The sequence below is a fragment of the Bradyrhizobium sp. Ken51 genome, assembly GCF_055807435.1.
The window spans coordinates 57,148-114,818 of sequence record NZ_JBVVPB010000020.1; the positions used below are offsets into that span (position 1 = coordinate 57,148).

Sequence of the window (57,671 nt, forward strand, 5' to 3'; positions counted from 1 at the left end):
GGGATCGCCGCTTTCGGCGTTTACCGGTATGCCAACCTTGTGACCGGCGCTTTCTGGATCATCCGCCAAGGCGATATCCGGGTCGAACGCCTGTGGGGCGACGGCACGCTGCGTGCCGACCACATCGAAGGGCGCGACGTGAAAACAATCACGGTCGAGCGCCGCGGCCGGTCCGAGGACGAGCACTGCATCGTCGTGATCCGATTGCTCTCAGGACGCCGGTTTCGCAGCCCCCGCATCGGCTCTCGGCCTGAGGCCCGGGCCGTAGGCGCCGAAATCGTCCGGCGGCTCGGGATCGCGCCGGAGAACAACCAGATCTGATATCGCGCTGCCTCCACATCGTCGTGGCCGGGCTTGTCCCGGCCATCCACGTCTTTGCCCACAGCACCAAGGATGCCCGGGACAAGCCGGGCATGACTGCGTTTGTGAATGCAAATGGCCGCCCCACCCCATGCGAGGCCGTGGCTACTGCTTTTCGCGCCATCCCCTGTTTGTGGCATTGCCGGCGGTCCGTCAAAAAACCAAAGCATTCTCGTGACATACCAGCCGGGCGCGCCATCAACTTGCCATGAAGCTGCCGCTGGGTTCAGATGGTTCCGAACGATATTCGCTGTGGCAGTGGGGAGAGCTTGAAATGACGGATTTTCGTCGCCTGACCGGGATATTTGTGGCTGCGATCGGCCTGATCCTGTCCGCGCCCCATGCCTACGCCCAGCAGCCCGACCGCGGCGACGAGCCGGGTCTGGTCGCCGACGACGCCTTCGAGCTCGATCCGGAATGGCAGAAGCAGGTCGTCTACTTCCGCACCACCGAAGCGCCCGGCACCCTCATCATCTCGACCGCCGAACGGCATCTCTATCTGGTGCAGCCCGGTGGTCGTGCGATCCGCTACGGCATCGGCGTTGGCCGCGATGGTTTTCAGTGGCAGGGGCTGGTGAACATCACCAACAAGAAGGAATGGCCGGACTGGACGCCGCCGCCGGAAATGATCCAGCGCCAGCCCTACCTGCCGCGCTTCATGGCCGGCGGCCCCGGGAATCCGCTCGGCGCCCGCGCCATGTATCTGGGCACCACGGTGTACCGCATCCACGGCACCAATCGGCCCGACACGATCGGCACCAAGGTCTCCTCGGGCTGCTTCCGGCTGGTCAACCGTGACGTCGCCGATCTTTACGATCGCGTCCCGGTCGGCACCAAGGTGGTCATCCGGCAGAAGCCCGAGCTCTGATCTTTTCGCCCTGGCGAATATTCCTTTTCCCGATTATTTCGAGAGAGCAACATGATGCGCACTTTTCGTGGCGGCCTGCTGATCGGGCTCGCAGTCGCCGTGCTGGTCGCCGTCCTGGCCATCATTTATGAATTCTACGACACCCGCACCCTGAAGCGCACCGTCCGCCGCGGCGAGGTGCTGTGCGGCGTCAACAAGGGCCTGCCGGGCTTCTCGATCCCCGACGACAAGGGCAACTGGACCGGCTTCGACGTCGATTTCTGCCGTGCGGTGGCCTCCGCGATCTTCAACGACCCGAGCAAGGCGAAGTTCGTCGCGCTCGACGCCAACGAGCGCTTCAAGGAATTGCAGAGCCGGAAAGTGGACATCCTCTCGCGCAACTCGACCTGGAGCATGGCGCGCGAGCTCGACTACGATCTCTATTTTCCCGCGGTCGCCTATTACGACGGCGCAGGCTTCATGCTGCCGCGCGCGCGCAACAAGGAAACCGCGCTGGATCTGACCGGGAGCAAGGTCTGCGTCCAGACCGGGACCACCACGGCGCTCAACGTCGCGGATTACTTCCGTGCCAACAACATGAAGTATGAAGAGGTGAAGTTCGACAAGCTGGACGACGTGGTGAAAGCCTACGATACCGGCAAATGCGACACGCTCTCCGCCGACGTCTCCCAGCTCTACGCGCTGCGGATCAACCTGTCGAAGCCCGGCGACCACATGATCCTGCCGGACATGATCTCCAAGGAGCCGCTCGCGCCCGTCGTGCGCCAGCGCGACGACGACTGGATGATGATCGTGAAGTGGACGCTATACGCGATGATCAACGCTGAGGAGCTCGGCGTCTCCTCGGAGAACATCGACGAGGCCCTGAAGTCGAAGAAGCCGGAAGTGATGCGGCTGGTCGGCACCGAGGGCAATTACGGCGAGCAGCTCGGCCTCACCAAGGATTGGGTGGTCCGCATCATCCGCCACGTCGGCAATTACGGCGAGATGTACGAGCGCAACATCGGCGAGAAGTCGAAGCTGAAGATCCCGCGCGGGATGAACCAGCTGTGGAATGCGGGCGGCGTGCAGTATGCGCCGCCGGTGAGATAAGACGGTCTAACCGCCGTCTTTGCGAGCGTAGCGAAGCAATCCAGAATCCCTCCGCGGTGACAGCCTGGATTGCTTCGTCGCAAGTGCTCCTCGCAATGACGAGCTTGGGGCAGGCGCGCTATCCACAATCTCAACTGTCATCGCCCGGCTTGACCGGGCGATCCAGTATTCCAGAGACGGTTGCGATCAATCGAGAAGCCGCGGCGTGCTGGGTCGCCCGGTCAAGCCGGGCGACGACACCGCCTGTGAGGCGACGCCCTGGACCTCACACCCGTCTCGCCTCAATACCCCCGCGCCCTTGCCAGCTGCTCGGTGTGGTAATTGGCGTCGCCGAACAATTCCTCGCACACACGCGCGCGCTTCATGAAGAAGCCGATGTCGAACTGGTCGGTCATGCCCATGCCGCCATGCATCTGCACGCCTTCCTGCACCGCGCGCGTGGCGGTGGTGCCGGCGCGGGCCTTTGCCACGGCGACGTTTGATGCGGCCTTGGCGACGTCCGTATCGAGCGCTTGCAGCGCCTTCATCACCGCGGCGCGGGTGATCTCGATGTCGACATAGAGTTCGGCGGCGCGGTGCTGCAGCGCCTGGAATTCGCCGATCAGCTTGCCGAACTGCTTGCGGCTCTTCAGGTACTCGACGGTGCGGTTGAACACTTCTTCGCTCAGGCCCACCATTTCGGAGGCCACCGCGCCGCGTCCGATATCGAGCACGCCGTCGAGCAAGCCGGCCCCCTGGTCAACTTCGCCGAGCACGCTGTCGGCATCGACCTCGACATTGGCAAGCTCGAGCCGCGCCGCATTGTGCGCGTCGACCATGATGGTGCGCTCGATCGCGACGCCCTTGGCCTTGGGATTGACCAGGAACAGCGTCAGCCCCTCGCGCTCGCCGGCCGAACCCGCGGTGCGCGCAGCGACAATGAGAAGATCGGCGACGTGACCGTCGACCACCAGCGCCTTGGCGCCGGAGAGCCTAAAACCGTTGCCGGCGCGCACGGCCTGGAGGCTGGTCTGAAGCGGGCGGTGTTTTGCGCCCTCGTCGATCGCGAGCGTCGCGAGCAGGGAGCCGTTGGAGATCTTCGGCAGATACTCCGACTTCTGCGCGGCATTGCCGCCACGGTTCAGCGCCGAGGCCGCGACCACGCTGGTGGCGAGGAAGGGCGACGGCATCAGCGTGCGGCCGATCTCCTCCATCACGACGCCGGCCTCGACATAGCCGAGCCCGCTGCCGCCGAACTCTTCCGGCACCAGCAAGCCGGCAAAACCCATCTCGGCGAAGGAATGCCAAAACTCCTTGGAGAAGCCGGTGGGATCTTTGCTATCGCGCAGATGTCGCAAATGCGACACCGGCGCCTTGTCGCTGATCAGCCCGCGCGCGCTGTCGCGGAGCATCGATTGTTCTTCGGTGAGGACGAGGGCCATGTGTGTGTTTCCGATTCGAAATTTATTCTGGTTCGTCATTCCGGGATGCGCCGAAGGCGCAGGCCCGGAATCCATTCCACCGCAGAGAATGCCGCCTGATGGATTCCGGGTTCGCGCTTTGCGCGTCCCGGAACGACGGTGGAGTTAGGCCCCCGGCAGATCGAGGATGCGCTTTGCGACAATGCCGAGCATGACCTCGGTGGTGCCGCCTTCGATCGAGTTGGCCTTGGTTCGCAGCCAAGCACGCGGCCGAGCGCCTTGCTTCGAGCGATCGCTCTCCCATTCCAGCGCATCAACGCCGCCGGCCGACATCAGGATCTCGTAACGGCGCTTGTTGAGCTCGGTGCCGTAATATTTCATCGCCGACGAGAACGCCGGATGCGCCTGGCCCGCCTTGGCGAGATCGACCGCGCGCTCTGCGCAAGCTGCAAGGGCAGCTTCGTCGACGTCGAAGCTGGCGATCCGGCCGCGCAGCATGGAATCGTCGAGCCGCCCCTGCGCATCGGTGCCGACGGAATCGGCTGCGATCTGGCCGAGCGGACGGCCGACGCCGCGTTCGCCCATGCCGGAGATCATCGCGCGCTCATGCTGGAGCAGATATTTTGCGACGTCCCAGCCGCGATTGACGATGCCGACCACATGCGATTTCGGCACGCGGACATTGTCGAAGAACGTCTCGCAGAACGGCGAGTAGCCGGAGATAAGGAGGATCGGCTTGGTCGTCACGCCCTTTGAGGTCATGTCGAACAGGATGAAGCTGATGCCGTCGTGCTTCTTCGCGGCGGGATCGGTGCGGACGAGGCAGAAGATCCAGTCGGCGTAGTTGGCGTAGGACGTCCAGATCTTCGACCCCGTGATCACGAAATCATCGCCATCGCTCTCGGCGCGGGTCTGGAGCGACGCGAGATCGGAGCCGGCGTTCGGCTCGGAATAGCCCTGGCACCAGCGGATCAAGCCCGCCGCGATTTTCGGCAGGTGCTCTTTCTTCTGGGCATCGTTGCCGTATTTCAAAAGCGCCGGCCCGAGCATCCAGATGCCGAAGCTCGACAGCGGCGGCCGCGCGACGATTCGTCCCATCTCCGCGCGCAGCACCTTGTGCTCGGCAGCGCTCAGGCCACCGCCGCCATATTCTTTCGGCCAATCAGGCACGGTCCAGCCCTTGTCGCGCATGCGCTCGAACCAGATGCGCTGCGGCTCGGACGAAAACTTTGCGTTACGTCCGCCCCAGAACACGTCGGCATCTGATGTTGCGGGCTTGCGCATCTCCGGCGGGCAGTTGGCCTCGAGCCACGCACGTGTTTCGCTGCGGAATGTTTCGAGATCGGCGGTCTCAGTCTCGCTGGTCCTGGAGTCAGTCATTGGTCGTTTCCATCAATTAAAATCGGCTTGTTGGGCGCGACTCTGGGCCAAGCTCCCGCGGAATTCAACCACTTCCGTGTCACGCATCGGCTATAGTCGCGACTACGGCGAGCTTGAAAACAAAGAGGAAACAACAATGCGCCTGAAGCTTCTTTCGCCTGGCGAAATGAACGAGAGCCAGCGGCAGACATATGACGAGTCGATTGCCGGCAAGCGCGGCAAGCCGCCGGCGCCGATGATGGCCTGGCTCAATAGCCCCGACATGGCCCGTCACGCCACGCGGCTCGGCGAGGTCCTGCGCTACGACACGATCTTCCCCGCGAAGCTCGCGGAGATCGCGATCCTGGTGACGGCGCGGCACTGGACCGCGCATTACGAATGGTATGCGCACAAGCGCCTCGCGCTTGCCGGCGGCATGAAGCCCGACATCATCGACGCCATCCGCGACCGCCGCACGCCCGTCTTCGACGATCCCAAGGCCAAGATGATCTACGACGTTGCGAAGTCGCTGCATGAGGGCCACGGCGTCGAGAAGGGCCTCTATGACGCGGCGGTGAAGCTGCTCGGCGAGCGCGGCGTGGTCGAGGTGATTGGTCTCTGCGGCTATTACACCTTGGTGTCGATGACGCTGAACACGTTTGAGTTCGAGCTGCCGGAGGGCGAGTTGCGGGAGCTGTCATAGTTTCGCATATGGAAACGCTGGGTTTCGGGATAGGTCAGTAGCAATGCTCCGAGGCTCGCCTTATGTGGGAATGGTCAACGGAGCAACCACATGTCGCAGAACCAAGCCGTCGCCGCCGGCACCAGGATCGGCCACGTTCACCTCAAGGTCGCCGATCTCGACCGCGCGCTCGGCTTCTATTGCGGCGTGCTCGGTTTCGAGCTGATGCAGCGCATGGGCTCCGGCGCGGCCTTCATCTCGGCCGGCGGCTATCATCACCACATCGGGCTCAACACCTGGGAGAGCAAAGGCGGCTCGCCGCCGCTGCCAGGCACGACCGGGCTCTATCACACCGCGATCCTCTATCCGACGCGGTCCGCGCTGGCGGATGCGCTGCACCGCGTGCTCTCGGCCGGCATCGCGCTCGACGGGGCCAGCGACCATGGCGTGTCCGAAGCGCTCTATTTGCGCGATCCGGACCAGAATGGCGTGGAGCTGTATTGGGACAAGCCGCGGGAGCAATGGCCGTTCGGGCCGGATGGCAAGCTGTCGATGTTTACGAAGCGACTGGATGTGGAGGAGCTGCTGAAGCAGCGGGACGCGTGACGCCGTAGTGATTGCGTAGGGTGGGTTAGCCGAAGGCGTAACCCACCTCTTTCGCCTCCGCGGAGGCAAACAATGGTGGGTTACGCTTCGCTAACCCACCCTACGAAAGCTTTGCTCGCGGCTTCCCCCGCACCATGATCAACGCCGCCGCTGCTACCTCCAGGGCAATACACAGATAGAACGGCAGCTCATAGCCACCGGAGAAGTCGCGCAGAAAGCCGACCACGCCGGGGCCGAACGCATAGGTCACCTGGTTGATCGCGGTGTTGAGGCTGATCAGCACTCCGAACGAGGCGGAATCGAATTCCTGCTGTACGATCAGCGACGGCAGCGTGATGAGATTGCCGACCGAGAAGCCGAACAATGCGCAGGCGGCGATCAGCACGTAGTCATTGTGCAAATTGATGACGACGAGAAGCGCCGCGGCCTGACTCAGGAACGACAGCGCCGAGGCGAGCCGCTGGTTGAGACGGTCGATCACCAGCGAGAACAGCACCCTGCCGATCACCGCCATCGCGGTCAGCACCGCAACCGCGACGGCCGCGCGTTCGCGCCCGATCACGGGATCGAGGAACGAGATCAGGTGGACGATGAAGCCGACCTGCGCGAACAGCACCAAAGCAAAGGCAATGGTCACCGTGAGGAAGCCGACATCGCGCAACGCCTGGTTGCGGATTTGCGCCGACGATTGCGGCTTCGTTTTCGTCGCGGCGCGCCGTCCGTGGAGATCGGGCGGGCGGCCGACGACAATCAGGATCGCTGGCAGGAGCAGCACCAGCATGGCGCCGGCGACGGTGAACATCGCGCTGGCGAAGCCGACATGACCAATCAGGGTCACCAGCAGCGGCACGCCGACGATGCCGCCGAAGCTTGCGCCGTTCAGCGCGAGGCTGATGGCCATGCCGCGCTTGTGGTCGAACCACAGGCTGATCGTGTTGGTGATCATGGCCAAACTCGTGCCGGCCCAGCCGAAGGCGAGCACGGCATTCGCGAGATAAAGCTGCCACGGCTCGCGCACCGCGCCGATCGCGACCGCCGCAGCCGACATCGCCAGCGTCCCCGCGATCAGGCCGAGACGCGGGCCGTATTTGTTGACGGCCTCGCCGACGAAGACGACGAGCAGCGCGCCGAACAGATAGAAGAACGTCGTGGCGGATGAGATCAGCGAGGCCGACCAGCCGTGCGCGCGCTGGAGCTCGGCGACATAAACGCTCTGGCCGTAGAAGCCGAGCCCCCAGCCGAAGGTCGCGAGCAGGAAGCAGACCGCAACGATGCGCCAGCCTTCGTAGCGGAGCGAGGATTCGTCGACGGATGCGTCGTATCGGGGGTTGTCGAGCATTTGCGCTTGTCCTTCGTTTCCCCCGCGAGCGCCGTGCTTCACGCTCGCCTGTTCATGACGAGCATCATGTAACAACCCAGACATCGGAAATCACTTCGACCTGGATCGAACTATCAACGCTGCTGACAGCCTCCCGCCACCTCAGATCGCATCCGGGAACTCGCCCATGGCCGCGTCCAGCCGCGCCTTGCGGCGGCGGGCAAAGGACGCCAGCGAGAGCACGGCGAGACCGAGTGCTACCGGTGGGAACACCACCATGTTCACTGCGGACCAGCCGTAACTGGCGAGCAATTGGCCGGACGAGAACGAGCCGATCGCCATCATGCCGAACACCAGGAAATCGTTGAAGGCCTGCACCTTGTTGCGCTCCTGCGGCCGGTGCGTCTCCAAGACCAGCGCTGAGGCGCCGATGAAGGAGAAATTCCAGCCGATACCGAGCACGATCAGCGTGGCCCAGAAATGCATCGCGGTGATGCCGGACAGGCCGATGCCGGCCGCGCCGGCCTCCAGCAGCAGGCCGGCGGCAACGACCTTCCGCGCGCCGAAGCGGGCTATCAGCGCGCCCGTGAAGAAGCTCGGCCCGTACATGGCGACGATGTGCCATTGAATGCCGAAATTGGAATCGGAAACGCTCAAGCCGCACAGCTTCATGGCGAGCGGCGCCGAGGTCATTACCAGATTCATCATGGGGTAGGAGATGACGCCGCACAGCGCCGCCGCGATGAAGCGCGGCTGGGTCACGATGTCGAGCAGCGGCCGCCCGCCGTGAAGATCGGCCGGCGCCGGCTTCGGCATGTCGACGCCGGCGACGATGCCCATGGCGATGAGCGCGACAGCCGCCTGGACCAGGAAGCTGAAGGCGAACAGATAAGGCTGCCAGACATCCATGGTCCATTGCACGAGCTGCGGACCGAGCACGCCGGCGAACACGCCGCCCGCCATCACCCAGGACACCGCCTTGGGTCGATAGGCAGCACTGGCGCCGTCGGCGGCAGCAAAGCGATAGGACTGCGCCACCGCGCCGTAGAGGCCGCCGAGAAAAGTCGCCAGACAGAACAACGGAAACGAAGCGTGCAGGATCGCGAAACAGCCGAGCAAACCGGTCAGCGCGCCCAGACCGGTGCCGACGATGAAAGCGACGCGGCGGCCGAAGCGTCGCGAGATCGCGCCGGTCGGCAGCGTGCCGGCGGCGAGGCCGAGCACATACATCGAGATAGGCACTGTCGCGAACGAGACGTCGGGCGCGAGCGTCGCGCCGACGATCGCGCCGGTGGCGAAGATCACGGCAGAGTTGGCGCCGGTCAGCGCCTGCGCGGCGGCAAGGCGCACCACATTGCCGCGCACGCGAGCGTCGGCGGCGATCTCATTGGCTGCAGTCACATCCAGCATCGGCATTTCCGCCCCAACGGGCATTCGAGGGGCTTCAAAGGCTTTCAAGGGCTCGCTTGATTCCCGGCACTATGGCGGGGCGCGGGAGGGCGGGCAACCGGCGCAAACGGGCGCAGGCCATGTCTCTGACGCAATCGGGCCGATGATAATGGGCCGCGCACTTGACGGCTTGCGCTTGATCAAATCCTATCCGCCGCGACCTTCCGGAGTTTCGTTCATGTCCGTCGACGACAGGCCTACGCTCAGCGCTCCCGACGACGATCCCTGGCTCTGGCTGGAGGAGATCGAAGGCAAGCAGGCGCTCGATTTCGTCACGCGGCAGAACAGCTTGACGCTCGACGCGTTCGGCGGAGCGGCCTTCGCGCGCGACCGCGATATCCTCGCGGCGATCTACGATCGTCCGGACAACATTCCCTATGTCAGCCGGCGCGGCGACGAACTGCACAATCTCTGGAAGGACGCCACCAACCCGCGCGGCCTGTGGCGGAAGACTTCGCTTGCGGAGTTCCGCAAACCGCATCCCACGTGGGAGATCATGCTGGATGTCGACCAGCTCGCGGTGCGCGAAGGCGAGGACTGGCTGCTGAGCGGCATCACCACACAGAAGGGAAGCGCGCGCGCCATTTTGAGTCTGTCGCGCGGTGGCAGCGACGCCGTCACCTTGCGGGAATTCGACCTCGACACCAAGAGTTTCGTTGCGGACGGATTTGCGCTGTCGGAAGCCAAGGGCGGCGCCGATTGGCTCGATGCCGACACGCTGCTGCTGTCGAGCGCCCATGGCGAAGGCATGGCGACGAGTTCAGGATATTCGCGGACGGTTCGCCTGTGGCGGCGTGGGCAGCCTGTCGATCAGGCGCAAACGATCATCGAGACCACGGCCGATCACATGGCGATCTCCGGCATGGTCGACGACACCGCCGCGCCCCCGCGCAGCTGGATCGTCGACCAGATCGATTTCTTTAATCATGCGCTCTGGCTGCGCGATGCCGACGGCACGACGACGAAGCTCGATCTGCCGACCGGCATCTGGATGCAGGCGCATGGCGACTGGTTCGCGATGAAGCTGCGCGAAGCCTGGTCGATCGAGGGCAGAACCTATGCCGCCGATACCGTGCTCGGCATGTCGCTCTCGGCGTTCCTTGCCGGCAGCCGCGATTTCGCGGCGTTGTTCGAGCCGGAACCTCGCCGCGCCCTGCAGGGTCTGTTCTGGGCTGGGGGCAGGCTGGTGCTGTCGATCCTCGACGAGCTCCAGCCGCAATTCGAGATCTGTACGCCGTCCGCCACAAGCTGGAGCCGCGCGTCGCTCGGCGGCCTGCCGCAGATCGGCGTCGTCGATATCTGGCCGCTGGATCGCCATCCCTCCGAGAGCAACGGCGACTTGCTTGCCAACGTGCAGGATCCGCTGACGCCGCCGTCGCTGCTGCTGATGGAGCGCGGCGTCGCGAGCCCGACCGTGTTGAAGCAGGCGCCGAAAACATTCAACGCGGACGGTCTTGTGGTGACCCAGCACGAGGCGATCTCGATCGACGGCGAGCGCATTCCCTATGTGCAGACCGGCCCCAGCGGCGAGACCGGCGATGCACCGGTCTATATGAGCGCCTATGGCGGCTTCGCCCATTCGGTGAAGCCGTATTACAACGCATCGCTGGGCAAGCTGTGGCTGGAGCGCGGCGGCACGACGGTGCAGGCGAATTTGCGCGGCGGCGGCGAATTCGGCACACGCTGGCACGATGCCGGCCGGCTCGCCGGAAAGAAGCTGTCGCATGATGATTTCGCCGCCGTTGCCGCCGATCTCGTCCGCCGCGGCGTGACGACAGCAAAGCGCATCGCCGCACAGGGCGGATCGAACGGCGGCATCCTCATCACCAACATGCTGGTGCGATACCCCGATCGTTTCGGCGCGCTGTTCTGCACCATCCCGCTGGTCGACATGCGCCGCTACACAAAACTGCTCGCGGGCGCGAGCTGGATTGCGGAATATGGCGATCCCGACAAGCCGGAGGAGTGGGACTGGCTGAAGACCTACTCCGCCTATCACAACGTCAAAGCCGGCCAACCCTATCCGCCAATCCTGATCGCCACCACGCGGCGCGACGACCGTGTCCATCCCGGGCATGCGCGCAAGATGGCGGCAAAGCTCCAGGCCCTGGGCTACGAGGCCCGGTTTTACGAGCCTGAAGCGGGCGGCCACGGCTACGGCAAGGACAACAAGGAGCGCGCGGGGTTCGAGGTGATTGGTTTTCGGTTTTTGAAAGACAAGATCGGGTGGAAGGACGAGGGCTAGCGTTTGCGGGGCTGACGTTTCGGCATCGTCATGGCCGGGCTTGCCCCGGCCATCCACGCCTTGGCTGGTGCACGAAGAACGTGGATGCCCGGGACAAGCCCGGGCATGACGACGTCCTATCGCGCGAATACCAAGGTCAGATTATTCGCCGGCATGTCGATCGTATCGACGAGGCGAAGACCTGCGCCGCGGGCGAGCGCCTCGACATCGCTGATGTCACGCACGCCCCAGTCGGGATTGCCTTCACGCAGGGACGTGTCGAACACGGCATTGCTGAGCGCGATGTGCTTGCCGCCGCGCTTGAACGGGCCGTAAAGGAACAGCTCGCCGTCGGCCCGCAAATAGCGGCCGGCGCCGGCGAACAGGCCCTCGGCGACGCTCCATGGCGCGATGTGGATGACATTGGCGCAGAACACCGCGGCAAGACTTGACGGCGCCTGCCCGCTTTTCATCTCCGGGCACCAATCGGGATCGGTGAGATCGATCCGCAGCGGCGAACGGATGTTTTTCAGGCCTGAATGAATGCGCCAAGCCTCGATGCTCTTGAGATGGCGCTGGTTGAGATCGCTGGGCCACCAGATCAGGCCGGGCGTGTGACGGGCGAAATAGACCACGTGCTGGCCGGTTCCGCTGCCGAGCTCGACCACATTGCCGGTGCAGCCGGCGAGATGCTGTTCCAGTGCCGCCCAGAGCGGCTCGTGATTGCGATGAAATGCCGGTGCGTCGAGCCGCCCATCGGACTCGACCCGACCGCCATCCCTGCCGAATTCGACGACATATTCAGCCAAGTGAGGTCCCCTTGAAAAAACGAGAACGCGATGAAAACAGGTTGAGCGGCAAAACGCTCAGGAACAGCCGGCCCGCGCCACGCCCTAAACTCTCGGGCCAAATCGGCTGAACAAATAATCTCATTAGTTGCAATGGGGAAGATATTAACTCCATTTTGTCGCGTGCATAGTCTTGATTGTCAGACGGTGCCCTTTGTGCTTTGGAACGCTTCTATTTCGCCACGAGACCAACGCTATAACGCCTCGGAATGACGCCTTGACCGCCTTTTCCCGGACGCCCGTTCTGTTCTTCTTGCTGGCCATTTCCGCCGGCCTCGCCAGCCCGGCGTGGGCGCAGTCCGCTGTGGCCGACGGCCGGAAACTCGCTTTCGACCGCGGCAAGGGCAATTGCCTGACCTGCCATGTCATCAGGGGTGGCGACCTGCCGGGAACGATCGGGCCGGAACTGAAGGACCTCAAGGCCAAGTACCCCGATCGCAACGAGCTGGCCGCGATCATCTTCGACGAGACCAAGCGCAATCCGCAGACCATGATGCCGCCGTTCGGCCGGAACCGGATTTTGACCGAACAGGAGATCAGCGCGATCGTTGATTTCCTGCAGACCCTGTGACTTCAGGCACGAGATTGCCCAGGAGACCCGAGATGACCACACTCACCGGCCCTACCGCGACGCGGCGCCTGATCCTTCAGGGCGCAGCCTCGGTCGCGCTGCTCGGCCTCGGCAATCTGCCGTTCGGTGCCGCTCCCGCGCGGGCCGCGGCCAACGACAAATATCCGGAAGAGGCCTTCAAGCAGAAGGGCGAGGCGGATGCCATCAAGGCGCTCTACGGCAAAACCGCCGAGCCCTCCGACAAGATCAAGCTGGACGCCCCCGAGATCGCCGAAAACGGCGGCGTGGTGCCGATCTCGGTGACGACGACGCTCGACAAGGTCACCTCGATCTCGTTCTTCGTGGCCGAGAACCCGAACGCGCTGGCCGCGTCCTACAGGATTCCCGAAGGCACGATCCCTGCTGTCGCCAACCGCTTGAAGATGGCCAAGACCACCAACGTGGTCGCGATCGTGGAGGCCGACGGCAAGCTCTACAGCGCGACCAAGGAAGTCAAAGTCACCGTCGGCGGCTGCGGCGGCTAAGCGAGGAAGTTCGAGATGGCATCCAGCATTCGCGTCCGCGCCACCGCCAACGGCGACATCACGGAGGTGCAGGCGCTGATCCAGCACCCCATGGATACCGGCTTCGTCAAGGACGCCAAAGGCGAGCTGATCCCGGCGCATTACATCCAGCAGCTGAAATTCGAATGTAACGGCAAGGACGTCTTCGTTGCCGATTGGGGCACCGCGATCTCGAAGGACCCCTACGTCAAGTTCAGCTTCAAGGGGGCCAAGAAGGGCGACGATCTCAAGGTCTCCTGGACGGATAACAAGGGTGCGTCGGATACGACCACCGCGAAGATCTCGTGATGACGGCCCGTACCTCCATCCTGCTTGGTTCGCTGAGCGCCGCGCTCGTCGCGTTGGCCCTCACCTCTCCGCGCGTGGTGGCGGCCGACAAGGTCGATCCCGTTGCCGATGCCAAGGCATTCCAGAACTTCTTCTTTCAGAAATTCCCGACCGTGAAGCACGAGGACTTCGTCAACGGCCCCTATTCCATGAACGAGGACATGAAGCGGCAGTGGCAGGAGAAGGAGGAATTCCCGCCCTACGAGTTCGCGCTCGACGCCGGCAAGGAGATGTTCGCCACCCCGTTCAAGAACGGCAAGACCTATGCCGACTGCTTCCCGAACGGCGGCATCGGCATCCGCCAGAACTATCCTTATTTCGACGAGAAGGAAGGCAAGGTCGTCACGCTGGAACTGGCGCTCAACCGCTGCCGCGAGGCCAATGGCGAGGCGCCCTATTCCTACGTCAAGGATGAGATGGCCTCGCTCACCGCCTACATGGCCTTCACCTCGCGCGGCAAGCCGATGGACATCAAGATCCCCGACGATCCTCGCGCGCTCGCGGCCTTCGAGAACGGCAAGCGCTATTTCTACACGCGCCGCGGCCAGATGAATTTCTCCTGCGCGAGCTGCCATGTGCAGAGCCCGGGCGAGCGCATCCGCGCCGAGATCCTGGCGCCGGCGCTCGGCATTCTGAACGCGATGCCGATCTACCGCTCCGAATGGAGCGGCATGGGCACGACCAGCCGCCGCTTCGTCACCTGCAACAGCCAGACCCGCGCGGTTCCGCTGGAGCCGCAGGCGGATGAATACCGCGATGTCGAATATTTCCTGTCCTACGTCGCCAACGGCCTGCCGATATCGGGACCGGGAGCGCGGCCATGAACCGGTCACTTGCCGTCGCCATGTTCCTCGCCTTGCTGCTCGCTTTGGGCCTCGCGCCAGCGGCGCGCGCGGCGAATGAGGCAGACTACAAGACGGCCTATTCCGCCGCCGAAGCTGCCGCGAAGGAGGCTGCCAGCTTGCGCCACCAATGGACCGTGACCGTCTCGGCGCTGGCCGCCGCAAAGAAGGCAGCCGATGGCGGCGATTTCGACCGCGCCGTGGCCGCAGCGAGGGAGGCCGAGGCGCTGGCGAAGGCGTCGATCTTCCAGGCGATTTCCGAAAAAGAAGCCTGGAAGGCGATGGAAATCCGCTAGACTGTTCGCTCCTGCAACAGCCTTGCGACCATGAGAGGGCGCGGAGAATTTCTGGATGGCGATCCGCCGCCGCGATTTCCTGAAGAATGCAGGCCTTGCTGCCGCATCGCTCAGCCTGCCGCGGCTTGCGCGCGGTGCTGAGGCCGCGAGCATTTACGACCTCGAACGGTTCGGCAATGCGCGCATCCTTCACCTCACCGACACCCATGCGCAACTCAATCCGGTCTATTTTCGCGAGCCCAGCGTCAATATCGGGATCGGCGAGATGGCCGGACGGCCGCCGCATCTGGTCGGCCGCGCCTTCCTCGACCGCTTCGGCATCAGGCCCGACAGCGCGGACGCCTATGCCTTCAGCTGCTTCGAGTTCGAGAAGTCCGCAGGCCGCTTCGGCAAGCTCGGTGGCTTCGCCCATCTGAAGACGCTGATCGACCGCTTGCGCGGCGATGCCGGCGAAAAACGCTCCGTGCTCGTCGACGGCGGCGATCTCTGGCAAGGCACGGGACTCGCCAATATCATGCAGGGCCGCGACATGGTCGAGGCCGCAAACCTGCTCGGTATCGAGGCGATGACCGGGCATTGGGAATTCACCTACGGCGAGCAGGCGCTGCGCGACAATCTCGCGCGCTTCAAGGGCGAGTTCCTGGCGCAGAACGTTTTCCTGACCGAGGAAGCCGCATTCAACGACGCCCCCGCCTTCGACAGGGCGACGGGACGCGTGTTCAAGCCCTCCGTGATCAAGGAGCTCGGCGGCCATCGCGTCGCCATCGTCGGCCAGGCCTTCCCTTACGTGCCGATCGCGCATCCCAAACGATTCACGCCGGACTGGACCTTCGGCATCCGCGAGGAAGAACTCCAGAAGCATGTCGATGGCATGCGCGGCACCGACAAGGTCGATGCGGTCATCCTGCTGTCGCACAACGGCATGGACGTCGATCTCAAGCTCGCAAGCCGCGTCACCGGCATCGACGTCATCCTCGGTGGCCACACCCATGATGCGATCCCGCAGCCGATCGCAGTGAAGAATGCGAGCGGCACCACGCTCGTCACCAATGCCGGATCCAACGGAAAATTCCTTGCCGTGCTCGATCTCGCGCTCGACAAAGGCAAGGTCGGCGACGTCAGATATCATCTGCTGCCGGTCTATTCCGAGCTGTTGAAGCCCGATCCTGGGATGGCAGAACTGATCGGCCGGCTGCGGGCGCCCTTCGTTACCGATTGGTCGGACAAGATCGCGGCGCCCGATCGCCTGCTGTATCGCCGCGATAATTTCGCCGGCCCGGTCGACGAGCTGATCTGCAGTGCGCTGCGCACCGAGCTCGACGCCGAGATCGCGCTGTCGCCGGGCTTCCGCTGGGGCGTCACCGCCCTCTCCGGCCAGCCGCTGACAATGGAGGATTTGCTGGCGGAAACCGCCATCAGCTATCCCGAGAGCTATGTGCAGGAGATGACCGGCGCGCAGATCAAGGACGTGCTGGAAGACGTCTGCGACAATCTCTTCAATACCGATCCTTATTACCAGCAGGGCGGCGACATGGTGCGCGCCGGCGGGCTCAGCTACACCTGCACGCCGACGGCGGCGATCGGCAGCCGCATCTCGGAGCTGAAGCTCAATGGCGGCAAGGCGCTCAGTGCCAGCCACCGCTACAAGGTCGCGGGCTGGGCCTCGGTCAACGGCCAGCAGGGCGCGCCGGTGTGGGATGTGGTGGCAAAATATCTGCGCTCGGGCCGGATGTTTCAGGAGCGGCTCGGCTCCGGCGTCACGCTGAAAGGCGTCGAGGGCAATCCGGGCATCGCAGGACAGGGATGATGCGGGCGCAAACCCTATCCGCGATGCTGCTGGCGCTGCTCGCATGGACGGCGACGCCGACGGCTTTTGCGCAACAGGTGCCGCTCCAGGACAAGCCGTTCGCCGAGCACAAGATCGTGCTGCAGCTCTCCGATGGCGAGGCGAGGAAGCAGGCTCTGGTGCTCAGCGTCGCCAACAATTTGCTGAAGGCCTACGACCCCGACAAGGTCGCGATCGAGGTGGTGGCGTTCGGTCCCGACATTGATCTCCTGTTGTCAGGCAGCGAGCGCCGCAAGCAGGTCGAGAGCCTGATCGCGCAAGGCGTACGCTTCGACATCTGCCTCAACACCGTCGACACGATCGAGCGGGAGACGGGCAAGCGGCCGGATTTCATCCCCTCGGCGACACCGGTGCAGGTCGGGGTGGGGCAGATCCTGTTTCTCAGCGAGAACGGGTACACATTGGTGCGGCCCTGAGCCTTTTGTCGGGGCAAAGCGTCGCGGCACACTCGGTGTCATCGCCCGCGAAGGCGGGCGATCCAGTACTCCGAGACGGCGAGGGTACGGAGAGGGCGCGGCTGGATTCCCCGCCTTCGCGGGGAATGACAGCGGTGGCCGGGTGACGCCCGCCCGCCCGTCACAGGAATAAAAATCTTCCAAATTTTCTTGCTTACACAGTGAATTGCTTCTCTTGTGAGCCCGAAATGTAGTAGAATCTCCGGGTAATTCACGCCGGGTCTTGCCATGATTTTCCGCCAGCTCTTCGACAGTGTTTCGGGTACCTACAGCTATCTCCTGGCGAGCCGCGCCGGCGGCGAGGCGCTGATCCTCGATCCCGTGCTGGAGAAGGTCGACCGCTACTGCCAGCTGCTGCGCGAGCTTGATCTCAAGCTGGTCAAGGCCGTGGATACCCATCTACATGCCGACCACGTCACCGGCCTTGGCGAGCTGCGCGATCGCACCCATTGCATGACGGTGATGGGCGACCAGACCAAGGCCGACGTGGTGGCGATGCGGGTTGCCGACGGCGACAAGGTGACGATCGAGGGCCTGGCGCTCGACGTGATGTACACGCCTGGCCACACCGACGATTCCTATTCCTATTTGATGGGCGACCGCGTCTTCACCGGCGACACGCTGCTGATCCGCGGCACCGGCCGCACCGATTTCCAGAACGGCTCGTCGCGCGCGCAGTACGATTCGATCTTCAACCGCCTGCTCAAGCTGCCCGACGAGACCATGGTGTTCCCGGCGCATGACTACAAGGGCGACACCGTCTCCACCATCGGCGAGGAGAAGCGCTACAATCCACGGCTCCAAGTGCGCTCGGTCGACGACTATATCGAGCTGATGGCCAATCTGAAGCTGCCCAATCCGAAGATGATGGACGTCGCGGTGCCCGCCAACATGCATGTCGGCCTGCACCAGGAGGAGCTGGAGAAAGAGGGTCGCGCGCTCCGCGCCGTCGAGGCGATCCGCAGCCTCGGCCGTCCCGATATCCTGCTGGTCGATTTGCGCGAGACCAATGAGCGCATGAAGCACGGCATGCTCGAAGGCGCACTGCATACGCCCTATCCGTCCGTTGAAGACAGCCTCAAGCCCGGCGGCATGCTGCGCGAGGTCGCGGCCGCCACCGGCCGCCGCGTCGTGTTCTTCTGCGCCTTCGGCGAACGCTCTGCGATGGCTGTCGCCGCCGCCAAGGAGGCCGGGCTCACCAACACCGCCCACATCGCCGGCGGTATCGATGCCTGGAAGAAGGCCGGCGGCCCGGTGGTGCACTGAGCGCCCTTGCCGCCGTTCTTGAGATAAATCAGCAGCTGCCCATATATTCAGGCTAGGACGGATGCAGCATCACCATCCGGGACCAGCCATGGCCAAGATCGGCAAGCCGAGCGCGCCGCCCAAAATTGCGGACAACACGCCAGCAAAAGACAAGGCGAAGAAGCCTCCGCCTCCGCGCGACACCGAAGATGATGATTACGAAGACGGCGACATCGCGACACCGAAGCGCGACCGCTACGGGCCGGATGACGAGCCGTTTTGAGGGGTAGCGGCTTGTGTTTTGACGGCCCGCGCCTCCTCTCCGCCGTCGTCTTGGCGAAGGCCAGGACCCATACCGCGTGATCCCTCGATCGTGGATGCTCGCAGTACCGGACCACGAGTTTTCGCCAAACTGGTTCCTGGGAATGGGTCCTAGCTTTCGCCAGGACGACGGCGGGGAATCTCCTGCCCCGCGCTACTGCCATGCGCCTGCGTTCATGGACAAATAACCGCTCTGCCCGATAGTTTGCGCGTCTCCAAAGGACGTGAAACGGAACTGCAATGGTCGACGTTCTCGCCGCACCGCAACAAGGCAAGGCGGACAGCGCGCTACGCACGCTGACGGGAATTTCGATCGCGCATTGGGTCAGCCATTTCCATCTGCTGGTCCTGCCGATGCTGTTTCCCTTCCTCAAGAATCAACTCGGCGTCGGCTATGTCGAGCTCGGGTTTGCACTGACCGTGTCGGCCGTGGTGTCGGGGCTGACGCAGGCGCCGACCGGTTATCTCGTCGACCATTTTGGCGCGCGAAAGATTTTGCTGGGCGGTCTTACCCTCGGCGGCTTCGCGCTGATCCTGCTCGGCCTGCATCTGAGCTACACCTCGCTGATCGCCTGCGCCGTGCTGCTCGGGCTCGCCAATAGCGTTTACCATCCCGCCGATTACGCCATCCTCGCCGAGCACATGGACGAAGCACGGATGGGCCGCGCCTTCTCGATCCACACCTTTGCAGGCTATTTCGGCGGCGCGGTGGCGCCGGCGATCGTCGCCGCACTGGTCATCGTGTCCGGCGGTGCCGGTGCGCTGATCGCATCGGGCGCGATCGGCGTTCTGGTCGCGCTGTTGCTGGTGACGATGAACATTCCCGATGCCGGCGCGCACAACACCAAGCCGGGCACCGAGAGCGCACCCAAACAGGCCGTGATCACGCCGGCGCTGATCACGCTGACGGCGCTGTTCATGCTGCTCAGCCTGTCGGTCGCCGGCATCAACAATTTCGGCGTGGTGGCGCTGATGAGTGGCTATGGCGTGACCTATTCCGCGGCCAATGTCGCGCTCACCGCTTTCCTCGGTGCAAGCGCCGCCGGCGTGCTCGCGGGCGGCTTCCTTGCCGACCACACCGAGCGCCACGGCTATGTCGCCGCCGCTTGCTTTGCCGCAAACGCGGCGATCGTGCTGCTGATCGCGCTGGTCACGCTGCCGGGCTGGGCGCTGACCGCCACGATGGCGGCCGCGGGATTCCTCTCCGGCGTGATCGCGCCCTCGCGCGACATGCTGGTGCGCAATGCAGCACCTCCCGGCGCGGCCGGTCGCGCCTTCGGCATCGTCTCCACCGGCTTCAATCTCGGCGGCATCGTCAGCCCGCTGCTGTTCGGCTGGATCATGGACCAGAGCGCGCCGCACTGGGTGTTCGGCGCGTCCGTGATCTTCATGGTCGCGACAGTGGTGCTGTCGCCGTTCACGGAGCGGAAGCGGAAAATCGCGGCTTGAGCAACACTCAATTGTCGTCCCGGCGAAGGCCGGGATGACAGTTGTGGTAGGGGGGCGAGGATGCGCCCTTACGTCGGCGACACCGCGCTCTTCAGCGGCGCTGCCTGCGGCGTAGCACCACCGGTGAGCCTCGCCTTTTCCGTGTTCGGCCAGAGCAGGAGCAGCCCGAGCAGGCCGGAGCCGACCATGATCGCGGCGTTGATGGTGAAGCCGGTCATGTAGCCGTCGAGCATGCTGCCGGCGCGCTGGATCACGCTGCCCATCACGAGCGGCGCGATGATGCCCGAAAGGGTATAGAGCGCACCGTAGATCGCGAGAACCGCGCCGCGCTGCGACGTCGGCGTGAACTCGCCGAGCATGGGCGGGCAGACGACGTAGATCGCGCCGCACAGGCCGGAGCCGACCACGAGCAGGGCGATCTGAAGGCCCGCGCCTTGGACGTGCGGCATCATCGCGAGGATCAGGCCGCCGACGATCAGCGGCACCGAGCCGAGCACGCCGCGGGAGATCCGCGACGTGTAGCCGCGTGCCAGCATCACCTGCGAGATCCAGCCCGTGAGAATGACGACGGTCGCCCCGAACACCCAGGGAAGGATCGAGACGAAGCCCGCCTGAGACTGCGAGAAGCCGAGGCCCTTGACGATGAAGGGCGTGAACCAGGTGAGCCCGAGCGACAGCGCCCAATAGGCGCCGAAGGTCGCGGTCACGCAGCCGATGAAGGTGCGCGATGTCAGAAGCTGAAGATAGGGTATTTTAGGTTCGATCACGGCCGATGCGTGGGTGTCCAGCGGGCCTTCCTTGCCAAGTGCGAGCCAGGCGGCGACCCAGATCAAGCCGACGATTCCGAGCGCGCCGAACGCATAGTGCCAGGAATGATTGACGATGATCCAGTTCAGCGCCGGCACCGCTAGGATCACGCCGAAGGCCGACCCCTGCGACAGGATCGCGGTCGGCATCGTGCGCTTCTCGTCGGGGAACCATTTGTAGACCGCGTGCATCGCCACCGAGGCCGCCGGGCCTTCGCCGGCGCCGAGCACGATGCGGCAGATCAGGAGCGTGGTGAAAGAGACGGTGCCGACCATCGGAAACTGCGTCAGCGCCCAGATCACCGCGAGCGTCAGCAGCACCCAGCGGGTCGGTACCTTGTTGACGATGAAGCCGACCACGATCGCCGAGATCGAGAACAGGAAGAAGAACGACGAGCCGAGCAGACCGAACTGCTCGGGCTCGAGCTTCAGCTCCGTCATGATCGGAACGCCCGCAAGACCGACGACGATCTTGTCGGCGAAGTTCACCAGCATGAAAAGAAACAGGAGAAATGTAACGGTCCAGGCACCCTTCGGCGTTTCCTTGGACATTTCCTTGGGCGTGCCTGTCATCTTGCCCGCCGCGGGCTGCGTTGCCTGAGCGCTCATCGTTCTCCCCGTCGTCCCTTTTTGGCACTTTTTTGATGTGGTCCTCTTAGGAGCTAACAACGGCTTCAATACCAACGCAACCCGGCATTTCCGCAGCAAGTGTGCTACGCAGCAATTCCGCTAATTCCGTCCGGCGCCATTCATCGTGCTGAGCATCCGAAACCTCTCCAAAACGTTCTCTTCGGCCGGTGAGCCGGTCCATGTCCTGCGCGGCGTCGATCTCGACCTCAAGGCCGGCGAACGCGTCGCACTGACCGGCGAGTCCGGCAGCGGCAAGAGCACGCTGTTGCACCTGATCGCGGGGCTCGATGCCGCCGATGGCGGCACGATCCGGCTGGAAGACACCGAGGTCACCAAATTGTCCGATGCGGGACGCGCGGGACTGCGGCGCGACCGGATCGGCCTGGTGTTTCAACAGTACAATCTGATCCCAAGTCTGTCGGTCGGGGACAATCTGGCGTTTCAGGCGCGGATCGCCGGCCCGTACGACGCAGCCTGGTACGAGGAGCTGATCGAGCGTCTCGGGCTCGGCGGCCTGCTCAAGCGGTATCCAGAACAATTATCGGGCGGACAGCAGCAACGGGTCGCGATCGGCCGGGCCTTGGCAATAAAGCCGTTGTTGCTGCTGGCGGACGAGCCGACCGGCAATCTCGACGAGGCCACTGCCGAGGACGTGCTTGCCCTGACGCGCGACCTCGTCACGCGCACCGGCTGCGGCTTTCTGATGGTGACGCATAGCCTGCATTTGGCCGCGACACTCGATCGCCACGTCAATCTGCATGCCGGGCGAATCGCATGAGGCGCGCGCTCTGGGTCCTCGCCGTGCTGCTCAGCCATTGGCGGCGCCACAAGATGCAGTTCGCGACGCTCCTGATCGGGCTGATCGCGGCGACCGCGCTATGGAGCGGCGTGCAGGCGATCAACCAGCAGGCCCGCAACGCCTATGATCGCGCCGCGGCAACCTTCGGCGGCGCGCGCACGCCGATGCTGGTCGCGCCTGATGCCGCCACCTTTCCGCAGGAGCTGTTCGTCAAGCTCCGTCGCGCCGGCTGGCCGGTCTCGCCGATGCTGGAAGGACGGGTCCAGGTCAACGGGCGCTCGGTCCGGCTGCTCGGCATCGAGCCGGTGACGCTGCCGGTCGATGTCGGCAATGCACCGCGCCTCGGCGCCGCCGATCTGAGCAGCTTCGTCGCACCGCCGGGCCAGACGCTGGTGGCGAAGGAAACGCTGAGCGATTTGCAGGAGCAGGAGGGCGCGGCACCAGCGATCAGCAATGGCGCAAAACTGCCGCCGCTGCGCGTGCTGCCGCAGCTCGTGCCCGATGTGCTGGTGGTCGATATCGGCGTGGCACAGCGGCTGCTGAACAAGCCCGACCAGATCTCGCGACTGCTGATCGGCAAACCGAAGGGCAAGCCCGCGCCATTGGCGAACGTCGTCGGCCATCGCTTGCAGCGGGTCGAGCCGGATGCGGAGACCGAGCTGGAGCGTCTCACCGACAGCTTTCATCTCAACCTCACCGCGTTCGGCCTGCTGTCGTTCTTCGTCGGTCTTTTCATCGTCAATTCAGCCGTCGGCCTCGCCTTCGAGCAGCGGCTGCCGATGCTACGCACGCTGCGGGCCTGCGGTGCCTCGGCGCGACTGGTCAACACCGTGCTGGTGGTCGAGCTCGTGGCGCTGTCGCTGGTCGCAGGCCTGATCGGGCTTGCCTGCGGCTATTTCATTGCGGCCGCGCTCCTGCCCGACGTCGCGGCGTCTCTGCGTGGACTCTATGGCGCGCAAATCCCGGGGCAGCTCAGCTTGCGACCTGAATGGTGGCTCGCCGGGATCGGCATCAGCATTGCCGGCGCGCTGGTGGCCGCGGCGACCAGCCTGATCAAGGCTGTCAGGATGCCGGTGCTGGCGACCGCGCAGCCGCGCGCCTGGCAACAGAGGCAGCGCCGCTGGCTGATCCTGCAAAGCGGAGCAGCCTGCGCCGTGTTCGCGGTCGCGCTATTGCTGCTCCAGTACGGGCAATCGCTGATCGCCGGCTTTGGCGTGCTGGCAGCGCTGATGTTCGGCGCCGCGTTGATCCTGCCCGCGTTCCTCGAACTCATCCTGCTGGCCGGACAGCGTTTGGCGCGGAGGCCGCTCGCCCTGTGGTTCTGGGCGGACAGCCGGCAGCAGCTCTCGGGTTTGTCGCTGGCACTGATGGCGCTGCTGCTCGCGCTCGCCGTCAATGTCGGGGTGTCCACCATGGTGGAAACGTTCAGCCGCACTTTTGTTGGCTGGCTCAACGGACGGCTCGCAGCCGATGTCTACATCAGCGCCTCCGACAATGCCAAAGGCGTCGCGATCCGCGACTGGCTGAAGGAGCGCAGCGATGTCCAGGCGATCCTGTCGGGCGGACGTGCCGAGACGCAGGTACAGGGCCAGCCGGTGGAGCTGCTCGGCCTGCCCGATCATGCGCTCTATCGCGAGCGCTGGCCGCTGCTGGAAGCCGCGCCGCGTGCCTGGACCCGGCTCATACCCGGCAATGCCGCCTTCATCAGCGAGCAGCTGAGCCGCCGCCTCAACGTCCGCGTCGGCGACGTCGTTGACGTTCCGGCGCCGGGCGGAAGCTGGCAGCTCGACATCGTCGGCATCTATGCCGACTACGGCAACCCCAAGGGCCAGCTTGCGGTGAATGTCGCGGCGCTGATCCGGCAATTTCCGCAGACGCCGCAGACACGAATCGGTCTGATCGTCGCGAAGGAGAATATCCCCGGCCTGATCGCAGCGCTGCAGAAGCAGTTTGCGCTCGACGATCGCAGCGTCGCCGACCAGGCCACGGTGAAGGCGGAGTCGATCCGGATCTTCAACCGCACCTTCGCGGTGACTTCGGCGCTGAACGCGTTCACGCTCGGCGTCGCCGGGATCGCGCTTCTGACCAGCCTTCTCACGTTGGCGAATTCCCGCCTGCCGCAGCTTGCGCCGCTCTGGGCGATCGGCATCACGCGGCCGCGCCTTGCCGCGATCGAATTGACCAAGACGCTGTCGGTCGCGCTGTTCACGTCGCTTCTGGCCGTGCCGCTCGGGCTATTGGTGGCGTGGTGCCTGATCGCGATCGTCAACGTGAAGGCGTTCGGCTGGCGGCTGCCGTTCCATGTGTTTCCCTTGCAATTGGTCGAACTGGTCGCAGTCGCGCTGTTCGCCTCGTTGCTTGCCGCCCTGCTGCCGATGATCCGATTGGCCCGGATGCAACCGGCGAGCCTCGTCAAGGTGTTTGCCAATGAGCGCTGACAGGATCTCCCGGCGCGCCTTCGCCGGCGGCATCGCCGCGCTCGCTCTCGCGCGGCGCACACATGCGCAGGGCTATGCCGGCCTCGGTGAAACCGCCGACGGGTTTGCGAAGGTCGAGCCGGGAAAGACGTTCGCCTTTCCGGGCGATCACGGGCCGCATCCGGAGTTTCGCATCGAGTGGTGGTATCTCACGGCGAATCTTGTCGATAGCAGCGGCGCGGCTTGCGGCCTGCAATGGACGCTGTTCCGTCAGGCGACGCAGCCCGGACCGCAAGGCGAGGGCTGGGCCAACCAGCAGGTGTGGATGGCGCATGCCGCGGTGACGCGTGCCGACACCCACCGCTTCAATGAGCTGTTTTCCCGCGGCGGTGTAGGACAGGCCGGCGTCACCGCGAAACCGTTCTTAGCCTGGATCGACGATTGGGAGATGAACGGATCCGAGCGCACCGACGATCGCTCCTTGGCACCGCTGACGCTGAAAGCCTCCGGCACCGACTTCGGCTACGCGTTGACGTTGGAGGCCGATCATCCAGTGGTGTTGCAGGGCGATCGTGGCTACAGCCGCAAGTCGGAGCGCGGACAGGCCTCCTATTATTACAGCCAGCCGTTCTATCGCGCCCGCGGCACGCTCACCATCGACGACAGGCCGGTCGATATTTCCGGTCAGGCCTGGATGGACCGCGAATGGAGCAGCCAGCCGCTCGACACCGACCAGACCGGCTGGGACTGGCTGTCGCTGCATCTTTCATCCGGCGACAAGCTGATGCTGTACCGGCTGCGCCAGAAGGACGGCCAGAATCATCCGTTCGGCAACTGGATCTCCGCCGCCGGCGACACGCACATGATCGCGGGCGACGACATCCAGATGACTCCGAAGGCGACCGCCGAGGTCGCGGGACGCAAGCTGCCGGTGGAATGGCTGATCGCGATCCCCTCGCGGTCGTTCTCGATCGTGTGCAAGCCGCTCAATCCAAAGGCGTGGATGGGGACCGGTTTTTCCTATTTGGAAGGACCGATCAGCTTTGCCGGTTCGCATGACGGCGTTGGCTATCTCGAGCTGACCGGGTATTGAACCGGGACTTCTTCGAAGGGACTAGCGATGTATCACCTCACCGCCCTCGTCACGCTGCTGGCGATCCTGTTCTACTTCTTCGTCACCATCAACGTGTCGCGCTCGCGCACCAAGACCGGCGTCAAGGTGCCGGCAATGTCGGGCCATCCGGATTTTGAGCGCGCGTTCCGCATCCAGATGAACACGCTGGAATGGATGCCGATCTTCCTGCCGTCGCTCTGGCTGTTTGCGGTTTACATCAGTGATGCCGGCGCAGCGGCGATCGGTGCGATCTGGATCGCCGGCCGCATCGTTTACTTCATCGGCTACTCGAAGGCCGCTGCAAAACGCGGCCCGGGATTCTTTATTCAGGGCATCGCGGCCATTGCATTGTGGGCGGGGTCGCTGGGAGCGTTGGTGCTGCGGCTGGTGTGAGGGGCGGGCAACCGCCACACACTCAGTGTCGTCCCGGCGAAGGCCGGGACCCATAACCACGGGATGTGGTTTGACGAAGACTCGGAGTTACCAGTTCGGGCCCACACCTTCTCCCTGGGGTTATGGGTCCCGGCTTTCGCCGGGACGACATGGGAGTTATTGGCGCGGTCCTGACCTTCACTTCGTCAGCGGGCAGCCGCTCTCCTTGGCGGTGAAGAACGCCTTCTCGCCGGGAACGACCGCGAGCTGCTTGTAATAGTCCCACGGCTTCTTCGATTCCGAGGGCTTCTTCACTTCGAACAGATACATGTCGTGGACCATGCGGCCGTTCTCGAGCACCTTGCCGCCTTGGGCGAAGTCGTCGTCGACCGGCAGCTCCTTCAGCTTCTTGGCGACCGCATCCGGATCCTTGGTGCCGGCTGCTTTGACCGCCTTGAGATAGCTCAGCGTCGCCGAATAGGTGCCGGCCTGGATCATGTTCGGCATCCGGCCGGTGCGCTTGAGGAAGCGTTCACCGAGATGGCGCGTGCGGTCGTTGATATCCCAGTAATAGCCCTCGGTCAGCACCAGGCCTTGCGCGGCCTGGAGTCCGAGGCCGTTCACTTCGGCGAGTGTCATCAAGAGGCCCGCGAGCTTCTGGCCACCGGAGACGATGCCGAACTCGGAGGCCTGCTTGATCGAGTTGGTGGTGTCGAGGCCGGCATTGGCGAGGCCGACGATCTTCGCCTTCGAGCTCTGCGCCTGGAGCAGGAAGGAGGAGAAGTCCGATGAGTTGAGCGGCACGCGCACCGAACCGAGCACCTTGCCGCCATTGGCCGTGACGATCTCGCTGGTGTCCTTTTCCAGCGCGTAGCCGAAGGCGTAGTCCGCGGTGAGGAAGAACCAGCTGTCGCCGCCGGCCTTGGTCAGCGAGCCGCCGGTGCCGACACCAAGCGCGCGGGTGTCATAGGCCCAGTGGAAACCATAGGGCTGGCAGGCATCGCCGGTGAGGCGCGAGGTCGCAGCGCCGACGACGATGTCGATTTTCTTCTTTTCCTTAGAGAGCTCGTGGATCGCGAGCGCAACCGACGACGTCGTCAGCTCCGTGATCATGTCGACGTTCTCGACATCGTACCAGCGGCGCGCGATCGAGGTCGCGAGATCCGGCTTGTTCTGGTGGTCGGCGGTGACGAGTTCCACCTTCTGGCCCAGCACCTCGCCGCCGAAATCCTCGATCGCCATCCTGGCGGCCTCGACCGACCATTTGCCGCCGTAATCGGCGTAGACGCCGGACTGGTCGTTGAGGATGCCTATCTTGACGCCTTGCGCAGAGGCCGGCGCGGCCAGCAGCAGGGTGGAGGTTGCGACAGCGGCCAAAAGTGCTGATTTCATTCGTTAGCTCCCAGCAGTTTTCTGTTTTGAAATCGCGCGGATACTAGTGAAGAACCCCGCGCCTGCCCATCCATTACATGTTGGTCGTTAGTATGAAGGGCGTGCACCAAAGAAGCGGTGTCGTCCCGGCGAAGGCCGGGACCCATACGCCCAAAAAGTGGTTGCGAGGCGAAGCTCGTAACCACGAGTGTTCGCAAAACTCCGCCCTGTGGCTATGGGTCCCGGCCCCCGTGCGCAATTGCGCACTAGGCCGGGACGACACTGTGGGTGTTGATGCGCTGGCGGCTGCACTGACTACGATCAGGCCACCACCCTCGGCTTCCCCTCGTTCTTCCCCTCGGCCAGGTTCCTCACCACCACGTAGAAGATCGGCGTGAACAACAGTCCGAACAGGGTGACGCCGATCATGCCGAAGAACACGGCGACGCCGACGGCTTGCCGCATCTCCGAGCCCGAGCCGGACGATATCACCAGCGGCAGCACGCCGAGGATGAAGGCGAAGGACGTCATCAGGATCGGCCGCAGGCGCAGGCGACAGGCGTCGATCACGGCCTCCAGCCGCGGTTTGCCTTCTTTCTCGATGTCGCGCGCGAACTCGACGATCAGGATCGCGTTCTTCGCCGCCAATCCCACCAGCACGACGAAGCCGATCTGGGTGAGGATATTGACGTCCTGCCCCATGATGCGCACGCCGATGGTCGCGGCCAACAGGCACATCGGCACGATCAGGATCACCGCGAACGGCAAGGTCCAGCTGCCATATTGCGCGGCGAGCACGAGATAGACGAACAGCACGCAGATCGGGAATACGTAGAGACCCGCATTGCCGCCAGTGATCTGCTGGTAGGACAGGTCCGTCCATTCGAAAGTGAAGCCGCTCGGCAGGGTGTCGTCCGCGAGCTTCTTGATGGTGTTGAGCGCGGTGGTCGAGCTGGTGCCCGGCGCCGGCTCGCCCTGCAACTCGGAGGCCGCATAGAGATTGTAGCGCGCGACACGGTCGGGGCCCGAGACGTCCTTGAACTCGACCACGCTGCCGAGCATCACCATGTCGCCGGAAGCGTTGCGCGTGCGCAGACGCGAGAGATCGCTGGGCTCCTTGCGGAACGGGAAATCCGCCTGCGCGGTGACGTGGTAGGTCCGGCCGAACAGGTTGAAGTCGTTGACATAGGTCGATCCGAAATAGGTCTGGATCGTGTCGTTGATGTTGGCGATGGGAACGCCGAGCTTCTGCGCCTTGGTGCGGTCGATGTCGACGAACAGCTGCGGCGTGTTGGCTGAGAACGGGGAGAACACTGAGGGAGCGAGCAGCGAGGGCGATTTGCGCGATGCTGCGACGAGCTCGTCGGTAGCCGCGGCGAGCATCTCAGGCCCACGGCCCTGGCGGTCCTGAATGCGGATGGTGAAGCCGCCGCCGGTGCCGATGCCGGGTACGGCCGGCGGCGGAATCACGATGATGAAAGCCCCCTGAATCGCGGCCAGGCGCTTGCGCAGCTCGACCGTGATGGCGTTCGCGGACAATCCCCTCTTCATCCGCGCCTCGGGCTCGTCGAACACCGGAAATAGCGCCGCCGCGTTGCCGGCCTGCGTGCGCGTGGCGCCGGAGAAGCCGGCGAAGGCGGCGACGCGGATGATACCGGGCGTATCCAGCGAGATCCGCTCGATCTCGCGCACGACCTCGGTGGTGCGCGCCAGCGAGGCCGCGCCCGGCAATTGCACGGAGATGATGACGTAACCGCGATCCTGCGCCGGAATGAAGCCCTGCGGCGTGGTGGCGATCAGCCAGCCGGCGCTGCCGATCAGCACGACGTAGATCAGGATCATCACCGCCGAATGCCGGATCACGAAATTGGCAAGGCCGGCATAGCCGTGCGCGAGACGGTCGAACACGCGGTTAAACACGCCCGTGAAAGCGTTCCAGCCGCGTGCGACAAGATTCCAGCGCGCCGGCGGCCGTTTCTCCTCGTGGGGGACGAGGAGAAGCGAGGCCAGCGCCGGCGACAGCGTCAACGAGCAGAAGCAGGAAATCGCGGTCGCGACCGCAATGGTGACGGCGAATTGCTGAAAGAACTGCCCCGAGATACCGCCCAGAAACGCAGTCGGGACGAACACCGCGCACAGCACCAGCGCGATCGATACCAGTGCGCCGCCGACCTCCTCCATGGTCTTCAGCGCGGCGTCGCGCCGGCTCATGCCGTGCTCGAGATGCCGCTCGACATTCTCGACCACGACGATGGCGTCGTCGACCACGATACCGACGGCAAGCACGAGCCCAAACAGCGTCAGATTGTTGATTGAGAACCCTAGCGCCGCCATCACAGCGAAGGTGCCGACCAGCGAAACCGGAATCGCGATGATCGGAATGATCGCGGGCCGCCACCCTTGCAGGAACACCAGAACCACGATGACCACGAGCAGCATGGCCTCGTAGATGGTCTTGATCAGCTCATGGACGGACTGCGCGATGAACTCGGTCGGGTTGTAGCCGATATTGAAGTCGAGGCCTTTCGGAAAGGTCTCCTTCAGCTTCGTCATCGTGTCCGAAATGTTCTTCGCGGTCGCGAGCGCGTTCGATCCCGGCCGCTGCGTCACCAGCATCGCGACCGCCGATTTGCGCAGCAGGAAGCTGTTGGTGGAGTACGCGAGAGCACCGAGCTCGATACGGGCGACGTCGCGCAGCCGCACCGTGCGGCCGTCGGAGCCGGCCTTGATCAGGATGTCCTCGAACTGCTTCTGGTCTTTCAAACGCCCGGTGAAGGTGAGGTTCGGCTGGAAGGCGCGGTCGGCGATCGGCGGCTCGGCGATCTGGCCGCCCGCGATCTGCACGTTTTGCGCGCGGATCGCGGCGAGCACTTCGGCCGAAGTCAGGCCGAGATTGGCGATTCTATCCGGATCGAGCCACAGCCGCATCGAATAATCGCGTGCACCAAAGATCTGGATGTCGCCAACGCCGTCGATGCGCAGTAGCTGGTCGCGAACCTGGAGCAGCGCGTAATTGGAGATGTAGAGCTGGTCGAAGGTGTCGTCGGGCGACAGCATGAACACGACCATCAGGATGTCGGGCGAGTTCTTGCGCGTGGTGACGCCGTTGCGCTGAACCTCTTCAGGCAGACGCGGCTGCGCGATCGCGACGCGATTCTGCACCAGCACCTGGGCCTTGTCGAGATCGGTGCCGAGCTTGAAAGTGACGGTGATGGTAAGCTGACCGTTCGATGTCGCCTGGCTGTAGAGATACAGCATGTCCTCGACGCCGTTGATCTCCTGCTCGATGGGAGCCGCAACCGTGTCGGAGACGGTCTGCGCGGAAGCGCCGGGATATTGCGTGGTGACGACGACGGTCGGCGGCACCACTTGCGGATATTCGGAGACCGGCAGCGTGGTATAGGCCAGCGCGCCGACGATCAGCAGCACGATCGACAGCACCATGGCGAGGATGGGCTGGTTGATGGAGAGGCGGCCGAGATTCATGACTTGTCACCGGGCTTGCCGCCAGCCGGCGCTGGTGCAGTCTGCGGCGCGACCTTGGCGCCGACACGGGCGCGCTGGATGCCGTTGACGATGACACGATCTTCCGCCTTCAGTCCCTCGCGGATCACGCGCAGGCCGTCGTCGAGCGGCCCCAGCGTCACGGGACGTGCCTCGACGGTGTCATCAGGCTTCACCACGAACACAATCTTGCGGGACTGGTCGGTCGCAACCGCGACGTCCGGAATCAGCAGCGCCTCATAGGGCGCGCTTCCGATCAGGCGGACGCGACCGAACTGACCCGGCAGGATCGACAGATCAGTGTTCTTGATCACGGCGCGGCTGCGCAGCGTGCCGGTGGAGACGTCGAGGCGGTTGTCGAGGAAATTGATACTGCCTTCACGGGATGGTTTCGTCTCGCCGGCGAGCGTCACCTGCACCGGGTTCGCCGTATCGCGCGAACTCGGGCGGCGGCCTTCGAACCACAGCTTGCTGTATTTGATGAAGGTCGCCTCATCCATGTCGAAATAGATATAGATCGGGTCAAGCGTCACGATCGAGGTGAGCAGCGTCGACGTTCCGGTATCGCTGCCCTGCACGAGATTGCCAGGGCTGACAAGGTGGCGGCTGACGCGGCCGGTCAGCGGCGCCGTCACATGCGTGAATTCGATATTGAGCTTGGCGACTTTGAGCGCACCCTCGGCCTGCGTTTCGGCAGCGTGCGCGGCCTGCAAGGCCTGACGGCGCTGATCGACCACCTGCTCGGAGACGGCGCTGGTCTGCACCAGGCTCAAACCGCGATCGAGCTCCCGCTTTGCAAGCTCCACCTTGGCACGCGCATCGGAAAGCTGCCCCTCCGCCTGCGTGGCCACCGCCTCGAACGGACGTGGGTCGATGACATAGAGCAGATCGCCCTGACGCACGATGGCGCCATCCTGGAATTCGACAGAGTTGACGAACCCGCCGACGCGCGGGCGGACCTGCACCTCCTCCATCGCCTCGAAGCGACCGGTGAACTCGTCCCAATCGGTGACGGTGCGCTTGACCGGCTGGGCTACCGTCACCGGCGCCGGCGGCGGCGCGGCCGCTTGCGGGATCGGCTGGCCACAGCCCGCAAGACCGAATGCCGCGGCGAGTAGCCCGGCGATCACGCGAGGTCGAGGCGAAACGAAATCGTGCCTTTTGACAAACTGCTCGCTTCCGTCCGGTCCAGTCATCCCAGGTCCTCGCATAAAAACCGCGGAAATAGCAGGGTACGCCTGTACCCGCGGGCGCCACAAGATGGGTTTCAATGATGAACTCTTCAAGACCACCGCACGCGCAATGCTCGGAAGAATGCCCTGGCCGGATGACGGGTTGACAGGGCTTGTTCGCCTCTCTCCTACGGAGAGTGCTATCGCATGTGACGAAAAAACTTGGGGCATTGACGCTTCCACAGCGTCATGGCCGGGCTCGTCCCGGCCATCCACGCCTTGCCCCGTGGCACAAAGAACGTGGATGCCCGGGACAAGCCCGGGCATGACGACCTCTCGGCCAGCGTCTTCGCGCATGACGAATGCCGCCAGCGCGGCTAGACTACCCGCCAGAAAAACAAGACGAATTGTCCGGGGAGGACAGGCGTGCACCAGGGACGTGTCGTTTACGGCGCGATCGAGGAGGTCGTGTTCGGCCACCCCGCGGCCGAAGCCGTGGTCGCCCAGATGGACCGGCTGGGGACGCGCCGCGCCTTCCTGATGGTCTCGGGCACGCTCAACCGGCAGACCGACGAAATCGCGAAGATCAAACAAGCCCTGGGCACACGCTGCGCGGGCGTCTTCGACGCGATGCCGGCCCACACACCGCGCGAGGCGGTGATCGCCGCCACCAATGCGGCGCGCGAAGCGGGCGCCGACCTGATCGTCACCGTGGGCGGCGGCTCGATCACCGACGGAGCCAAGGCGGTGCAGCTCTGCCTTGCCAACGGCATCGACGATGTCGACGGCATCGAACGTATCCGCGTGCACAAGGGCGTCGCGCCCGAGATGACGGCGCCGACCGTGCGTCAGATCAGCGTCCCGACCACGATCGCCGGCGGCGAGTTCAGCTCGGTCGCAGGCGTCACCGACCGCACCGCTCGTGTGAAACAGATGCTGCGGCATCCGCTCAGCGTTCCGCGCGCGACTATCCTCGATCCCGCCATCACCGTGCACACGCCGGAATGGCTGTTCCTCTCGACCGGCATCCGCGCCATCGATCATTGCGTCGAGGCGATCTGCTCGCGCGAGACGCATCCCTATGCCGACGCGCAGTCGGTCAAGGGCCTCGCGATGCTCGCCGACGCGCTGCCGCGGGTGAAGGCAGACCCTGCTGACCTCGACGCGCGCATGGATGCGCAGATCGGCACCTGGCTGTCGATGGGAGCGCTTGCCGCCGGCGTGCCGATGGGGGCAAGCCACGGCATCGGTTACGTGCTGGGCGCAGCCTTCAACGTGCCGCATGGCTACACTTCCTGCATCATGCTGCCGGCTGTGATGCGCTGGAATGCGCCCGACAATGCCGAGCGCCAGATGATCGTCGCGGCCGCGATGGGCTTTCCCGGCCACAAGGCGGCCGATGTGCTCGACGCCTTCATCCGCTCGCTCGGCATGCCGCGCAGCCTCGCCGATGTGCAGGTCTCGCCGGAGCATTTCGACGCCATCGCGGAAGCCGCGATGCGCACGAACTGGATCCCACGCAACCCGCGCAAGATCGACGGTCCCGCGCAGTTGCGCGAAATCCTGCTTCTTGCCGCATGATCTAAAGCCGGAGGACCGATGTATCCAGGTCAGCATGCCCGCCTGCGCCCGCTCCAGCCTGCCTTCATCATGGCGGCGACTGGCGAGGCCGTCAGCTATCGTGAGCTCGATGTGCGCAGCAACCGGCTGGCGCATCTGTTCCGCAAGCACGGCCTGAAGCGGCTCGACCACTACTCGATCTTCATGGAGAACAATTCCCGCTACCTCGAAGCCTGCGGCGCGGGCGAGCGCTCCGGCCTCTACTACACCTGCATCAACTCGTTCCTGACGCCGGGCGAGCTCGCTTATCTCCTGGTCAACAGCCAGTCGAAAATTCTGATCACGTCGGTTGCGAAGCTCGAGATCGCCCGCGAGGCAATCAAGGTCTGCCCCGATATCAGGCTGTGCATCGTCGCCGACGGCCCCGGCGAGAGTGAGCGCATCGTCGGTCTCACTGAGGTGACGGCCGACCTGCCGAAGACGCCGATTCCCGATGAATGGCTCGGTACCGCGATGCTGTATTCATCGGGCACGACGGGACGGCCCAAGGGCATCATTCGCCCGCTTCCGGAGGAGCCGCCAAAGCACAATCTGCCGTTGTTCGATTTCCTGACAAAGCTTTGGCAATACCGCGAGGGCATGATCTACCTCTCCCCGGCGCCGCTCTATCATTCGGCGCCGCAGGCCGCGGTCAACCTGACGATCCGGATGGGCGGCACCGCGATCATCATGGAAAATTTCGATCCCGAGCGGTACCTCCAGCTCGTCGAGCAATGGGGTATAACCCACACCCAGCTGGTGCCGACGATGTTCTCACGCATGCTCAAGCTGCGGGAGCAGGTGCGACAGCGCTACGACCTCTCCTCGCTCGAGATCGCGATCCATGCCGCCGCGCCCTGCCCGGCCCTGGTCAAGGACGACATGATCAAATGGTGGGGACCGATCATCCACGAATATTACGGCGCGACCGAAGGCCTTGGCTTCACCGCCTGCGACAGCGCTGAATGGCTCGCCCATCGCGGCACCGTCGGCAAGGTGCTGCTCGGCGACCTCCACATTCTCGACGAGAATATGAAGCCATGCCCGACCGGCACGCCGGGTCAGGTCTGGTTCAGGACGGCCACGCCATTCGAATATTTCAACGATCCGGAGAAGACCAAGGAAGCGCGTTCGGCCGACGGCAGCATGAGCTCGGTCGGCGACGTCGGCTATGTCGACGAGGATCGCTTCCTTTATCTAACGGACCGCGCGACCTTCATGATCATCTCCGGCGGCGTGAACATCTATCCGCAGGAGTGCGAGAATCTGCTGATCACCCATCCGAAGGTCGCGGACGCCGCGGTGTTCGGCGTGCCCAATCCCGATCTCGGCGAAGAGATGAAGGCGGTGGTGCAGCCGATGCCGGGCGTCGTGCCGGACGAGGCGCTCGCCGAAGAGCTGATCGCGTTCTGCGGAGCATCGCTCTCGCGGCAAAAGGTGCCGCGCTCGGTCGATTTCGAAAAGGAGTTGCCGCGGCTGCCGACGGGGAAGCTGTACAAGCGGCTCCTTCGGGACCGGTATTGGGGGAACAAGGCGTCCAGGATTGTGTGAAAACCGCTGTCGTCCTGGCGAATGCCAGGACCCATACCGCGTGATCTCACGATCGTCGTAGGTAGAAATAAACACCTCCCTGGGGTAATGGGTCCTGGCGTTCGCCAGGACGACGCCGGAGGGACGTCTCGCAATTTGTGAGAGAGCCGCCCCTGCGGCCTTGCGTCATCCGAATTGCCGAGAGAGTAGCAGACCTTGCCGGTTGCCTCACCGCGCTCGCATCGCTATCGTCTGCTCAAACAGGCCGCAAAAGGCTGATGTCCAGGGAGGACGAGGATGCGGAGCGTACGGGCGCTCGCCGCGACGGCGGCGCTATCTTTGCTGGCGTTTTCGACCATTGCACTCGCCGGCGAGCCCAAGCAGGGCGGCATTTTGCGGATGTATCACCGCGACAGTCCCGGCAATGCCTCGATCCACGAAGGTGCGACCTACTCCCTCAACGTTCCCTTCATGCCGGTGTTCAACAACCTCGTCATCTACAAGCAGGACGTGGCGCAGAACAGCATGGACACCATCGTGCCCGAGCTCGCAGAGAGCTGGGCTTGGGTCAACGACAACAAGACGCTGACCTTCAAGCTGCGCCAGGGCGTGAAGTGGCACGACGGCAAGCCGTTCACCTCGGCTGACGTCAAATGCACCTTCGAGATGCTGATGGGCAAGTCGCAGCAGAAGTTCCGGCAGAACCCGCGCAAGAGCTGGTACGAACAGGTCAACGACGTCTCCACCAACGGCGATCTCGAGGTCTCCTTCAACCTGAAGCGGCCGCAGCCTTCGCTGCTGGCGCTGCTCGCCTCCGGCTACACGCCGGTCTATCCCTGCCACGTCTCGCCCGGCGACATGCGCACGCACCCGATCGGGACCGGGCCGTTCAAGTTCGTCGAGTTCAAGGCCAATGAATCGATCAAGCTGACCCGCAATCCCGACTATTGGCGCAAGAGCCGGCCCTATCTCGACGGCATCGAGTTCACCATCATCCCGAACCGCTCGACCGCCATTCTCGCCTTCGTCGCCGGCAAGTTCGATATGGCCTTCCCGACCGAAGTGAGCATCCCGCTTCTCAAGGACGTCAAATCGCAGGCGCCGAACGCGGTCTGCGTGGTCGAACCCAACAATGTCGCCACCAACATCATCGTCAATTCGTCCGCGCCACCGTTCGACAATATCGACATCCGCCGCGCCATGGCGCTGTCGCTCGACCGCAAGGCCTTCATCTCGATCATGTTCGAGGGTCAGGGCGACGTCGGCGGCACCCTGCTGCCGCCGCCGAACGGGCTGTGGGGCATGCCGAAGGAGATGCTCGAGACCATTCCGGGCTACGGCCCCGACATCAACGCCAACCGCGAGGAAGCAAAAAAGCTGATGCAGAAGGCCGGCTATGGGCCGGACAAGCACCTCGCCGTCAAGGTCTCGACCCGCAACATCCCGGTCTATCGCGATCCCGCCGTGATCCTGATTGACCAGCTCAAGAGCATCTATATCGACGGCGAGCTCGACGTGGTCGAGACCGCAAATTGGTTCCCGAAGGTTGCGCGCAAGGACTACATGCTCGGGCTCAATTTGACCGGCAATGCCGTCGACGATCCCGACCAATCCTTCTACGAGAACTATTCCTGCGGCTCCGAGCGCAACTACACCAATTACTGCAACAAGGAGATCGAGAAGCTGTTCGACGTGCAGTCCCAGGAGACCGACCTCAACAAGCGCAAGAAGCTGGTGTGGGACATCGACAAGAAGTTGCAGGAGGACGTCGCCCGCCCGATCATCTTCCACGCACGTACCGGCAGCTGCTGGCAACCTTACGTCAAGGGCGTGACGGTGATGTCCAACAGTTCCTATAACGGCTATCGGTACGAGGATGTCTGGATGGACAAGTAGCGCAGGCGGCTGACGGGTTCGACGGGAGGCGATGCATGTTTGCCTATCTGGTGCGGCGCCTGTTCCTGATGTTCGTGACCCTGTTCGGGATCTCGATCGTCATCTTCTTCCTGCTGCGCATCGTCCCCGGTAACATCGTCGACATCCTGTTTGCCGCGGCCGGCTATGTCGACCCCGCCGACAAGGCCAATCTGGAGAAGGAGCTCGGCATCGACCAGCCGCTGGTGGTGCAATATTGGCACTGGATCAGCGGCTTCCTGCGCGGTGATTTCGGCTACTCCTACGTTTCCGAGAAGCCGGCGCTTCAGGAGATCCTGCCACGGATTCCGATCACCGCACGGCTCGCCGGCCTGGCGCTGCTGTTCTCGGCGTCGATCGGCATTCCCTTGGGCGTCATCAGCGCGGTGAAGCAGGGAACGAGGCTCGACTACGCGTTGCGTGTGGTGAGCCTGAGCGGATTGTCGCTGCCTTCGTTCTGGCTCGGCCTGCTCATCCTCACCGCCTCGGTGGCGATGTTCAACCAGATGCCGATCTTCAATCCCAATCCGGCGACCTGGCTGGAAGCGTTTGCGACCTATGCCGTGCCCGCCGCCGCCGTCGGCTTCCGCAGCGCGGCACTGACCATGCGCATCACGCGATCCTCGATGCTGGAGGTGCTGCGGCAGGACTATATCCGCACCGCACGTGCCAAGGGCGCATCGGACGCCGCCGTGAACTATCAGCACGCGCTCAAGAACGCGATTTTGCCCGTCATCACCGTGATCGGAATCGAGGCGGCGTTCCTAATCGGCGGCCTTATCGTGACGGAGACCGTGTTCAACATCCCCGGCGTCGCGCGCTTCCTGGTCGAGGCGATTCGCTGGCGCGATTATCCGATCGTGCAGAACCTGGTGATGCTGATTGCCATCGTCGTGGTGAGCGCGAATTTCATCGTCGACATGCTGTACGCCGTGTTCGACCCGCGCATCAGGTACACGGATTAGGAGAGGCGCTTGGCTGCGATCGACTACGACGTTGAACTGAGGCGCGCCGGGGCGCACGCGACCGTCGGCTGGCGGCGCGTGCTGTTTTTGGCGCAGCGGCATGTGCTGGGTGCGGCCGGGCTCGTCATCATGACCCTGTTCGTGTTCACCGCGATCTTCGCCGACTTCATCGCGCGCTACGATCCGCTGACGATCGACGCCGCCCGGGCACTGGCGCGCCCAAGCCTGGCACACTGGATGGGCACGGATTCTTTCGGCCGCGATGTCTTCAGCCGCATCATTCATGGCGCGCGGATCTCGCTCGCGGTCGGCATCGGCTCGACGGCGCTCGGCGGCAGCATCGGCGTGATCGTCGGCCTCACCTCCGGCTATCTCTCCGGCTGGGTCGATCTCGTGTTCCAGCGCGTCTCCGACGTCCTCCAGGCGCTGCCGCTGCTGGTGCTGGCCCTGATCATGACCGCAGCGCTTGGACCGTCCTTGCCGAACGTCATCATCGCGATCGCCATTCCGCTGATCCCGACCGTCTCGCGCGTCATCCGCGCCAACACGCTGGCGCTGCGCGAGCTGCCGTTCATCGAGGCGGCCAAGTCGATCGGCATGAGCGAGGTGCGCATCGCACTGCGTCACGTGCTGCCGAACACACTAGCACCGCTGATCGTGCTTGCGACGGCCCAGCTCGGCTCGACCATCCTCACTGAGGCCTCGCTTTCCTTCCTCGGCCTCGGCATTCCCGAGCCGTACCCGTCGTGGGGCCGCATGCTCTCTGAATCGGCCGCCGAATATGTCCGCACGGCGCCCTGGCTGGTGATCTTCCCCGGCATCGCCATCAGCCTCGCGGTGTTCGGCGCCAATCTGTTCGGCGACGCCTTGCGCGACATCCTCGATCCCCGGCAGCGCGGCTGATGGCTGACAAATCCGATCTCGTGCTCGAAGTGAAGAACCTGAAGACGGTGTTCTTCACCAACTCCGGTCTGTTCAAGGCCGTTGACGATGTTTCCTTCACGGTGAAGCGCGGCGAGACGCTGGCGATCGTCGGGGAATCCGGCTGTGGCAAGAGCGTCACCGCACTATCGCTGATGCGGCTGGTGCCGGATCCGCCCGGCCGCATCGTCGGCGGCTCCGTCACGCTCGAAGGAACCGATCTTCTGACGCTGGACGAAGCAGAGATGCGCGCCGTCAGGGGCAACCGCATCTCGATGATCTTCCAGGAGCCGATGACCTCGCTCAATCCGGTGATGCGGATCGGCGACCAGATCGTCGAGGCCGTGCGGCTTCACCGGAACATGTCAAGCAAGGAGGCCCGGGACATCGCGATCGAGATGCTGCGCCTGGTGCGCATTCCCGAACCGGCCCGGCGCGCGCGAGAATATCCGCATCAACTGTCCGGCGGGATGCGCCAGCGCGCCATGATTGCCATGGCGCTGGCGTGCCGGCCGGCGCTGCTGATCGCGGACGAGCCCACGACCGCGCTCGACGTCACCATCCAGGCGCAGATCCTGGCGCTGATCCTGGACCTGCAGAAAGAGCTCGGCACCGGGCTCGTGCTGATCACGCATGATCTCGGCGTCGTCGCGCAGACCGCGCAGCGCGTCATCGTGATGTATGCGGGACGAAAGGTCGAGGAAGCCAGCGTCGAGGCACTGTTCGCCGCGCCAAAGCATCCCTACACGCGCGGGCTGATGGCCTCGATCCCGGCGGTGCCGGCGCCGGGCGTCGCCGCCCAGGCGCGGCTGAACGAAATTCCGGGTACGGTGCCGTCGCTGGTGCGACTGCCGAAGGGTTGCGCGTTCGCGCCGCGCTGCAAGCTCGCGATCAAACGCTGTGAGGCCGAATATCCGCCACTCATCGATTGGGGCGGTGGCCATCTCGCTGCATGCTGGCGCGCGGCCGAGATTGCGGAGGTGGCATGACCGAGGCGCTGCTCGAAGTCACCGATCTCAGGAAGCACTATCCGGTGCGCGCCGGTGTGTTGCGCCGACAAATCGGCACAGTGCATGCGGTCGACGGCGTCTCGTTCTCGGTGGGTGTCGGCGAAACGCTGGGCCTTGTCGGCGAATCCGGCTGCGGCAAGTCGACGGTGGCGCGGAGCGTGCTGCGGCTGGTCGAGCCGACCTCGGGCCAGATCCGCCTCGAAGGCGAGGACATCACCCACCTCTCCAAGTCCGCGCTGCGGCCGCACCGCCGTTCGATGCAGATCGTGTTCCAGGATCCTTTCGCCTCGCTCAACCCGCGCATGACCGCGGGCGACATCGTCGGCGAGCCGCTGTTCGTGCACGGGCTCGCGACCGGCAAAGTGCTGGAGGCGCGTACCGCAAACCTGTTCGAACAAGTCGGCTTGCGGCCCGACCAGATGCGCAACTTCCCGCACCAGTTCTCCGGCGGCCAGCGCCAGCGCATCTGCATCGCCCGCGCGCTGGCGCTCGGGCCTCGGCTGATCGTCTGCGACGAGCCGGTCTCCGCGCTCGACGTCTCGATCCAGGCGCAGGTGATCAACCTCCTGATCGACCTGCAACGCGAGCACGGCTTCTCCTATCTCTTCATCGCACATGATCTCGCGGTGGTCGCCCATATCAGTCACCGCGTCGCCGTGATGTATCTCGGCCGCATCGTCGAGATCGCCGACAAGGACGAGCTGTTTGCAAATCCGCGCCATCCCTACACGCAGGCGCTGCTCGCCTCAGTGCCGGTCGCCAACCCGCTCGCCAAAAAGCTCGTGCCGCTGGTGGACGGCGACGTGCCAAGCCCGGTCAATCCGCCGCCGGGATGCGCGTTTCACACCCGCTGCCGGTTTGCGATGGAGCGATGCAGGACGGAACGGCCGGCGCTGGTGGATGCGGGCGACGGGCACCAGGTGGCGTGCTTGCTCAATGAGGGGACGGGGCGACCAAATGCGATGCCGTAGGGTGGGTTAGCGAAGCGTAACCCACCTCTGTTCACCTCCGCGGAAAAAGACGATGGTGGGTTACGCTTCGCTAACCCACCCTACGATTACGAGTCTGTAGCCCCGATTTCGGCGACAATCTTCCCCGTCGTGACCTGCTCGCCCTCGGCGACGTCGATCGCGGCGACCACGCCGTCGATGCCGGCCTTGTGGACGTGCTCCATCTTCATCGCTTCCAGCGTCATCACCGGCTGATCGGCGGTGACGCGGTCGCCCGGCTTGACCAGGACCGCAACGACGCGACCGTTCATGGCGGCGCGAACCTTGCCATCGCCGCCGTTGCTTGCGGCGGCCTTCGGCGCGGCGAGCGTGAGATCGGTCGCCGCGAGCGGTATGCCGCGGTGCTGGAGGTAGAGCCGGTCGCCATCGCGCAGGAATTTGGCGCTGTCCATCACGCCGTCATGGCGGAAGCGGATTGCGTCGAAATCGAGCTGATCGATCTCGAACTTGTCCTGCCGGCCGTCGCTGGCAACGGTGTAGCTGCCATCGCGCTCCCGCGTGACTTCGAGCTCAAGCGCGTGGCCTGCGATCTCGATTTTCGCCGGCAGCGGGAACGTTGCCGTGAGGCTCCGTCCGCGGCGCCACGACGGTGCCTGCGGGTTCGTGACGTAGAGCAGCAGGCCGGCCAAAGCCATATCGAATGCCGCGTCCGCGCGCGGCGCCAGCAACTCGTCGCGATGCGCACCAATGAACGCCGTGGTCGCCTCGCCTTTGGCGAAGCCGGGATGACGCAAGCACGACATTAGGAAGGCATGATTGGTGGTCACACCGAATCCGGTCAGTTGCTCCAGGCCGACGATCAGTCGCCCCCTCGCCTCTTCGCGGGTCGCGCCATGGGCGATCACCTTGGCGATCATGGAATCGTAGAACGGCGGAATCTCGGAGCCCGATTGCAGCGCATGCTCGACGCGGATGCCATCCGGCACCTGCCAGCGCGCCATGCGCCCGGACTGCGGCATGAAATCATGCGCGGCATCCTCGGAGCACAGCCGCACCTCGATGGCGTGGCCCGAAAACCGGATGTCCTGCTGCTCGACAGGCAACGGCTCGCCGCGCGCGACGCGCAGTTGCAGCTCGACGAGATCGAGCCCGGTGATCGCCTCGGTGACGGGATGCTCGACCTGGAGGCGTGTGTTCATCTCCATGAAGTAGAATTGGCCGCTCGCATCGAGCAGGAATTCCAGCGTGCCGGCGCCCTCGTAGCGTAGCGCCTTCACCGCGGCGACCGCGACCTCACCCATCTTCGCGCGCAGTTCCGGCGTCACGGCGGGCGACGGCGCCTCCTCGATCAGTTTCTGGTGCCGGCGCTGCACTGAGCAGTCACGCTCGCCGAGATGGATGGCGTTGCCATGGCTATCGCCGAATACCTGAATCTCGATGTGCCGGGGATTTTGGATGGCGCGTTCGAGAATCACCGTCGGATCGCCAAACGCCGCCTTCGCCTCGGACCGCGCACTACGCAGTGCATCGGGAAACGCCGCGGCATCCGTCACGAGCCGCATGCCGCGTCCACCGCCGCCGGCGACCGCCTTGATCATCACGGGGAAGCCGATCCCTCTCGCCTCCGCGAGCATGACCTCATCGCCCTGATCGGCGCCCTGATAGCCGGGCACGACGGGCACGCCGGCCTTTTTCATGATCTCCTTGGCACCGGCCTTGTTGCCCATCGACTCGATCGCCTGCGGCGAGGGGCCGATGAAGACGAGCCCGGCATCCTTGCAGGCCTGTGCAAAATCCTCGTTCTCGGCGAGGAAGCCATAGCCGGGATGAACGGCATCCGCGCCGCTGGCCTTTGCGGCCGCGACGATCGCGGCGATGTTGAGATAGGATTGCGCCGGCAGCGCTTCGCCGATGCGCACGGCCTGGTCGGCCTGTCGCACATGAAGGGCGTCGCGATCCGCATCAGAATAGACCGCGACGACGCCGAGGCCGAGCCGCCGCGCACTGCGCATCACGCGCAGCGCGATCTCGCCGCGATTAGCGATCAGGACCTTGAAGAACGACCGGTGCTGCACTGATCCGTTCCTCATGGGCGAGCCACCGAAAACTGCATGCGTTGGGGCGTACGCGCATCGCCCTCGCGGCAGATCGCGAGCACTTCCGAGAGCACCGCGCGGGTGTCGCGCGGATCGATCACGCCGTCGTCGAGCACGCGCGCGCTGGTCGAGAACACGTCCATCTGGAGGTCGAACACGCCGACGATCTGCGCCTTCATGGCATCGAGCTTTTCTTTTTCGACCGGCTTGCCGCGGCGAGCTGCGGCGGCTTCGGTGACGATCGCCATGGTCTCGGCGGCCTGCTCGCCGCCCATCACGGCGGTCTTGGCGTTGGGCCAGGAGAAGCAGAAGCGCGGATGGAACCCGCGCCCGCACATGCCGTAATTGCCGGCACCGAACGAGGCGCCGCAATAGATGGTGATCTGCGGCACCGTCGCCGACGTCACCGCCTGGATCATCTTGGAGCCGTGCTTGATCATGCCGGCTTCTTCGTAGGATTTGCCGACCATGTAGCCGGTGGTGTTGTTCAGATAGAGCAGTGGCGTGCGGGTCTGGCAGCAAGCCTGGATGAAATGCGTCGCCTTGTTGGCGCCCGCCGGATCGAGCGGACCGTTGTTGGTGATGATGCCGATGGCCCGGCCCTCGATGCGGGCATGGCCGCAGACGGTGGCCGGGCCGTAGTTCGGCGCCATCTCGGTGAAGTCGGAATCGTCGACGATGCGCGCGATGACCTGCTTCATGTCCACGGACCGCTTGTGGTCCATCGGCACGATGCCGAGCAGCTCGTCCTGGTCGTAGCACGGCGGCTTGTAGTGCGCGGCTCCCTTGTCCGGCCGCTCCCATTGCAGCGCCGCCATGATCTCGCGGGCGATGCGCAGGGCGTCGCGGTCGTCTTCGGCGAGGTAGTCGCCGAGGCCGGAAACCTGCGTGTGCATCTCGGCCCCGCCAAGTTCCTCCTCGGTCGCGATCTCGCCGGTTGCAGCCTTCAGCAGCGGCGGACCCGCGAGGAAGGCACGGGTGCGGCCGCGGACCATGACAATGTAATCCGACAGGCCGGTCTGATAGGCGCCGCCGGCCGTCGACGAGCCATGGGTCACGGTGACGACGGGCAGCCCCGCCGCCGAAAGCCGCGCGAGATTGCGAAAAATGTTGCCGCCGCGGACAAAGTCTTCGACGCGGTAGCGCAGGAGATTGGCGCCAGCGCTTTCGACCAGCTGGACGTAAGGCAGCTTGTTCTCCAGCGCGAGCTCCTGCACCCGCAGCGTCTTGTCGAGACCATAAGGCTGAAGCGCGCCGGCATCGATGCCGGAATCGTTGGCGCTGACCATGCAGCGGATGCCCGAGACGAAGCCGATGCCAGCGATGACGCCGCCGCCGGGCACGCTTTTGTCGGAATCTGATACGTCGAACATGTAGCCGGCGAGTGTGGACAGCTCGATGAAGGGCGCGCCGGGATCGAGCACCAGGGCGACCCGCTCGCGCGGCAACAGCTGCCCGCGCTTGTGGAAGCGATCCTTCGCCGCGGCCGACGCCGCACGCGTACGCTCTTCCAGCGCGCGCATGCGGTCGATCAGGCCAAGCATGCCGTTGCGGTTGGCGCGGTAGGCGGCGCTGCCGGGGGAAATGGTGCTTTCGAGAATGGACATAACTCAATCCTGCTCGTCATTGCGAGGAGCGAAGCGACGAAGCAATCCAGACTGCATCCATGGAGAGATTCTGGATTGCTTCGCTTCGCTCGCAATGACGGTTGAGGCGATACCCTACCTGTTCGTCCCAAAAATCTTCCGCGCTTCCGCCGGGCTCGCGATCTCGCGACCCGCACGGCGGGCGCAGGCGGCGATGGCCTCGATCAGCTGGCCGTTCGACGTCACCTTCTTGCCGTCGGCGAGATAGAAGGCATCCTCGAGACCGGTGCGCAGATGGCCGCCGAGTTCGGCGCAACGCTGGTGCAGCGGCCAGATCTCTTCGCGACCGATCGCGGTGACCTGAAACTGCGCCTCGGGACGCTTCAGCTTGATCAGGATCGGCAGCAGATCGGGATCCGACGGCATGCCGGAGGCGACGCCCATCACGAAATTATATTCGAGCGGGCCCTTGTACATGCCGACCTGGCGGTACATGCCGACACAGCGGACGATGCCGACGTCAAAACATTCAAATTCGGGGATAGTGCCGACCGCGTTCATGACGTCGAGATAGTCCTTCACCTTCTCGACCGCGTTGTCGAACATCATCGGCGGCCAGGCCCAGCTGTTGTCGGCCTTCACCTTCAGATAGTTGAGCGAGCCGGCATTGCAGGCGGCGATCTCCGGCCTGGTCTCGCGGATGCAATCCAGCGCTCCGCTGTAGTTCGGCCCGGAGACACCGGAGGTGTGGTTGATGATCACGCCGGGGCAGGCTTCGCGGATCGCCTGCTGGATTTCCTTGCTGACGCTGACCTCCCAGGACGGCAGATGCCCCTTGTCCGGCGCCTGCTGGCGCAGATGGATGTGCATGATGGACGCGCCGGCATCGAACGCAGCCTTGGCCTCGCGCGCCATCTGCTCGGGCGTCACAGGCACGTTGTGCTGCTTCGGATCGGTGAGCACGCCGTTCAGCGCGCAGGTGATGACGGCCTTGTCGCTCATGCCTTGAATGTCTCGCACGTTGATAATTCAACGTTTGCGATCATGTGATGGGCGGCATGCGGCTTCTTGCGCGGAGAAGCTGGAAAGCGACGAGTCGTAGGGTGGGTTAGCCGAAGGCGTAACCCACCTCTTGAGCTTCCTTGGAGGCAGAGTTGGTGGATTACGCCTTCGGCTAATCCACCCTACGAAGGATATCAGCTCGCCTCCGCCAGCCTCACCGTCTCGCTGCTGCGATAAATCGCAAGATCGCGCGAGCCGACGAAGATCGCGCGCGGCTTCAAACCGTAGAACCGACGGATCGAGTGGCTGAAATGGGTGCTGTCGGGATAGCCGATGTCCTGCGCGAGATGGGCGAGGTTGAGGTCTTGGTTGGCGAAGTGCAGCAGATGCCGCGCGCGCTTCCAGGCGCGGAAGGAGCGGAACGAGATGCCGGTCTCTTCCTTGAACAGATGCAGGAAACGCGAAGCGGAAAGTCCGGCGTCCGCCGCACAAGTGTCCGCCGTCACGGGTTCGCCCGTGAAGCGGCCGATACGGGCGACCGCACGCGTCACGCGGGGATCGAGCACGCGGCGCGGCAGCGCCTCGCCAAAACACATCTCGTCGAATTCGGCGGTGGTGATGTCGCCGTAGCGGCGCTGGCGCAGCAGCGTGTAGGCGGCAAGGATCTTACGGGCATAGACCGCCCTGTCGGGTCCGGTGAGCCGCTCGGCCAGGACCTCGATCACGCCATCAGGCATGCTCTCCGGCTCCAGCGTTACGCTGATCGCGGTGCGGTAGTCGCTGGCAATCGAATGCCGCTGGTTCGGCAGGGTCACGAACAGCTCGCCGGTGGCGAGAGCATCGTCGATCGTCAGATGCAGGCTGCCCTTCACCGCTACATAGACATGGCAGCAGCCCGGGGTTCGCTTGCGGGGGCGGCCGAGCAGGCCAGCGTAGAACACCCGCTCCGGCGTGATCAGCATCAAATGGTCGGATTCGCGACCGTTATCTTCCATTGGGATCCTCCTCGCGCGGCTCTTTGGCCGCTGCGGACGGAGGTCACCTTAGCGGAAATCTGGGCGCTGTCACGGCGGGATAACGCTATCATGAAGCGCAAAACGTCGGCACTCCGGGAGGGGTGGTGGAAGGCCCGGAACTGTTCAACTACCGCCGTCGCGGCCTAGTGCGCAATTGCGCACGGGGGCCGGGACGACCAATCTTAAGCCCTCACCCTTGGCGCCACGTTCTGCTCGACGCCTGCCTGTTGCTCCGCAGCAACCGCGCGCTTGAAACCATCGCGCTGCTGCAAGCGCGCCCAATAGGCTGCGACATTTGGCCCAAAATCCTTGGCAAGCCCGATATTGTCGGCGAGGCGGAGCGCGTAGCCGATCACGATGTCGGCGGCAGTGAAGCGGCCGGCGCACAAGGCCTCGGTATTTGCGGTCGCTGCCTCCACGGCGCGCAGCCGGCCCAAGAACCATTTGGCATAGTCGCCGGCGACCTGCGGATTGCGGCGCTCTTCCGGCTCGAGCTGGGTATATCGGAGCACTAGCGTCTGCGGGAAGGTTAACGTGGCGTCACTGAAATACATCCAGTTCAGAAACGCGCCATAGGCGGGATCTTCCGGCCCGACCATCAGTGGTGTCGGTCCATGCTTGATGCCGAGATAGTGGCAGATGCCGGACGATTCCGTCATCTTGGTCTCGCCATCAACCATGAAGGGAATCGTGCCGAGCGGATTGATGCCGAGATATTCCTTAGCGAAGACCCGCGGGGGGAACGGCAGCATCTTGAGCTCGTAAGGTAGCCCCATCTCCTCCAGCATCCAGAGCGGACGGAAGGAACGCGCAGCATCGCAGTGATAGAGGGTGATCATCAGGAATTTCCTTTGCTGCCGGGCAGCGTGCCCATCATCTTGCACAGGACCATCAGCATGACCTCGTCGGCACCGCCGCCAATCGATGTCAGGCGGCTGTCGCGATAGGCGCGGCTAACCGGCGTCTCGTTGGTAAAGCCCATTCCGCCCCAATATTGCAAGCAGGCGTCGGTAAGCTCGCGGCCGAGTCTCCCGGCCTTCAGCTTGGCCATGGTCGCAAGTTTCGTGACATCCTCGCCCGCCACCAGCGCCTCGCCAGCACGGTAGATCAGTGCACGCAACAGCTCGACCTCGGTCTGCATCTCCGCGAGCTTGAAGTGAACGACCTGGTTGTCGAGGATCGACTTCCCGAAGGCCTTACGGTTTCGGGTGTATTCGATGGTCTCGTTGATGATGTATTCGTGCGCCTTCAGGCAGGCGGCCGCGCCCCAGAGCCGCTCCTCCTGGAATTGGATCATCTGGTAGGTGAAGCCCTTGCCCTCCTCGCCGATCCGGTTGCGTCTGGGTACGCGGACATTGTCGAAGAAGATCTGCGCGGTGTCGGAGGAGCGCATGCCCATCTTGTCGAGCTTTCGCGCGACGGTGACGCCCTTGGTCTTCATGGGCACGCAGATCAGCGATTTGTTACGGTGAACGGGCCCGTCGCCGGTATTGGCGAGCAGGCAGATCCAGTCGGCCTGAGTGCCGTTGGTGATCCACATCTTGCCGCCATCGATGACGTAGTCGTCGCCGTCGGAGCGCGCATTGGTCTTGATCGAGGCGACGTCAGAACCCGCGCCCGGCTCGGAGACGCCGATGCAAGCGACGTAATCGCCTGAGATCGAGGGGCTGAGAAACTCGCGCCGCACCTCGTCCGAGCCGAACCGCGCCAGCGCCGGCGTCGCCATGTCGGTCTGCACCCCGATCGCCATCGGCACGCCGCCACAGGTAATGGCGCCCAGTTCCTCCGCCATCATCAGCGCATAGGAATAGTCGAGGCCGGAGCCGCCGAATTCGACCGGCTTGTTCAGCCCGAGAAAACCGAGGCTGCCCATCTTCTTGAACAGCTGGTGCGCTGGGAAGATGTCGGCCTTCTCCCATTCATCGACATGAGGATTGATCTCGTTGGCGATAAATTTTTGTAGGGAACGGCGGATCTCGTCGTGGTCGGCGGTAAACAGCATTTCTTTCCCTTTGTCATTCCGGGGCGCGCGAAGCGAGAACCCGGAATCCAGAGATGAGCCCTACAATATCGAGATTCCGGGTTCGACGCTTCGCGTCGCCCCGGAACGACCGAGGTCACAACCCCATCTGCCGGCTGGCCAGATCCTTCATGATCTCCTCGGTGCCGCCGCCGATGGCGTTGACCTTGACCTCGCGGTAGATGCGCTCGGCCTTGATGCCGCGCATGAAGCCCGCGCCGCCAAAAATCTGCACGGCTTCAGAGGCGCAGAATGCCATGGTCTGGGTCGCCTGGTTCTTCATCATGCAGATTTCGGCGACCGGGCTTTCGCCCTGCTCCAGCCGCCAGGCCAGCATCTCCAGCATCGCTTGCGATGCGGCGACCTTCTGCGCCATGTCGACGATCTTGTGGCGGATCACCTGGTGCTGCGCGAGCGGCTTGCCGAAGGTCTTGCGCTCCTTGGCATAGGCAATCGCCTCGTCGAGGCAGACGCGCGCGAACGCGGTGCAGCCAGCCGCCATGCCCATGCGCTCGCTATTGAAATTCCGCATGATGATCTTGAAGCCCTGGCCTTCCTCGCCGATCAGGTTCTCCGCCGGCACGCGGCAATCGTCGAAATGCAGCGTCGCGGTGTCAGAGGCCCACCAGCCCATCTTCTTCAGCTTTGTCCGCGACAGGCCGGGCGTATCCCCCTCGATCAGGAGCAGGCTGACGCCGCCGGCGCCCTCGCCGCCAGTGCGCACCGCAACGGTCAGATAGTCGGCGCGCATGCCCGAGGTGATGAAGGTCTTCTCACCGCTCACGACGTAGTGATCGCCGTCGCGCCGCGCCTTAGTCCGGAGGCCCGCGACGTCAGAACCGCCGCCCGGCTCGGTGATCGCGAGCGCGGAGATTTTCTCACCCGCGAGCACCTGAGGCAGCACGCGCGCCTTGACCTCGGGACGCGCGGCCCGCGCGATCGGCGGCGAACCGATCGTATGGCTCATCAAGCTGGCGCTGACGCCGCCGGCGCCAGCCCGCGCCAGCTCCTGGCTGGCGACGATCTTCATGAACTGGTCGGCGGCGATCCCGCCATATTCCTCCGGGAATCCGAGCCCCAAGAGCCCGATCTCGGCCGCCTTGCGATAGAGCGCGCGCGGGAATTCGCCGGCCTCGTCCCACTCGTGGGCGAAGGGCGCAATCTCCTTGTCGACGAAGCGGCGCATCACCTCGCGAAAGGCGTCATGCTCGGCGGTATAGAACGGGCTCATCATCGCACTCTCGCCTTGCTGGCGGATTCGTCTCGTCCACCATGGCCGGAACCTTGGCGGCTCACTTGCGCGGAGTGGCTGGCCGGGGCTCCCCTCCGAGCAGGCCCGCTCTAGCAACTCAACGCAAGACGATTTTCACCGCTCGCGCGCCAACTCCGGATCAAAAAAGGCGTGGTGCACAAACTCCGGCTGGCCCCAGGGCCATGCCGGGCATGGTGCACGGCAATAGGGACGCGGGCGGCACCAGACCGCCGAGGGAGGAATTCTTGGCCGTTCGTTACTATGACTGGATCGCCCACCATGGCCGCCGCACGCCGAACAAGATTGCGGTAATCGACCTCGCGAGCGAGCGCCGCTTCACCTATGCGCAGCTCGATGCGCGTATCTCGCGTCTCGCGTCATTCCTGCGCCACACGTTGAAAGTCTCACGCGGCGAGCGGGTCGCGGTGCTGGCACTGAACACGACCGATACGCTGGAGGTGCAATTCGCCTGCGGACGGCTAGGTGCGGTCTTCGTACCGCTGAACACCCGCCTTACCGTTCCCGAGCTCCAGTTCATCACCGGCGATTGCGCCCCGAAGGTGATGATCCACGACACCGATCTCGCCGAAACGGCGCTTGCCGTCGCAAAGCTCTGCGGCATTGCGACCAGCCTGCCGCTTGGTCCCGGCGGGACTTACGAGGCTGGTATCGCCGCCGCAAAGCCGCTTAAGACAATCGAGGAGGTTACCCTCGATGATGTCTCGACCATCATGTACACCTCGGGCACCACGGGCCATCCCAAGGGCGCCACCATCACCCATGGCATGACCTTCTGGAATTGCGTCAATCTCGGCGGCCCCGCCTGCATCGGGCCCTCGTCGGTGCTGCTCACCGTGCTGCCGCTGTTCCACACCGGCGGCCTGAATTGCTACACCAATCCGGTGCTGCATGCCGGCGGCACCGTGATGATCATGCGCGCCTTCGATCCCGGCACGGCGCTTGGTCTGATCAATGATCCCGCGCAGGGCATCAACGTGTTCTTCGGCGTACCCGCGATCTACCAGTTCATGGCCCAGCATCCGGCCTTCGCGACGACCGACCTCGGCCGGCTGATCGTCGGCGGTGTCGGCGGCGCACCAATGCCGGTGCCGCTGCTCAAGGTGTGGGAGGCGCGTGGCGTCGCACTCCAGCAGGGCTACGGCATGACCGAGACCTCGCCGGCCGTGCTGGTGCTCGACCGCGAGGATGCGGCACGGAAGGCCGGCTCCGCCGGCAAGCCGGTGCTGCACACGGAAGTGCGCATTGTTCGCCCTGATGGCAGCGACGCCGATGTCGGCGAGCTCGGCGAACTCTGGGTCAAGGGACCGAACATCACGCCCGGCTACTGGAACAGGCCGGAGGCAAATAAGACGTCGTTCACCGATGGCTGGCTGCACACGGGCGACGCGACACGCGTCGACGAGGAAGGCTTTTACTACATCGTCGACCGCTGGAAGGACATGTACATCTCCGGAGGCGAGAACGTCTATCCGGCCGAGGTCGAGAACGTCCTGCACCAACTCAACGCCATCGCGGAAGCCGCCGTGATCGGCATTCCCGATGCGCAATGGGGCGAGGTCGGCCTCGCCATCGTCGCGATCAAGCCCGGCCAGCGGTTGACCGAGGCCGATGTCTTCGCGCACTGCGCGGCGAATCTCGCGCGCTTCAAATGTCCACGCCAGGTCTGCTTCGTCGATGCGTTACCCCGCAACGCGACCGGCAAGATCCACAAGCCGACCTTGCGCAAGGAATTCTCAGGCGCCTCGGAAGTCGACAAGATAGCTGCCAACGCCTGATCAAAGCGCCCTCTCGCGGGCGCTTTTCTTTTTCGACGTGCCTGCTCCGACCCAGAAGAAACCTCAAGGGATTTAAGGAATTTTCATGAACAAGAAACTCCCCCTGCTTGCCGCAGCAACGGCGTTGGCGCTGCTCACAACCCAAAGCGCCCATGCCCAAAAAGCGTACGACACGGGCGTCACCGACACGGAGATCAAGATCGGTAATGTCGAGGCCTATTCCGGCCCGGCTTCCGCCTACGGCGTCATCGGCAAGACCGAGGAAGCCTATTTCAAGATGATCAACGACCAGGGTGGCATCAACGGCCGCAAGATCAACTGGATCTCCTACGATGACGGCTACTCGCCGCCAAAGACCGTTGAGCAGATCCGCAAGCTGATCGAGAGCGACGAGGTCTTCCTGGTGTTCAACGCGCTGGGCACGCCGACCCAGACCGCCGTGCAGAAATATCAAAATGCCAAGAAAGTGCCGCAGCTGTTTCTTGCCACGGGCGCCAGCAAGTGGAACGACCCGAAGAACTTTCCCTGGACCATGGGCTTCCAGCCCAGCTACCGCGTCGAAGCCCAGATCTTCGCAAAGTATATTCTGAAGGAGAAGCCGGACGGGAAGGTTGCCATCTTCTATGCCAACGACGATTTCGGCAAAGACTACCTCGCCGGGATCAAGGACGTGTTCGGCGAGAAGGCGTCGAGAATGATCGTGGCCGAAGAGAGCTACGAGACGTCGGAACCCTCGATCGATGCTCATATCGTCAAGCTCAAGGGCACCGGCGCCGATGTCTTCGTGAACATCGCGACCCCGAAATTCGCGGCGCAGGCGATCAAGAAGATCGCGGAGCTTGAGTGGAAGCCGATGCATCTCATGACTGATGTCTCGGTGTCGATTGGCGCGGTGATGAAGCCGGCCGGCCTCGAGGCATCCGAAGGCGTGCTGTCGGCGGGCTATCTGAAGGATGCCTCGGATCCGCAGTGGAAGGATGATGAGGGCATGAAAAAGTTCATGGTCTTCATCGACAAGTACATGCCTGGCGCAAATATTTCGGACGCCAATCTGGTTTACGCCTATGCCGCGGCCCAGACGATGGTGCAGGTACTGAAGCAGGCGGGCGACAATCTGACCCGCGAGAATGTGATGAAGCAGGCAGCGAGCCTCAAGGACTTCGTGCCCGACACCCTGATCCCGGGCATCAAGATCAACACCTCGGCCACGGACTTCGCGCCGATCGAGCAGCTCAAGATGTGGCGGTTCAAGAAAGGCCAGTGGGAGCTGTTCGGCGATATCATCAGCGCCGAAACGGGCGGCTAGCTCGCGGCGATCGCACGGACCTCGCCGAAAATAGCGGCCGAAAGGCCGCTATTCTTTTGTGTGCGCCGGCGAGGCAGGCTATCCCGGCAGGAACAGCGCGAAGGACTCCTCGACCGTGCGTCGCAGGTGCTTTCGGTACGACGCGTGGTTTTCATCGTCGGGCCCGATCCGTCCCAGCGACGGCTTCTGAACATTCCTGAGCGGCACATAGGCGATCGGCGCCGCGATCGGCGTCAGCTGCGAGCCGGGGCCGGCGCGGAGCGTCGAGATGATGCCGTACATCTCGCCGGCGACCGTCGGCCGCGACACCGTGATCACGCGATGCTGGCCGTGCTTGATGATGACGAGATAGATGAAGCCGGACTGATGCGGTACCGCGACCTCGCCGGTGTGCTCATAGGCGGCATCGGTCCGCTCCCCCTCGCGGAACACCAGTGAGGAGACCTTCGGCTCCCAGACGATCTCGGTGCGGTAGGCGAAGATCGCGTCCTTCTCGCCGAACGACGGTCGCAGCGTGATGTAGACGTCCTCGAGCCAGGTCACCGCGCGATGGGCATAGGAGCCGAGGCTGTCGGGCGCGACATCGCTTACGGCCGGGGGCGCCACCATGGCGGCGCTTCTGCGCAGGGAGACGCCCAGCGCCTGCTCCAGCCGCACCGTGGTCGCCAGCGTGAACGGCCGTCGACCGCCGAGCACCTTCTCCAGAGTGGACAGGCTGAGCTTGGCCTGCTCGGCCAGCGCCTGCCGGGAGATCCGGCGCCTGGCGAGCTCCTCCCGAATGGTCTCGGCGATCTCGCGACTCTGCTCGTCCGAAAGCTGCTTGTCGGCGAATTTGTCCTGCGTCTGCATCGTGGCCCTGCTCCAGGACGACACCCTAGCAGGGCGGACAAACCAGCACAAAACCGCACTTGGCCACCCGGCGGCAGGCCGCGCGGGCCGGCCGCGGCGGATCATTGCCGATCATTCTGCTCGCGCGATCGCCCTCTCCCGACCGATGCTCGCCATCGTCAAACACCCTTTGGGAGCAGGCCAAATGGACAATTACGACGCAGTCGACAGCAACGAACACCCCTGGCTGGGCAGACTCATCGTGGTCGGACTGTTCCTTCTGGCGCAAGGCATCGCGGTGATGCTGGTCGCCTTCGTGGCCCTGCTGGTGAGTTTCCAGCCGGGCTGGTCGGCAACGACGGAGCAGGCCAGCCTGCTTCAGCCCGGTGACGCCAAGTCCGGCACCCTGCTTCTGAAGGAGGACGGGGCCTACACGGAAGCGATCCGCCTCGGCATCGATGTCGACATCACGGTCTCGGGCCCGACACTGCGAGCACGAGTCACCCAAATCTTCCGCAACCCGACCAAGGACTGGGTCGAGGCGACCTATGTCTATCCGCTCCCCACCGGCGGTGCCGTCGATTCGCTGAAGATGGTGGTCGGCGACCGCGTCATCGTCGGCGACATCAAGGAGCGGCAGCAGGCGCGCGTGATCTACGAAGAGGCGCGCCGCGCCGGCCAGAAGGCCGCGCTCACGGAACAGGAGCGGCCGAACATCTTCACCAACTCGGTCGCCAATATCGGCCCCGGCGAAACCGTGCTGGTGCAAATCGAATATCAGGAGCCGGTGCACCAATCCGGCAACGAATATTCGCTCCGCCTGCCGCTGGTGGTCGGGCCGCGCTACAATCCGGCGCCGATCGTCCAGAGCGTCGATTTCCGCAACGATGGCTCCGGCTGGGGCGCGACGAGTTCGGACCCGGTGCCGGACCGCGATCGTATCTCGCCGCCCGTGCTGGATCCCGCCAAGGATGCGCCGGTCAACCCGACCAGCGTCACGGTCCGCCTGAACGCCGGCTTTGCGCTCGGCGAGATCAAGAGCCCTCACCATAACGTCAAGGTCGAGAGCCCGGACAAAACGACGCGAATCGTCTCGCTTGCCGACGGTGCGGTGCCTGCCGACCGCGATTTCGAACTGACCTGGAAGCCGGCCGCCGTGATGGCGCCGTCGGTCGGCTTATTCCGCGAGCGCGTCGGCGACGCCGATTATTTGCTCGCCTTCGTCACCCCGCCCGCCGCCGAGCAGGCGACGCAGAAGCCACGGCCGCGCGAGGTGGTATTCGTGATCGACAATTCCGGCTCGATGGGCGGCACATCGATCGTTCAGGCCAAGGCGAGCCTCACCTACGCACTCTCCCGACTCCAGCCGACCGACCGTTTCAACGTCATCCGTTTCGACGACACCATGGACGTGCTGTTTCCGGCCTCCGTGGCCGCGGATGCCGAGCGTGTCGGTGAAGCCACCTCGTTCGTCAGCGCGCTGCAGGCGCGTGGCGGCACCGAGATGGTGCCGGCGATGCGGGCCGCGCTGACCGACAAGGTCAGTGACGCCGGCATGGTTCGTCAGGTCGTATTCCTGACCGATGGTGCAATCGGCAACGAGCAGCAATTGTTCGAAACGATCACGGCGATGCGCGGCCGCTCGCGCGTGTTCATGGTCGGCATCGGGTCGGCGCCCAACACCTATCTGATGACGCGCGCCGCCGAACTCGGCCGCGGTGCCTTCACCCATATCGGCTCCGTCGAGCAGGTCGAGGAGCGCATGCGCGGCCTGTTTGCCAAGCTCGAGAACCCGGCCGTGACTGGCCTGAGCGCGAAGTTCTCCGAAGCCAAGGCCGACGTCACACCGGCGATCATTCCCGACGTCTATCGCGACGAGCCGCTGGTGCTGGCGGCAAAGCTCGACACGCTCGCGGGCTCGGTCGAGATCAAAGGCCGCGTCGGCGACCGCCCATGGTCGGTGACGCTGCCGCTGCAAAATGCGGCCGAAGGCAAAGGCCTGTCGAAGCTTTGGGCCAAGCGCAAGATCGACGATGCGGAAGTGGCGCGCACCCTGCGCGAGATGACGCCCGAAGACTCCGACAAGGCGATCCTGGCACTGGCGCTCGACCATCAGATCGTTACGCGGCTCACCAGCCTCGTCGCGGTCGACAAGACGCCGAGCCGTCCCGAAGGCGAGCCGCTCAAGCTCAGCGAATTGCCGATAAACCTGCCGGCCGGTTGGGATTTCGCGAAGGTCTTTGGCGAACGACAGCAGGCCCCGGCGCAGCTCCGCGAGCGTCACGCCGATGCGCGCAACCAACCGGCCACGAGGCGGCCGACGCCTGCTGCACCGGATGCGATCCGCCTGCCCAAGACCGCGACCTCGGCCGAGCTGAAAATGACCGCAGGTCTGATCCTGGTCGTGCTCGCTCTAATCCTGTTCGTGTTCAACCGGCGTCAGTCCTTGCTCGCTGACGCCGCTTGAGAGAGGAGCCCCCCGAACTCCTCTGTTAGCGCGCGCGGCTGCCCGTCCCACACCAACGGCCGCGCGCGCCTTTTTTGTTGTCATTGCGAGCGCAGCGAAGCAATCCAGGCTGCCTCCGCGGAAAGATTCTGGATTGCTTCGCTTCGCTCGCAATGACGAGTGTGGAAACAATGCCCCGCTTCATCTCTCCCCTGGTTCTCGCCCTGATCGGCATCATCCTGTTCGGCGACGGCGCCTACATCCATGCCAAAGCGTGGCTCGCGCAGGTGCTGCTGGAGCGCGCATTCGACCGGAGCGTTGCGACCGGCGAGGTGGTCAGACCATGGTCATGGGCCGATACCTGGCCGGTCGCGCGGATCGAGGTCAGGCGGATCGGCGCCAGCGCGATCGTGCTGGAAGGCACGAGCGGGCAGGCGCTCGCTTTTGGGCCCGGCCATCTCCGCCAAACGGCTGACGCGGGCGAGCGGGGTGTTGCCGTATATGCAGCGCACCGCGACACTCATTTCCGCTTCCTGCGGAATGTCGCCATTGGTGACGTAATCGATGTCACACGCAGTGACGGCAAGCACTTTCGCTATCGCGCGGATTCCTCCGCTGTCGTTCGTTTTGATGCATCAGGTCTCGGTCCCGCAACTCAGGACTTTGAGCTCGTGCTCGCGACCTGCTGGCCGTTCGACGCCATCGCGTCCGGCCCCGAGCGCTATATCCTTCATGCCACCCTGATCGGAGCCGATGAATAGCGGTTAGCACTCGATCCGTCCCCTCTTGAATCCGCCCCCGACCTGTCCGCGTGTCGACGTCGTCTACGGCCATCGCGTCTTCATCGATCGCCGATCACCAGAGATTGATGCGCGCTCATTCCATCGCACGGCATACCCGCCCAACTGGTTGCCAGTCCGAAGAACTCGCCATAGAACAGAGTGACGCGCCGCCAACAACAACAACAGGTGAGGTCACACCATGGAAGCTCGCGTATCTGCCGCCTCCGGTTCATCGCGCCCATGGTCTCCGCCGCCCGACGCCAGCGACATCGTCAAGGGCATCCACGCCATGCTGCATCCGCGCAACATCGTGCTGGTGGGCGCGACCGACAAGCCCGGCAACTAT

At 64.2% G+C, this 57,671-nt stretch carries 49 protein-coding genes (2 of these 49 only partly in view); 32 read left to right on the plus strand and 17 right to left on the minus strand.

Annotated elements, in window-relative coordinates:
• The 3 genes from AC0L27_RS28515 to AC0L27_RS28525 form a co-directional block, all read left to right on the plus strand.
• Nucleotides 1-321, plus strand: partial view of a hypothetical protein gene (locus AC0L27_RS28515; RefSeq protein ID WP_354206047.1) — the final stretch only. Its footprint begins 654 nt before the window's first position; 321 of the gene's 975 nt are visible here — the last part of the coding sequence; its start codon lies off the left edge, out of view; it ends in the stop codon at nt 319-321.
• Between the two features lie 313 nt (nt 322-634).
• Nucleotides 635-1,228 carry a L,D-transpeptidase gene (locus AC0L27_RS28520; protein ID WP_354206045.1) on the plus strand — a complete coding sequence of 198 codons (594 nt, stop codon included), beginning with the start codon at nt 635-637 and terminating at the stop codon, nt 1,226-1,228.
• A 54-nt stretch (nt 1,229-1,282) separates the two neighbouring features.
• Nucleotides 1,283-2,320, plus strand: a complete 1,038-nt coding sequence (locus tag AC0L27_RS28525; RefSeq protein ID WP_027565946.1) for an amino acid ABC transporter substrate-binding protein — start codon at nt 1,283-1,285, stop codon at nt 2,318-2,320.
• Nucleotides 2,321-2,601: 281 nt separating this feature from the next.
• On the opposite strand, the gene AC0L27_RS28530 is transcribed toward AC0L27_RS28525, so the two are convergent.
• Both AC0L27_RS28530 and AC0L27_RS28535 read right to left on the minus strand, forming a co-directional pair.
• Nucleotides 2,602-3,741 carry an acyl-CoA dehydrogenase family protein gene (locus AC0L27_RS28530; RefSeq protein WP_354206043.1) on the minus strand — a complete coding sequence of 380 codons (1,140 nt, stop codon included), beginning with the start codon at nt 3,739-3,741 and terminating at the stop codon, nt 2,602-2,604.
• A gap of 144 nt (nt 3,742-3,885) precedes the next feature.
• A complete protein-coding gene (locus AC0L27_RS28535; RefSeq protein ID WP_473321026.1) occupies nt 3,886-5,100 on the minus strand; it encodes an acyl-CoA dehydrogenase family protein in 1,215 nt (404 codons plus the stop codon).
• A gap of 136 nt (nt 5,101-5,236) precedes the next feature.
• On the opposite strand from AC0L27_RS28535, the gene AC0L27_RS28540 reads away from it, so the two are divergent.
• Both AC0L27_RS28540 and AC0L27_RS28545 read left to right on the plus strand, forming a co-directional pair.
• On the plus strand, nt 5,237-5,782 hold the full coding sequence (locus AC0L27_RS28540) for a carboxymuconolactone decarboxylase family protein (RefSeq protein ID WP_354206038.1): 546 nt from the start codon (nt 5,237-5,239) through the stop codon (nt 5,780-5,782).
• A gap of 90 nt (nt 5,783-5,872) precedes the next feature.
• Nucleotides 5,873-6,367, plus strand: a complete 495-nt coding sequence (locus AC0L27_RS28545; protein WP_354206036.1) for a VOC family protein — start codon at nt 5,873-5,875, stop codon at nt 6,365-6,367.
• Nucleotides 6,368-6,467: 100 nt separating this feature from the next.
• Here the strand turns inward: AC0L27_RS28545 and AC0L27_RS28550 are convergent, their stop codons facing one another.
• Together AC0L27_RS28550 and AC0L27_RS28555 are read right to left on the minus strand one after the other, a co-directional pair.
• Nucleotides 6,468-7,706, minus strand: a complete 1,239-nt coding sequence (locus AC0L27_RS28550) for an MFS transporter (RefSeq protein ID WP_473321028.1) — start codon at nt 7,704-7,706, stop codon at nt 6,468-6,470.
• Between the two features lie 141 nt (nt 7,707-7,847).
• Nucleotides 7,848-9,095 carry an MFS transporter gene (locus AC0L27_RS28555; protein ID WP_354206032.1) on the minus strand — a complete coding sequence of 416 codons (1,248 nt, stop codon included), beginning with the start codon at nt 9,093-9,095 and terminating at the stop codon, nt 7,848-7,850.
• Between the two features lie 217 nt (nt 9,096-9,312).
• Between AC0L27_RS28555 and AC0L27_RS28560 the strand changes: the two genes are divergently transcribed.
• The gene (locus AC0L27_RS28560; protein ID WP_473321030.1) at nt 9,313-11,379 is read left to right on the plus strand and encodes a prolyl oligopeptidase family serine peptidase; all 2,067 of its coding nucleotides are present in this window, start codon (nt 9,313-9,315) and stop codon (nt 11,377-11,379) included.
• Nucleotides 11,380-11,495: 116 nt separating this feature from the next.
• On the opposite strand, the gene AC0L27_RS28565 is transcribed toward AC0L27_RS28560, so the two are convergent.
• The gene (locus tag AC0L27_RS28565; RefSeq protein WP_354206028.1) at nt 11,496-12,167 is read right to left on the minus strand and encodes a DUF938 domain-containing protein; all 672 of its coding nucleotides are present in this window, start codon (nt 12,165-12,167) and stop codon (nt 11,496-11,498) included.
• 256 nt (nt 12,168-12,423) lie between these two features.
• Between AC0L27_RS28565 and soxX the strand changes: the two genes are divergently transcribed.
• The 10 genes from soxX to AC0L27_RS28615 all read left to right on the plus strand — a co-directional run bounded on the left by soxX (nt 12,424) and on the right by AC0L27_RS28615 (nt 20,121).
• On the plus strand, nt 12,424-12,777 hold the full coding sequence (gene soxX / locus AC0L27_RS28570) for a sulfur oxidation c-type cytochrome SoxX (protein ID WP_354206026.1): 354 nt from the start codon (nt 12,424-12,426) through the stop codon (nt 12,775-12,777).
• Nucleotides 12,778-12,809: 32 nt separating this feature from the next.
• A complete protein-coding gene (gene soxY, locus AC0L27_RS28575) occupies nt 12,810-13,301 on the plus strand; it encodes a thiosulfate oxidation carrier protein SoxY (RefSeq protein ID WP_354206023.1) in 492 nt (163 codons plus the stop codon).
• 15 nt (nt 13,302-13,316) lie between these two features.
• Nucleotides 13,317-13,628: a thiosulfate oxidation carrier complex protein SoxZ gene (gene soxZ, locus AC0L27_RS28580; protein WP_007598011.1), complete on the plus strand. Its 312-nt coding sequence runs from the start codon at nt 13,317-13,319 to the stop codon at nt 13,626-13,628.
• Nucleotides 13,628-14,491, plus strand: coding sequence for a sulfur oxidation c-type cytochrome SoxA (gene soxA, locus AC0L27_RS28585; RefSeq protein WP_354206021.1), 864 nt, complete (start codon nt 13,628-13,630; stop codon nt 14,489-14,491). Before soxZ ends, soxA begins: the two co-directional genes overlap by 1 nt.
• Nucleotides 14,488-14,805 (plus strand): hypothetical protein, encoded by a 318-nt coding sequence (locus tag AC0L27_RS28590; RefSeq protein WP_354206020.1) that lies wholly within the window; start codon nt 14,488-14,490, stop codon nt 14,803-14,805. Before soxA ends, AC0L27_RS28590 begins: the two co-directional genes overlap by 4 nt.
• A gap of 55 nt (nt 14,806-14,860) precedes the next feature.
• On the plus strand, nt 14,861-16,612 hold the full coding sequence (gene soxB, locus AC0L27_RS28595) for a thiosulfohydrolase SoxB (RefSeq protein WP_473321035.1): 1,752 nt from the start codon (nt 14,861-14,863) through the stop codon (nt 16,610-16,612).
• A complete protein-coding gene (locus AC0L27_RS28600; protein ID WP_354206016.1) occupies nt 16,609-17,067 on the plus strand; it encodes a DsrE family protein in 459 nt (152 codons plus the stop codon). Before soxB ends, AC0L27_RS28600 begins: the two co-directional genes overlap by 4 nt.
• Nucleotides 17,068-17,334: 267 nt before the next feature.
• Nucleotides 17,335-18,372 (plus strand): MBL fold metallo-hydrolase, encoded by a 1,038-nt coding sequence (locus AC0L27_RS28605; protein WP_354063836.1) that lies wholly within the window; start codon nt 17,335-17,337, stop codon nt 18,370-18,372.
• Nucleotides 18,373-18,460: 88 nt separating this feature from the next.
• A complete protein-coding gene (locus tag AC0L27_RS28610) occupies nt 18,461-18,634 on the plus strand; it encodes a hypothetical protein (protein WP_354063834.1) in 174 nt (57 codons plus the stop codon).
• Nucleotides 18,635-18,912: 278 nt separating this feature from the next.
• A complete protein-coding gene (locus tag AC0L27_RS28615) occupies nt 18,913-20,121 on the plus strand; it encodes an MFS transporter (protein ID WP_354063832.1) in 1,209 nt (402 codons plus the stop codon).
• Between the two features lie 68 nt (nt 20,122-20,189).
• Here the strand turns inward: AC0L27_RS28615 and AC0L27_RS28620 are convergent, their stop codons facing one another.
• On the minus strand, nt 20,190-21,536 hold the full coding sequence (locus AC0L27_RS28620) for an MFS transporter (RefSeq protein WP_354206013.1): 1,347 nt from the start codon (nt 21,534-21,536) through the stop codon (nt 20,190-20,192).
• A 145-nt stretch (nt 21,537-21,681) separates the two neighbouring features.
• On the opposite strand from AC0L27_RS28620, the gene AC0L27_RS28625 reads away from it, so the two are divergent.
• Genes AC0L27_RS28625 through AC0L27_RS28640 form a run of 4 tightly spaced genes read left to right on the plus strand, consistent with a single transcriptional unit; the run spans nt 21,682 to nt 26,280 of the window.
• Nucleotides 21,682-22,335, plus strand: coding sequence for an ABC transporter ATP-binding protein (locus AC0L27_RS28625; RefSeq protein WP_354206011.1), 654 nt, complete (start codon nt 21,682-21,684; stop codon nt 22,333-22,335).
• Entirely contained in the window at nt 22,332-24,794 is a 2,463-nt protein-coding gene (locus AC0L27_RS28630; RefSeq protein ID WP_354206009.1) for an FtsX-like permease family protein, read from the plus strand. Before AC0L27_RS28625 ends, AC0L27_RS28630 begins: the two co-directional genes overlap by 4 nt.
• Nucleotides 24,784-25,866, plus strand: a complete 1,083-nt coding sequence (locus tag AC0L27_RS28635) for a lipocalin-like domain-containing protein (RefSeq protein WP_473321040.1) — start codon at nt 24,784-24,786, stop codon at nt 25,864-25,866. Before AC0L27_RS28630 ends, AC0L27_RS28635 begins: the two co-directional genes overlap by 11 nt.
• A 27-nt stretch (nt 25,867-25,893) precedes the next feature.
• Nucleotides 25,894-26,280, plus strand: a complete 387-nt coding sequence (locus tag AC0L27_RS28640) for an MAPEG family protein (protein ID WP_354206005.1) — start codon at nt 25,894-25,896, stop codon at nt 26,278-26,280.
• Nucleotides 26,281-26,457: 177 nt separating this feature from the next.
• Here the strand turns inward: AC0L27_RS28640 and AC0L27_RS28645 are convergent, their stop codons facing one another.
• The 3 genes from AC0L27_RS28645 to AC0L27_RS28655 all read right to left on the minus strand — a co-directional run bounded on the left by AC0L27_RS28645 (nt 26,458) and on the right by AC0L27_RS28655 (nt 32,330).
• A complete protein-coding gene (locus AC0L27_RS28645) occupies nt 26,458-27,651 on the minus strand; it encodes an ABC transporter substrate-binding protein (RefSeq protein WP_354206003.1) in 1,194 nt (397 codons plus the stop codon).
• Nucleotides 27,652-27,951: 300 nt separating this feature from the next.
• Complete coding sequence (locus AC0L27_RS28650; protein ID WP_354206001.1) at nt 27,952-31,116, minus strand: efflux RND transporter permease subunit; 3,165 nt, start codon at nt 31,114-31,116, stop codon at nt 27,952-27,954.
• Nucleotides 31,113-32,330: an efflux RND transporter periplasmic adaptor subunit gene (locus tag AC0L27_RS28655; protein WP_354205999.1), complete on the minus strand. Its 1,218-nt coding sequence runs from the start codon at nt 32,328-32,330 to the stop codon at nt 31,113-31,115. Before AC0L27_RS28655 ends, AC0L27_RS28650 begins: the two co-directional genes overlap by 4 nt.
• 402 nt (nt 32,331-32,732) lie before the next feature.
• On the opposite strand from AC0L27_RS28655, the gene AC0L27_RS28660 reads away from it, so the two are divergent.
• The 7 genes from AC0L27_RS28660 to AC0L27_RS28690 all read left to right on the plus strand — a co-directional run bounded on the left by AC0L27_RS28660 (nt 32,733) and on the right by AC0L27_RS28690 (nt 41,216).
• Entirely contained in the window at nt 32,733-33,887 is a 1,155-nt protein-coding gene (locus AC0L27_RS28660) for an iron-containing alcohol dehydrogenase (protein WP_354205997.1), read from the plus strand.
• Between the two features lie 18 nt (nt 33,888-33,905).
• On the plus strand, nt 33,906-35,456 hold the full coding sequence (locus tag AC0L27_RS28665; protein ID WP_354205995.1) for an AMP-binding protein: 1,551 nt from the start codon (nt 33,906-33,908) through the stop codon (nt 35,454-35,456).
• A gap of 276 nt (nt 35,457-35,732) precedes the next feature.
• Nucleotides 35,733-37,331, plus strand: a complete 1,599-nt coding sequence (locus tag AC0L27_RS28670) for an ABC transporter substrate-binding protein (RefSeq protein ID WP_354205993.1) — start codon at nt 35,733-35,735, stop codon at nt 37,329-37,331.
• 35 nt (nt 37,332-37,366) lie between these two features.
• Nucleotides 37,367-38,314: an ABC transporter permease gene (locus AC0L27_RS28675; RefSeq protein WP_354063811.1), complete on the plus strand. Its 948-nt coding sequence runs from the start codon at nt 37,367-37,369 to the stop codon at nt 38,312-38,314.
• Nucleotides 38,315-38,323: 9 nt separating this feature from the next.
• A complete protein-coding gene (locus AC0L27_RS28680) occupies nt 38,324-39,217 on the plus strand; it encodes an ABC transporter permease (protein ID WP_018455966.1) in 894 nt (297 codons plus the stop codon).
• On the plus strand, nt 39,217-40,224 hold the full coding sequence (locus AC0L27_RS28685) for an ABC transporter ATP-binding protein (RefSeq protein ID WP_354063809.1): 1,008 nt from the start codon (nt 39,217-39,219) through the stop codon (nt 40,222-40,224). Before AC0L27_RS28680 ends, AC0L27_RS28685 begins: the two co-directional genes overlap by 1 nt.
• On the plus strand, nt 40,221-41,216 hold the full coding sequence (locus tag AC0L27_RS28690; RefSeq protein ID WP_354254619.1) for an ABC transporter ATP-binding protein: 996 nt from the start codon (nt 40,221-40,223) through the stop codon (nt 41,214-41,216). The genes AC0L27_RS28685 and AC0L27_RS28690 overlap by 4 nt, the downstream gene beginning before the upstream one ends.
• An 86-nt stretch (nt 41,217-41,302) precedes the next feature.
• On the opposite strand, the gene AC0L27_RS28695 is transcribed toward AC0L27_RS28690, so the two are convergent.
• The 7 genes from AC0L27_RS28695 to AC0L27_RS28725 all read right to left on the minus strand — a co-directional run bounded on the left by AC0L27_RS28695 (nt 41,303) and on the right by AC0L27_RS28725 (nt 50,149).
• A complete protein-coding gene (locus AC0L27_RS28695; RefSeq protein ID WP_354205988.1) occupies nt 41,303-43,285 on the minus strand; it encodes an acetyl/propionyl/methylcrotonyl-CoA carboxylase subunit alpha in 1,983 nt (660 codons plus the stop codon).
• On the minus strand, nt 43,282-44,898 hold the full coding sequence (locus tag AC0L27_RS28700) for an acyl-CoA carboxylase subunit beta (RefSeq protein ID WP_473321043.1): 1,617 nt from the start codon (nt 44,896-44,898) through the stop codon (nt 43,282-43,284). Before AC0L27_RS28700 ends, AC0L27_RS28695 begins: the two co-directional genes overlap by 4 nt.
• Nucleotides 44,899-45,012: 114 nt before the next feature.
• Nucleotides 45,013-45,879, minus strand: a complete 867-nt coding sequence (locus tag AC0L27_RS28705) for a beta-keto acid cleavage family enzyme (protein WP_027514515.1) — start codon at nt 45,877-45,879, stop codon at nt 45,013-45,015.
• 194 nt (nt 45,880-46,073) lie between these two features.
• A complete protein-coding gene (locus AC0L27_RS28710) occupies nt 46,074-46,874 on the minus strand; it encodes an AraC family transcriptional regulator (RefSeq protein WP_354205983.1) in 801 nt (266 codons plus the stop codon).
• Between the two features lie 203 nt (nt 46,875-47,077).
• A complete protein-coding gene (locus AC0L27_RS28715; protein WP_354205981.1) occupies nt 47,078-47,734 on the minus strand; it encodes a glutathione S-transferase family protein in 657 nt (218 codons plus the stop codon).
• The gene (locus AC0L27_RS28720) at nt 47,734-48,897 is read right to left on the minus strand and encodes an acyl-CoA dehydrogenase family protein (RefSeq protein WP_354205979.1); all 1,164 of its coding nucleotides are present in this window, start codon (nt 48,895-48,897) and stop codon (nt 47,734-47,736) included. The genes AC0L27_RS28715 and AC0L27_RS28720 overlap by 1 nt, the downstream gene beginning before the upstream one ends.
• Nucleotides 48,898-49,012: 115 nt before the next feature.
• Complete coding sequence (locus tag AC0L27_RS28725; protein WP_354205977.1) at nt 49,013-50,149, minus strand: acyl-CoA dehydrogenase family protein; 1,137 nt, start codon at nt 50,147-50,149, stop codon at nt 49,013-49,015.
• A gap of 263 nt (nt 50,150-50,412) precedes the next feature.
• Between AC0L27_RS28725 and AC0L27_RS28730 the strand changes: the two genes are divergently transcribed.
• Together AC0L27_RS28730 and AC0L27_RS28735 are read left to right on the plus strand one after the other, a co-directional pair.
• Nucleotides 50,413-51,963 (plus strand): acyl-CoA synthetase, encoded by a 1,551-nt coding sequence (locus AC0L27_RS28730; RefSeq protein ID WP_354254621.1) that lies wholly within the window; start codon nt 50,413-50,415, stop codon nt 51,961-51,963.
• Nucleotides 51,964-52,048: 85 nt separating this feature from the next.
• Nucleotides 52,049-53,269: an ABC transporter substrate-binding protein gene (locus tag AC0L27_RS28735; protein ID WP_473321045.1), complete on the plus strand. Its 1,221-nt coding sequence runs from the start codon at nt 52,049-52,051 to the stop codon at nt 53,267-53,269.
• A 78-nt stretch (nt 53,270-53,347) separates the two neighbouring features.
• On the opposite strand, the gene AC0L27_RS28740 is transcribed toward AC0L27_RS28735, so the two are convergent.
• Nucleotides 53,348-54,118 (minus strand): helix-turn-helix transcriptional regulator, encoded by a 771-nt coding sequence (locus AC0L27_RS28740; protein ID WP_354205972.1) that lies wholly within the window; start codon nt 54,116-54,118, stop codon nt 53,348-53,350.
• A 184-nt stretch (nt 54,119-54,302) separates the two neighbouring features.
• Between AC0L27_RS28740 and AC0L27_RS28745 the strand changes: the two genes are divergently transcribed.
• The 3 genes from AC0L27_RS28745 to AC0L27_RS28755 form a co-directional block, all read left to right on the plus strand.
• On the plus strand, nt 54,303-56,564 hold the full coding sequence (locus AC0L27_RS28745) for a marine proteobacterial sortase target protein (RefSeq protein WP_354205970.1): 2,262 nt from the start codon (nt 54,303-54,305) through the stop codon (nt 56,562-56,564).
• A 170-nt stretch (nt 56,565-56,734) separates the two neighbouring features.
• Nucleotides 56,735-57,304, plus strand: a complete 570-nt coding sequence (locus AC0L27_RS28750) for a class GN sortase (RefSeq protein ID WP_354205968.1) — start codon at nt 56,735-56,737, stop codon at nt 57,302-57,304.
• 220 nt (nt 57,305-57,524) lie between these two features.
• On the plus strand, nt 57,525-57,671 hold the 5' end (the start) of the coding sequence (locus AC0L27_RS28755) for an acetate--CoA ligase family protein (RefSeq protein WP_354205966.1). 2,073 nt of this gene lie beyond the right edge of the window; only the first 147 of its 2,220 coding nucleotides appear in the window; it begins with the start codon at nt 57,525-57,527; its stop codon lies beyond the right edge, outside the window.

Bases quoted from the DNA above. Each gene is read 5' to 3' on its own strand.
- AC0L27_RS28520 (WP_354206045.1), top strand. From the start codon at position 635: ATGACGGATTTTCGTCGCCTGACCGGGATATTTGTGGCTGCGATCGGC.
- AC0L27_RS28525 (WP_027565946.1), top strand. From the start codon at position 1,283: ATGCGCACTTTTCGTGGCGGCCTGCTGATCGGGCTCGCAGTCGCCGTG.
- AC0L27_RS28530 (WP_354206043.1), bottom strand. From the start codon at position 3,741: ATGGCCCTCGTCCTCACCGAAGAACAATCGATGCTCCGCGACAGCGCG.
- AC0L27_RS28535 (WP_473321026.1), bottom strand. From the start codon at position 5,100: ATGACTGACTCCAGGACCAGCGAGACTGAGACCGCCGATCTCGAAACA.
- AC0L27_RS28540 (WP_354206038.1), top strand. From the start codon at position 5,237: ATGCGCCTGAAGCTTCTTTCGCCTGGCGAAATGAACGAGAGCCAGCGG.
- AC0L27_RS28545 (WP_354206036.1), top strand. From the start codon at position 5,873: ATGTCGCAGAACCAAGCCGTCGCCGCCGGCACCAGGATCGGCCACGTT.
- AC0L27_RS28550 (WP_473321028.1), bottom strand. From the start codon at position 7,706: ATGCTCGACAACCCCCGATACGACGCATCCGTCGACGAATCCTCGCTC.
- AC0L27_RS28555 (WP_354206032.1), bottom strand. From the start codon at position 9,095: ATGCTGGATGTGACTGCAGCCAATGAGATCGCCGCCGACGCTCGCGTG.
- AC0L27_RS28560 (WP_473321030.1), top strand. From the start codon at position 9,313: ATGTCCGTCGACGACAGGCCTACGCTCAGCGCTCCCGACGACGATCCC.
- soxY (WP_354206023.1), top strand. From the start codon at position 12,810: ATGACCACACTCACCGGCCCTACCGCGACGCGGCGCCTGATCCTTCAG.
- soxZ (WP_007598011.1), top strand. From the start codon at position 13,317: ATGGCATCCAGCATTCGCGTCCGCGCCACCGCCAACGGCGACATCACG.
- soxA (WP_354206021.1), top strand. From the start codon at position 13,628: ATGACGGCCCGTACCTCCATCCTGCTTGGTTCGCTGAGCGCCGCGCTC.
- AC0L27_RS28590 (WP_354206020.1), top strand. From the start codon at position 14,488: ATGAACCGGTCACTTGCCGTCGCCATGTTCCTCGCCTTGCTGCTCGCT.
- soxB (WP_473321035.1), top strand. From the start codon at position 14,861: ATGGCGATCCGCCGCCGCGATTTCCTGAAGAATGCAGGCCTTGCTGCC.
- AC0L27_RS28600 (WP_354206016.1), top strand. From the start codon at position 16,609: ATGATGCGGGCGCAAACCCTATCCGCGATGCTGCTGGCGCTGCTCGCA.
- AC0L27_RS28605 (WP_354063836.1), top strand. From the start codon at position 17,335: ATGATTTTCCGCCAGCTCTTCGACAGTGTTTCGGGTACCTACAGCTAT.
- AC0L27_RS28610 (WP_354063834.1), top strand. From the start codon at position 18,461: ATGGCCAAGATCGGCAAGCCGAGCGCGCCGCCCAAAATTGCGGACAAC.
- AC0L27_RS28615 (WP_354063832.1), top strand. From the start codon at position 18,913: ATGGTCGACGTTCTCGCCGCACCGCAACAAGGCAAGGCGGACAGCGCG.
- AC0L27_RS28620 (WP_354206013.1), bottom strand. From the start codon at position 21,536: ATGAGCGCTCAGGCAACGCAGCCCGCGGCGGGCAAGATGACAGGCACG.
- AC0L27_RS28630 (WP_354206009.1), top strand. From the start codon at position 22,332: ATGAGGCGCGCGCTCTGGGTCCTCGCCGTGCTGCTCAGCCATTGGCGG.
- AC0L27_RS28635 (WP_473321040.1), top strand. From the start codon at position 24,784: ATGAGCGCTGACAGGATCTCCCGGCGCGCCTTCGCCGGCGGCATCGCC.
- AC0L27_RS28640 (WP_354206005.1), top strand. From the start codon at position 25,894: ATGTATCACCTCACCGCCCTCGTCACGCTGCTGGCGATCCTGTTCTAC.
- AC0L27_RS28645 (WP_354206003.1), bottom strand. From the start codon at position 27,651: ATGAAATCAGCACTTTTGGCCGCTGTCGCAACCTCCACCCTGCTGCTG.
- AC0L27_RS28650 (WP_354206001.1), bottom strand. From the start codon at position 31,116: ATGAATCTCGGCCGCCTCTCCATCAACCAGCCCATCCTCGCCATGGTG.
- AC0L27_RS28655 (WP_354205999.1), bottom strand. From the start codon at position 32,330: ATGACTGGACCGGACGGAAGCGAGCAGTTTGTCAAAAGGCACGATTTC.
- AC0L27_RS28665 (WP_354205995.1), top strand. From the start codon at position 33,906: ATGTATCCAGGTCAGCATGCCCGCCTGCGCCCGCTCCAGCCTGCCTTC.
- AC0L27_RS28670 (WP_354205993.1), top strand. From the start codon at position 35,733: ATGCGGAGCGTACGGGCGCTCGCCGCGACGGCGGCGCTATCTTTGCTG.
- AC0L27_RS28675 (WP_354063811.1), top strand. From the start codon at position 37,367: ATGTTTGCCTATCTGGTGCGGCGCCTGTTCCTGATGTTCGTGACCCTG.
- AC0L27_RS28685 (WP_354063809.1), top strand. From the start codon at position 39,217: ATGGCTGACAAATCCGATCTCGTGCTCGAAGTGAAGAACCTGAAGACG.
- AC0L27_RS28690 (WP_354254619.1), top strand. From the start codon at position 40,221: ATGACCGAGGCGCTGCTCGAAGTCACCGATCTCAGGAAGCACTATCCG.
- AC0L27_RS28695 (WP_354205988.1), bottom strand. From the start codon at position 43,285: ATGAGGAACGGATCAGTGCAGCACCGGTCGTTCTTCAAGGTCCTGATC.
- AC0L27_RS28700 (WP_473321043.1), bottom strand. From the start codon at position 44,898: ATGTCCATTCTCGAAAGCACCATTTCCCCCGGCAGCGCCGCCTACCGC.
- AC0L27_RS28705 (WP_027514515.1), bottom strand. From the start codon at position 45,879: ATGAGCGACAAGGCCGTCATCACCTGCGCGCTGAACGGCGTGCTCACC.
- AC0L27_RS28710 (WP_354205983.1), bottom strand. From the start codon at position 46,874: ATGGAAGATAACGGTCGCGAATCCGACCATTTGATGCTGATCACGCCG.
- AC0L27_RS28715 (WP_354205981.1), bottom strand. From the start codon at position 47,734: ATGATCACCCTCTATCACTGCGATGCTGCGCGTTCCTTCCGTCCGCTC.
- AC0L27_RS28720 (WP_354205979.1), bottom strand. From the start codon at position 48,897: ATGCTGTTTACCGCCGACCACGACGAGATCCGCCGTTCCCTACAAAAA.
- AC0L27_RS28725 (WP_354205977.1), bottom strand. From the start codon at position 50,149: ATGATGAGCCCGTTCTATACCGCCGAGCATGACGCCTTTCGCGAGGTG.
- AC0L27_RS28735 (WP_473321045.1), top strand. From the start codon at position 52,049: ATGAACAAGAAACTCCCCCTGCTTGCCGCAGCAACGGCGTTGGCGCTG.
- AC0L27_RS28740 (WP_354205972.1), bottom strand. From the start codon at position 54,118: ATGCAGACGCAGGACAAATTCGCCGACAAGCAGCTTTCGGACGAGCAG.
- AC0L27_RS28745 (WP_354205970.1), top strand. From the start codon at position 54,303: ATGGACAATTACGACGCAGTCGACAGCAACGAACACCCCTGGCTGGGC.
- AC0L27_RS28750 (WP_354205968.1), top strand. From the start codon at position 56,735: ATGCCCCGCTTCATCTCTCCCCTGGTTCTCGCCCTGATCGGCATCATC.